The organism is Brevundimonas sp., from assembly GCF_044239655.1.
Classification (GTDB): domain Bacteria; phylum Pseudomonadota; class Alphaproteobacteria; order Caulobacterales; family Caulobacteraceae; genus Brevundimonas.
On record NZ_JBIIAY010000009.1, the window covers coordinates 1 to 42,846 of the forward strand.

A 42,846-nucleotide genomic window follows, 5' to 3' on the forward strand; every position below is an offset into this window, starting at 1 on the left:
ACTGGGGCATCCGGATCGAAACGCTCCAGGTCGTCACCGCGCCCGAGCCCATCCCGGGCGGCGAGCGGCCGATGCACGGTTTCGAGCAGCTGACCTTCGCGCCGCTGGATCGCAAAATGATCGACGTCGAGATGCTGACGGCGGCCGAGCGGGCCTATGTCGACGCCTATCATGGCGAGACCCTCGCCAAGGTCGGGCCGCTGCTGGCCGATGGCCCCCAGGCGGATGCGGCGGCATTGGCGTGGCTGAAAGCGGCTTGCGCGCCGCTCTAGACCTTGCGGTTTCAGGCGGCGCTTCCGACCTCAGGGCTCCAGCCTGAAGGAGTGCCCCATGAAGACCCGCCGTCTCGGACCGAACGGTCCCGAAGTGTCCGCCATCGGCCTGGGCTGTATGGGAATGGCGTCCTTCTATGGGACGCCGTCGGACGAGACGCAGGCGACGGCCGTGATCCACCGCGCGCTCGACCTGGGGATCACCCTGTTCGACACGGCCGAGATGTACGGCCCCCACACCAACGAGGTCCAGGTCGGCAAGGCCCTCGCGGATCGACGTGACAAGGCCTTCGTCGCGACCAAATTCGGCATCGGTTACAACGCGGATCGCACCGCGCTGAAGGTCGACGGCTCGCCTGCCAATGTCCGCCGATCGATCGAAGGCAGCCTGACCCGCCTCGGCATGGATCATGTCGATCTCTACTATCTGCACCGCGTCGACGCCGACACGCCGATCGAGGAGACGGTCGGGGCGATGGCTGAACTGGTCACCGAGGGCAAGGTGCGGTTCCTGGGCCTGTCGGAGGCCGCGCCCGAGACCATCCGCCGGGCCCACGCGACCCATCCGATCACGGCCTTGCAGACCGAATACTCGCTGTGGAGCCGCGAGCCCGAGGGCGACATCCTGACCACGGTGCGCGAACTCGGCATCGGCTTCGTCCCCTACAGCCCGCTGGGACGGGGCTTCCTGTCGGGCGAGATCCGATCGATCGAAGACCTAGAGGAGGGCGACTTCCGCCGTTCCAACCCCCGCTTCATGGGCGAGAATTTCCAGAAGAACCTCGACCTCGTCGAGGCGGTCAAGGCGATCGCGCACGATCGGGGGATCACGGCGGCGCAACTGGCCCTGGCCTGGGTGCTGGCGCTAGGCGATGACCTGGTCCCCATCCCGGGCACCCGGCGGATCGCGACGCTGGAGGACAATGCGGCGGCGGCTGACGTCGTGCTGACGTCGGAAGACCTGGCCGAGATAGAAGCGGTTTTCCCCCGCGATGCGGCATCCGGTCATCGCTATGCCGAGGCGGCCCGGTCGGCGCTGAATCGCTGAGGGGTGAGGGGCTCCTTCAGCCCCCAGGCCGTACCAACCCGACCGACGACCGCCTCATCAAGTATATAGGAATATAATCCAACCGGCCTCTTGCGGCCGGGCCTTTCCGTCTCCACCTCGCCCGAGGGTCTTTGACAATGCGACGAGGCGAGCCATCAGGGCCGGCCGTCCCAATCTCACATAATCTGGAGCCGCGCCAGATGGTCCATTCTACTAACGCATTGATTTTAAACGAACCGGATCGACTTGCATCAGCGCAATGTCACGTTCGTTTCTGTCACGGTGACATTTCCCGTTCCTCCCGCCCTCCGGACGCAGGCCAGGCTTGATCGGGTTCGACGCAAATCCTGTCTCAATGCAAACGAGGGGACATGAGTCAGGAAATGAGCGCCAGCCATTCGTCCTCGGTCAGGACGGCGACCCCGTGCTTCTGGGCGTCTGCCAGTTTGGAGCCCGCGCCGGGGCCGGCGACGACATAGTCGGTCTTCTTCGACACGGACCCCGACACCTTAGCCCCCAGGCTCTCGGCCCGCGCCTTGGCCTCGTCCCGGGTGAAGCGTTCGAGTGAGCCGGTGAACACCACGGTCTTGCCGGCGACCGGACTGTCGGTCTTGGGGCGTTCGGCATCCACGATCAGAACAAGCTCGGCGACCAGAGCATCGACCACGGCGCGATTGTGCGCTTCATGGAAGAAGTCGGCGATAGCGCGGGCGGCGACGGGGCCGACGCCGGCGATGCCCGCGATCTCTCCCAGGGTCACCGAGGGGCCGTCCTCGCGTGCGATCCGGGCCAGTTCGCGGATGCCGGGCCAATCGCTCGCCAACGGCACCAGCGCCCGCCGGGCCGGGGCGGCGATGCCGGGGAAGGCGAGGGCCAGTTTCTGGTCGATCGGCGCTTCAGGCCAGGGATCGGCAGGCGACAGTTCGGCAGCGGCCATGACCGACATGGTGCGAGCCGAGACGCCGTGGCCCTCGGCCAGACGAATCCATTCCGGCGACGGGATGCCGGATGCGGCGTCGAGGGCGGCGGCATGGAAGCTTGACCAGTCGCCGAAATGCCGCGCCAGCAAAAGCGAGGTCTGATCCCCGATATCGCGGATACCCAGGGCGAAGATCAGCCGCTCCAGCGCGATCGTGCGCCGCGCGTCGATGCCTGCGATCAGGTTCCGCACGCTGGTCTCGCCATAGCCGTCCTCGGCGCGGAGCTGGTCCAGCTTTTCGGTATCGCGGGCCAGGCGGAAGATGTCGGCGGGCTCGGCGATCCAGCCCCGATCGTGGAAGGCAATCAACTGCTTCTCGCCCAGACCCTCAATGTCGAAGGCGCGGCGGGACACGAAATGCTTGAGCCGCTCGACCAGCTGGGCCTTGCAGATCAGACCGCCGGTGCAGCGGCGGCGCACGTCGTCGCCCTCGCGGACGGCTTCAGAACCGCACACAGGGCAGTGGGTCGGGAAGACGTAAGCGACGGCATCGGCGGGGCGCTTGTCCATCACCACTGAGACGATCTGGGGGATGACGTCGCCGGCGCGTTGCAGGACCACGGTGTCGCCGATCCGCACGTCCTTGCGCGTGATCTCGTCCTCATTGTGCAGGGTCGCGTTCCTGACCACCACACCGCCGACGGTCACGGGGGCCAGGCGGGCGACGGGGGTCAGGGAGCCGGTGCGGCCGACCTGGATGTCGATGCCTTCCAGAACCGTCGTCGCCTGCTGCGCCGGAAACTTGTGTGCGATGGCCCATCTCGGGCTGCGCGAGACGAAGCCCAACCGCTCCTGCCAGTCGAGCCGATCGACCTTGTAGACGACGCCGTCGATGTCGTAGCCGAGGCCGGCACGGTCGGTCTCCAGGCCGCGATAGACGGCCATCAGGCCCTGAACGTCCTGCACCCGGGTCGAGCGTGGATTGACCTTGAAACCCCAGGATTTCAGTGCGTTCAGCGCCTCTTCCTGCGTTTCCGCGAACGGCGCGGACACCTGGCCCCAGGCGTAGGCGAAGAAGGCGAGGGGGCGGGCAGCCGTGACCGTCGGATCGATCTGGCGCAGCGACCCGGCGGCGAAGTTCCGGGGGTTGGCATAGGTCCGCGAGCCCGCTGCCTCCGCCGCCGCATTGAAGGTGGCGAAGGCGTCATTGGGCGCATAGACCTCGCCCCGCACCTCGAGCAGGTCCGGCCAGCCGGTGCCGGACAGCCGATGCGGGATGTCGGAAATCGTCTTCAGATTGGCCGTGATATCCTCGCCGGCCCGGCCGTCGCCGCGCGTCGCGCCCTGGACCAGGACGCCCTTCTCGTACCGGATATTGGCCGACAGCCCGTCGATCTTGGGCTCGGCGACGAAGGCGACGGGATCAGCGGCGGGCAGCTTCAGGAAGCGCTGGATCCGGGCCACGAAGTCGGCCACATCGCCCTCGTCGAAGGCGTTATCGAGCGACAGCATGGGTACGCCGTGTCGGACTTCCGAAAACTGGGCGGACACAGGCGCACCGACCTTCAGCGACGGCGAATCCTCGCGGACAAGAGCTGGAAACCGGGCTTCGATGGCGAGGTTGCGGGCCTTGAGCGCATCGTATTCGGCGTCGGTGATCTCGGGTGCCGCTTCGGCATAGAGGGCGTCTGCCTCCGCCATGGCGGTCGCCAGACGGGCCAGTTCGTCGCGGGCCTCGGCCTCGGTCAGGTCTTCTACAGGTGTCTCGGCCATGGGAATCGCAAACGCTGGGGTCGGTCATCGGTTTAGCATCGCCGCCGACCATGACACGATCTTAAGCTGACGCGGTCGCGACGGCGGACTATGGAGCCGGTCTGTATCCAGGAGTCGCCATGCCCCGCCCGAACACCGCCGCGATCGCCGGCCTCACCCTGGCGGCGCTGCTGGGTCTGGCCGGCTGCGATACGGTCGGCCTGTCGCCGGAAGCGACCCCGGCCCCCGCCGCCCCACCTCCGGTTCAGCCGGTCCCCGAGCAACTGATGACGGACGTTCGTGTCCTGTCGGCCGATGACATGGAGGGGCGCGATACCGGCTCGCCTGGCGGCGAGCGGGCGCGGGCTTATATCGTGTCGCGGCTGGAGGCGATCGGGATCGCGGCTCCGCCCATGGGCCGGCTCCAGCCGTTCGCGGCCGAGGTACCCACCCGATCGGGCCCGACACGGTATGCCGGGACCAATATCCTGGGCCTGATCCCCGGAACGCGCGTTCCGGATCGCTACATCGTCATCAGCGCCCACTACGATCACGTCGGGACGCGGGACGGCCTGATCTACAACGGGGCGGACGACAACGCGTCGGGCGTGGCGACCATGCTGGAGATCGCGACCCAGCTGAAGGCCCAACCGCCCGAGCACAGCGTCATCATCGTGGCTTTCGACGGTGAGGAGCGCGGCCTGATCGGGGCCAAACATTTCGTCCAGGCCCCGCCGGTGCCGCTGGCATCCATCGCGCTGAACCTCAATTTCGACATGACCGCCCGCGCCGAGACCGACGGCCATCTGTGGGTCACCGGGACATATCAGCACCCGACGCTGCGTCCGATGCTGGAGCCGGTCCCGGCCGTCGGCCCGGTGTCTCTCGCCTTCGGCAAGGACACGCCGCAGGACACGGGGGCGAACAACTGGGTCGAGGCCTCCGATCATGGTGCCTTCTTCAAGGCCGGCATCCCGTTCCTGTATCTGGGCGTCGACTACCACCCCGACTATCACCGGCCGTCCGACGATTTCGAGCGTATCACACCGTCAGTGTTCGCCAGCGCGACCGAGGTGGCGGTATCGGCGTTCCGGGCGCTGGATCAGGGAATGGATCGATGATCGCGGCCGATTTTCAGTCGCAAAGATAGCTCTTGCGTCAAGCTTGGCTTGGTCGTCATCGTCCCGACCCGTTCAGGACAGACGAAACGACCATGACAACCGCGACGCCCGACACTTTCGATCTCCAGCGCATCCAGAAGATCCGCAAATGGGTACTGGGTGTGGCCTTGCTGGCCGCTGTGGGCCTGGCGATGTTCAGCACGACCTGGTGGGGCGACGGCGCGGTTCATAGCGGCGTGGAGGCGTTCGGTCTCGGTGCGATCGTCCTCAGCATCGTCGGCCGCGCCTGGTGCTCGCTCTACATCGGCGGGCGCAAGAAGGCGGAGATCGTATCGACGGGGCCTTACTCCCTCAGCCGGAACCCGCTGTATGTGTTCAGCTATGCGGGGGCGTTCGGTGTCGGCGCCCAGACCGGAAGCCTGACCATCGCGGTTCTGTTTGTCGTCATCGCGGTGGTGGTGTTCCGCATGACCATCGCCAAGGAGGAGGCCTGGCTGTCGGCCGAATTCGGCGAGACCTACAGATCATACATGGCGCGGACACCGCGTTGCGGGCCGGACTTCTCGAAGTGGCGGGACGAGGACGAACTGAACATTCGCCCCCGCTTTTTCCTGACCACCCTGCGCGACGGGCTGGTCTTCCTGGCGGCGATCCCGGTGTTCGAGGGGATCGAGTTGGCACAGCGCGCCGGGTGGTTGCCGATCCTGTTGCGCCTGCCCTGAACCGACGGGCGATGTGAAAAAGGGCGACCCGTGAGGGCCGCCCCGGTTCACGTCAGTTGACGGTCGCCTTGATGATCTTGCCCGGGTTCCGGGGCGGCTCGCCCTTGGGCAGGGCGTCGACATGGTCCATGCCCTCGATCACCTCGCCCCAGACGGTGTACTGGCGATCCAGGAAGGTCGCGTCGTCCAGGCAGATGAAGAACTGCGAGTTGGCGGTGTCGGGCTGGCTGGTGCGGGCCATCGAGCAGACGCCGCGCACGTGGCGCTCGGCCGAGAATTCGGCCTTCAGGTTGGGCTTCTTGGAGCCCGAGGTGCCGGTGCCGGTCGGATCGCCGCCCTGGGCCATGAAGCCGGCGATGACGCGGTGGAAGACCACGCCGTCATAGAAGCCTTCGCCGGCCAGTTCGGTGATGCGGGCCACGTGGCCGGGGGCCAGGTCGGGCCGCAGCTTGATGACAACGTCGCCGGTGTCGAGGGTGAGAGTCAGTGTCTGGTCGGCCAACGGCGCGCTCCTTTTGTCGTTTATGGCGGGGGTCATAGCCCGTGACGTCGCCTGCGGCTATGTGGGAAGCATGACTGACGACGAAAAGCCCCCCGTGACGGATCCAGAGCCCGCCCGGCGCAAGATGGTGCGCCCGCCCAGTGGCGGGACCGCTGCCGGCCGCGGCATGGGCACCCAGATGAAGACGGCCGACAAGAAGTCGATGTCCTCCATCCAGTGGATCAAGCGCCAGCTGGCCGACCCCTGGTCCGAGAAGGCCCGCGCCGAGGGCTATCGCAGCCGTGCGGCGTTCAAATTCTCCGAGATCGACGACCGGTTCCGTCTGGTCAAGAAGGGCTGCCGGGTCATCGATCTGGGGGCCGCACCGGGCGGTTGGGTCCAGGTCTGCGTCAATCGAGGTGCGGCCAATGTAGTCGGTGTGGACCTGTTGCCGATCGAGCCGATTCCCGGCTCGATCCTGATCCAGGCTGATTTCACCGATCCTGGTGTGGACCAGCAGTTGCTGGACGAGCTGGGGGGACAGCCCGACCTGGTGCTGTCCGACATGGCCCACAACACGGTCGGGCACCGCCAGACCGATCACCTGAAGATCATCGCCCTGATCGAGATCGCCTCTGACTTCGCCATCCGGACGTTGAAGCCCGGCGGCCATTTCGTGACCAAGAATTTCCAGGGTGGCGACGCGGGCCGGGTCCTCGCGGAACTGCGCGAGGCCTTTCACGAGGTGAAATACGTCAAACCCGCCGCCAGCCGGAAGGGGTCTTCGGAGGTCTATCTGGTGGCGCTGAACCGGCGATAGATCAGGCGGGCGCAAAGACGCGATTGATCTTGCGAGACTCGAGGCGGGACCAGATGCGGTCGTGCAGCGTGAAGAAGACCGTCTGTACCAGGGGTTCGACTAGGCCGATCGCGAGGGCCAACCGCCAGTCTTGCGTCAGGGCCATGGCCACACCGACGGCGACGACGAAATGCATGACGCCGTACGTCAGGGTCTTGATCGCGACCTGACGCAGGGAGCGGGGCAGGGCGTGCGAATGGCTATGGTCGCCGTGCAGCCGCGATTGCTCGCTGGGGTCCATAACGTCGAGGCGGGCGGCGACGGCCTCGGCACCTTCTTCGGCGATCGACAGCGGTGACCGCCTTTCGATCCGATGCCAGAGCCGATCGTGCATCGTATAGGCAAACGTCTGGAAGATCGGCTCCACCACACCGACGGCCAACGCAAGCCTCAAATCGCGCGTGATCGCGAACGCCACCAGGACCGCCACGATCAGGTGCATGACGCCGTAGCTCGCGACCTTGAGCGCGAGGCGGCGGATGGACTGGGCGATCATCTGGACCATGACTCGTAAATGAGAATGAGTCGCATGTGTTGCAAGGCGTGCGTCGATCTTTCGCCGATGGCCTTCTTCTGTCCCGACCCGGGCGCTGCGGAGGTTGACTTCGCAACCGCGAAAGAGGATAGGCGGCCCGCAAAACGGAGACTCCCATGGAGATTCGCGAAGGCCTTACCTTCGACGATGTTTTGCTCGAACCCGGCCCGTCCGAGACCCTGCCCGCTGACGCGGATGTGTCCACACGGCTGACGCGCGACATCAGGCTGAACATCCCGCTGACCTCGTCGGCCATGGATACGGTGACCGAAAGCCGTCTGGCGATCGCCATGGCGCAGGCCGGCGGTCTGGGCATCATCCACCGCAACATGAGCGCCGAGCAGCAGGCCGATCAGGTCCGCGAGGTCAAACGCTACGAAAGCGGCATGGTCATCAATCCGGTGACCATCTCGCCGGACACGACGCTGGGCGAAGTCTGGGACATCGTGGCCAAGCGCAAGTTCAGCGGTTTCCCGGTGGTCGATCCGCAGACCGGGCGTCTGGTCGGCATCCTGACCAACCGCGACATGCGGTTCGACACCGATCGGAACCGCAAGGCGTCGGAGTTGATGACGACCGGTGATCTGGTCACCGTGCGTGAAGGGGCCGGGCGGGACGAAGCCAGGGCCCTGCTTCGCGACAAGAAGATCGAGCGGGTCATCGTGGTCGACGAGGACTATCGCGCCACGGGCCTGATCACGATGAAGGACATCGAGAAGGCCCAGGCCCACCCGCACGCCGCCAAGGACGAGCAGGGCCGGCTGCTGGTCGGCGCGGCCTCGACGGTGGGCGATGCGGGCTATGAGCGGGCCATGGCGCTCGCTGACGCCGGATGCGACGTCGTCGTCATCGACACGGCCCACGGCCATTCAGTCCAGGTGGCGCGCGTCGTCGAGCGGATCAAGCGCGAGAACAACCGGCTCCAGATCATCGCCGGAAACGTGGCCACATACGACGCCACTCGCGCCCTGATCGACGCCGGTGCCGATGCGGTGAAGGTCGGGATCGGGCCGGGCAGCATCTGCACCACGCGTATCGTCGCGGGCGTCGGCGTGCCGCAACTGACCGCCATCATCGACTCGGTGCGGGCGGCCAAGGACTCGGGCGTTCCGGTCATCGCCGACGGCGGGATCAAGTATTCGGGCGACCTGGCCAAGGCCATCGCGGCGGGTGCCTCGGTCGCCATGATGGGCTCGATGTTCGCGGGCACGGACGAGAGCCCCGGCGAGGTCTTCCTGTACCAGGGACGGTCCTACAAGAGCTATCGCGGCATGGGTTCGGTCGGGGCGATGGGGGCCGGCAGCGCCGACCGCTATTTCCAGAAAGAGGTCGAGGACACCCAGAAGCTGGTGCCCGAAGGCATCGAGGGCCAGACGCCCTACAAGGGGCCGATCGCGCCGGTGCTGCACCAGATGATCGGGGGCCTGCGCGCCGCCATGGGCTATGTCGGCGCACCCGATATCGCTGCCTTCCAGGATCGGGCCCGGTTCGTGCGCATTACCGGCGCCGGATTGCGCGAGAGCCACGTTCATGACGTGATGATCACGCGCGAAGCGCCGAATTATCGGCAGGGATAGGCGATGTTCAACATGACGCCCGAGCTGACCTATGCAGCCCTGACCATCCTTCTGGCGGTTGTGCAGATATTCCTGCCCGCGACGGGTCGGACGCTGCAGCACGGGCCGAAATGGAATGCCGGGCCGCGCGACGAAGACGTGCCGGCATCAAATGTTGTCACCGGGCGGCTGGAACGCGCCCAGGCCAACCTCTACGAGACGTTGCCGCTGTTCCTTGGGGCGGTCCTGATCGCCCATGTCTCGGGCGAGGACGGATTTCTGACGTACTGGGGCGCTACGCTCTATTTCTGGGCTCGCGTCCTCTATGTCCCGCTGTACGCCTTCGGCGTCACGGGCGTGCGCAGCCTGGTCTTCCTTGTATCGCTCGCCGGTCTGTTGATGATCGTCGCCGCCCTTTTCCTCTGAAAGCCTAAGTGACCCCAGCCGCTCGCCTCGCCGCCGCCGCCTCCGTCCTGGACTCCATCGCCCAGGGCCGCCAACCGGCCGAGGCCGTGCTCAAGGCCTGGGGGACGTCCAACCGCTATGCGGGGTCCAAGGACCGCCGCGCCATCGCCGATCAGGTCTACAAGGTGTTGCGTGCGCGCGGCCGGCTGGTCTGGGCCATGGGCGGGCGCGAGGATGGGCGGGCCCTTGTCATCGGTGCACTCAGCCTGATCGACGGCCTGACAATCGAGGAGATCGAGGCGCTGCATTCGGGCGATGGATACGGGCCCAAGCCCCTGTCGAAACAGGAGCGGTCGCGCATCAGCCTGACCAGCGACGAGGTGCCCGGCTGGATCGCAGCGGGTCTGCCCGAGTTCGTCATGGAGGATTTCAAGTCCAGCTTCGGCGACCGCTGGGCCGAAGAGGCCGCCGGGCTGATGCTGCCGCGCGCGCCGATCGATCTGCGGGTCAATGCGGCGAAGGCGACGGTGGCCGAGGTCGAGGCGGAACTGCGCGATGCGGGGCTGAACCCCACGCGCACCCCCTGGTCCGCCTGGGGCCTGCGCCTTTCGGCCGAGCCGCCGCCGAACGTCCAGGCGCTGCCGGCCTTCAAGGAAGGTCGGATCGAGATTCAGGACGAGGGCAGCCAGATCGTCTGCGCCCTGGCCGGGGCTCAGCCGGGCATGACCGTCGTGGACTATTGCGCAGGGGGCGGGGGCAAGACCCTGGGCCTGGCCATGGGCATGGCGGAGGAGGGCGGTGATCGCCCGGTCGAGCCCGCGGAGCCCGAAAAGATCTGGACGCCCACCGGCTGGATCGAAGCGCCAAAGGGATCGCGCGCGGTCCATACGTCGGCTGGAATCGATGGGCGGCTGATCGCCTGTGACGTGGTCCAGAAGCGGCTCGACAACATCACGCCCCGGCTGCAACGCGCGGGCGTCTCGGCCGAACTGCTGCAACTCGGCCCCAACGGCGGCGGAGTCGAGGACCTGGTCGAGCAGGCCGACGTGGTGTTCGTGGACGCGCCCTGTACCGGCACCGGCACCTGGCGGCGCAAGCCCGAGGACGCCTGGCGGCTTAAGCCCGAAAACGTCGCGCGGATGCGCACGCTCCAGATGGCGATCGTCGCGCGGGCGGCGAAGCTGGTGAAACCCGGCGGTCGGCTGGTCTATGTCACCTGTTCGATGCTGAGGCAGGAGAACGAGTCGACCATGGACGCCTTCGAGGAGGATCATCCCGGGTTCGCGCCGGTGCCGATGGCGGAGGCGGTCGGCTCGCCGCACCTGACGGACACCGGTCGCAACCGGCTGGTCGAACTGGCCGAGGGCGGGCACCGGCTGAGGCTGTCGCCGGCGACGACGGGCACCGACGGCTTCTTTGCCGCCGTCTATGAGCGGCGGGCGTGAGCGGGGCGTCTTTTGAACTGAAGGCCTTCGGACCCATCTCCGCCCTGTGCGTGATGGCGGCCGAGGCGGAATACGGCCCGGCGCTCCGTGCACGGATCAAGCCGCTGATCACCGGCGTCGGACCGGTCGAGGCGGCGGTCGAGACGACGGCGGCCCTGGCCGAACTGGCGCGCAACGACGCCTTGCCTGACCTCGTGATCTCGCTGGGATCGGCCGGTTCGCAGACCCTGGATCATGGCCGGATCTACTGGATCGACGAGGTCTCCTATCGCGACATGGACGCGACCGTGCTGGGCTTTCCGGCCGGGGTGACGCCGTTCCTCGACCTGCCCGCCAGCCTGACCCTGGCCAGCGGGCCGCAGGGCCAGCCCTATGCGCGGCTGGCGACGGGGGGCAGTGTCGTCTCGGGCGAGGCCTATGACGCCATCGACGCCGACATGGTGGACATGGAGACCTATGCCGTCGTCCGCGCCGCCGCCCGGTTCGGCCTCCCGGTCATCGGCCTGCGCGGCGTGTCGGACGGCAAGGCCGATCTGACCGGCCTGTCCGACTGGACCGATACCCTGCATGTGATCGACGAAGGTCTCGCCGAGGCGCTGGACCTGCTGGAACACGAACTGACTCGGTTGACCGCCGAGCCCACCGACGCCTGACCGGAGCCCCCATGACCGATCATCAAAAGGTTCTCATCGTCGATTTCGGCAGCCAGGTGACGCAGCTGATCGCGCGGCGTCTGCGCGAGGCCAGCGTCTATTGCGAAATCCATCCCTACGCCAAGGCCGAGGCCGCGCTGGCGGCGATGACGCCGGCAGCGATAATCCTGTCGGGCGGTCCCGAGAGCGTCCACGAAGAGGGTAGCCCCCGCGCACCCCAGGCCGTGTTCGAGGCCGGCGTGCCGGTTCTGGGCATCTGCTACGGTGAGATGACGATGTGCGAACAACTCGGCGGCAAGGTCGAGGGTGGCCACACCCGCGAGTTCGGCCGCGCCGAGATCACCGTTCAGAAGTCGTCGCCCCTGCTGGCCGACCTGGCCCCCGTTGGCGAGGACGAAACCGTCTGGATGAGCCACGGCGACAAGATCGTCGCGATCCCCTCCGGCTTCGACGTGGTCGCCACCTCGGCCGGTTCGCCCTATGCCGTCATCGCCGACGAGACCCGCCGCTTCTACGGCGTCCAGTTTCACCCCGAGGTCATGCACACCTCGCGCGGCGCGACGATGCTGAAGAACTTCACCCACGGCATCGCCGGGCTGAAGGGCGACTGGACCATGGCCGCTTATCGCGACGAGAAGATCGCCCAGATCCGCGAACAGGTCGGCTCGGCCAAGGTCATCTGCGGTCTGTCGGGCGGCGTCGACAGTTCGGTCGCAGCTGTGCTGATCCACGAGGCCATCGGCGACCAGCTGACGTGCGTCTTCGTCGACACCGGATTGTTGCGCAAGGACGAGGCCACCCAGGTCACGGCCCTGTTCAGAGAACACTATAACATCCCCCTGATCCACGTTGATGCGTCGAAGGAATTCCTCGGCGCGCTGGCGGGCCAGTCGGACCCGGAAACCAAGCGCAAGACCATCGGTCGCGTCTTCATCGAGATCTTCGACCGCGAAGCCAACAAGATCGAAGGCGCCGAATTCCTCGCCCAGGGCACGCTGTATCCCGACGTCATCGAGAGCGTGTCGTCGTCCAGCGGCAAGGCTCACGTCATCAAGAGCCACCACAATGTCGGCGGCCTGCCCGACTACATGAAGCTGAAACTGGTCGAGCCCCTGCGCGAACTGTTCAAGGACGAGGTCCGCGCGCTTGGCCGCGAACTGGGCCTGACCGACGCCTTCGTAGGACGCCACCCGTTCCCCGGACCGGGCCTGGCCATCCGCATCCCCGGCGAGATCACGCCCGAGGCCGTCGAGACCCTGCAACAGGCCGACGCCATCTATCTGGACGAGATCCGCAAGGCGGGCCTCTACGACAAGATCTGGCAGGCCTTCGCCGTCCTGTTGCCGGTCAAGACGGTGGGAGTCATGGGCGATGCCCGGACCTATGAGAAGGTCCTGGCCCTGCGCGCAGTGTCATCCACCGACGGCATGACGGCCGACTTCTTCGAATTCCCCTGGGACGTGCTGGGCAGATGCGCCACCCGCATCGTCAACGAGGTCCGGGGCGTGAATCGCGTTGTCTACGACGTGACGTCCAAACCGCCGGGGACGATCGAGTGGGAATAGGCGACTCCGCGCGGTAACTGCCGCAAGCGCGCCAGACGGCATGGGTCCGTAACGCGGACCGGGTCGTCGATTTTATGCGGGCGTTATTCGCAGCGCCCGGACTCACATGGCCCCGTTATGCGGCATTGTGGTCAACCAACCTCCTGATTTTCCGGAGGCACCACATGTCCGATCTTCTGTTCCTGGCGCTCGGCGGCGGGGCGCTCGTCGCCTTTGCCCTGCTCGCCGCTGCGCTGAAGAGGGTGTGACGATGATCGCCATCCTCTGGGGCGTCGGCGCGGTCGTCGTCGCCGTCTACATGATCGCGGCGCTCGTGCGCCCCGAGCGGTTCTGAGAAGGAGCCGCCGTCATGACCGTTCAAGGCTGGGGCGAGATCGCCCTCACGCTATCCCTTTCCGTCCTGATCGGCTGGCCGATCGGGATCTATCTGTCACGCGTCTGGAACGGCGAGCGCACCTGGCTCGATCCCGTTCTGAAGCCGGTCGAACGGGTCTTCTACAAGGCTGCCGGCGTCGATCCGAACCGCAGCCAGGGCTGGACCGGCTATGCCGCCGCCCTGATCGCCTTCAACGCAGCGGGGTTCTTCCTGCTGTTCGCGATCCTCAGGCTCCAGGCCGTCCTGCCGCTGAACCCGCAGGGTTTCGCGGGGCTCTCGCCGCACCTGGCCTTCAACACCGCCGTCAGCTTCGTAACCAACACCAACTGGCAGTCCTATGGTGGCGAAAGCACCATGTCGACCTTCACCCAGATGGCCGGCCTGACGGTTCAGAACTTCCTGTCCGCCGCTACCGGGGCGACGATCGCCGCCGCCCTGGCCCGGGCCTTCGTTGCCAGCCGGGGAGAGGGGGTCGGCAATTTCTGGGCCGACGTGACCCGGACGACCCTCTATCTGCTGCTGCCCCTTTCGACCGTCCTGGCGCTCGTGCTGGCCAGCCTTGGCGTGGTCCAGTCCCTGGACGCCTCGGTAACGGCTCGCTCGCTGGAGGGTGTCGATCAGACCCTGTCGGTCTTCCCGGTCGCAAGCCAGCTGGCCATCAAACAGTTGGGCATCAACGGCGGCGGCATCTTCAACGTCAACTCGGCGCACCCGTTCGAGAACCCGAGCGCCCTGACGAACTTCATCACCTCGGTGTCGATCAACGTCCTGGGCTGGGCCGCCTTCTTCGCCTTCGGCCGCAGCGTCCTGGCCAAGAAGGACGTCCGCGCCCTGGTCGCCGCAGGCTTCATCCTGCTCAGCGTCTGCACGGCCGGCATCTATGTCGCCGAAAGCCAGCCGGCCCCGGCGCTCGTCGCCGCCGGGATCGAGCAACCGGTCAACCTGGAAGGCAAGGAGACCCGCTTCGGCCTGCCGTCCTCGGTCGCCTGGGCCGGTCCGACCACCGGCGCGTCGAACGGCTCGGTCAACTCCATGCACGGCTCCTATATGCCGCTGTCGGGCGGGCTGATGATGTTCCTGATGCAACTGGGCGAGATCCTGCCCGGCGGGATCGGGTCGGGGATCGCGATCATGGTCGTGATGGCCATGCTGGCGGTGTTCGTCGCCGGTCTGATGGTCGGTCGCACCCCCGAATACCTCGGCAAGAAGATCGAGGCCCGCGAGATCCAGTACGCCATGATCGCCGTCCTGGTCCTGCCCCTGGCCATCCTGGGCTTCACCGCCATCGCCGCCGTCTTCCCGACCGCGATGGAAGGCTTGCTGAACCACGGGCCGCACGGGTTGTCGGAGATGCTGTATGCCTACACCTCGGCGGCGGCGAACAACGGCTCGGCCTTCGCCGGTCTGACGGCCAATGCCCCCTGGTGGAACACCACGCTCGGTATCGGAATGCTGCTCGGCCGGTTCGTGCCTGCCGTGGCGGTCCTGGCCATCGCTGGCAGCCTGGTCGTCAAGCCCAAGCTGGCGCCCTCGACCGGCACATTGCCGACCGACAGCGCCCAGTTCATCGGCCTTCTGATCGGCGTCATCCTCATCCTGGGCGGGCTGCAGTTCTTCCCGGCCCTCGCCCTTGGGCCGATCGTCGAGCATTTCCAGATGCTCGCCGGCGCGGCCCAGTGATCCTGCTGTGATCCCTCTTCGGACACCTGAAATGACCTTTGCAAACCCTGAAGCCGAAATCCGGCCTTCGTCACCCGGTCTAGGCGGCGGCCTGACCGGCACCATGCTGGGCCGCGCGCTCAAAGACGCCGTCGTCAAACTGAACCCGCGTCACCTGCTCAAGAACCCGGTCATCTTCACGACCTGGATCGTGGCCCTGCTGTCGACCGTGTCGGCGGCCGGGGCCATCGCCTCGGGCCAGTCGGCGGGGTTCGCCATCCAGCTGGCCGTCTGGCTCTGGGCCACCGTCCTGTTCGCCAATGTCGCCGAAAGCGTCGCCGAAGGACGGGGCAAGGCGGCGGCGGACAGCCTGCGGGCCACTCGGGTCACCACCAAGGCCAAGCTCATCGTCGATCCCGAGACCGGCACGGTCGTCCCCACCCCGGCGGGCGCGCTTCAGGTCGGTCAGATCGTTCTGGTCGAGGCGGGCGACGTCATCCCCTCGGACGGCGAGATCGTCGAGGGCGTTGCCTCGGTCAACGAGGCCGCCATCACCGGCGAAAGCGCGCCCGTGATCCGCGAATCGGGCGGCGACCGGTCGGCTGTCACCGGCGGGACCACCGTGGTCTCCGACTGGATCAAGGTGCGCATCACCTCGGCCCCCGGCTCGACCTTCCTCGATCGCATGATCGCCATGGTCGAGGGCGCGAACCGGAGGAAGACGCCCAACGAGCTGGCCCTGTCGGTCCTGCTGGCCGGTCTGACCCTGGTGTTCCTGATCGCTGTCGTCACCCTGCTGGGTCTGGGTGCCTATTCGGGCGTGGAGCTGGATCCTATCGTGCTGGGTGCCCTGTTCATCACCCTGATCCCCACGACCATCGGGGGACTGCTGTCCGCCGTCGGTATCGCCGGCATGGACCGGTTGCTGAAGGTGAACGTGCTGGCCACCTCGGGCCGTGCGGTGGAGGCGGCAGGCGACGTCGACACCCTGCTGCTCGACAAGACCGGCACCATCACCTTCGGCAACCGCATGGCCACCGAGGTTATCCCGGTGTCGGGCGTCCGCCCAGAGGTCGCCCTGCGCGCTGCCGTTACCGCCTCCCTGGCCGATGAGACGCCGGAAGGTCGTTCGATCGTCGAGCTGGGCCGCAACGCCGGGATCGTGGTCGAACAGCCCGCGGGTTCGACCGCCATCGCCTTCACAGCAACCACTCGTCAGTCGGGTCTGGACGCCGGCAAGGACTCCTGGCGCAAGGGCGCGGTCGACGCCGTGCTGAAGTCCCTTGGTGAAGCCTCTGCTCCCGCCGAGTTCACTGCCGCTGTGGACCGTATCGCCCGCTCGGGCGGCACGCCGCTGGCGGTGACCGAGAACGGTCGGCTCGTGGGCGTCATCCACCTGAAGGACGTGGTCAAGCCGGGCGTGAAGGCGCGCTTCGCCGAGCTCCGCACCATGGGCCTGCGCACGGTGATGATCACCGGCGATAACCCGGTCACGGCGGCCGCTATAGCCTCTGAGGCCGGTGTCGATGACTTCCTCGCCGAGGCCACGCCAGAGGACAAGATGCGCCTCATCAAGGCGGAGCAGGCCAAGGGGCGACTGGTCGCCATGTGCGGTGACGGTGCCAACGACGCGCCTGCGCTTGCCCAGGCCGACGTCGGCGTGGCCATGCAGACGGGGGCCCAGGCCGCCCGCGAGGCCGGCAACATGGTCGACCTCGACTCAGACCCGACCAAGGTCATCGAGATCGTCGAGGTCGGCAAGCAACTGCTCATCACGCGCGGTGCCCTGACCACCTTCAGCATCGCCAACGACGTGGCCAAATACTTCGCCATCATCCCGGCGATGTTCGTGGTCGCCCTGCCGGCCCTGGGCGCACTGAACGTCATGCGGCTGGGTAGCCCCGAAAGCGCGATCCTGTCGGCGGTGATCTTCAATGCCCTGGTGATCGTGGCCCTGATCCCACTGGCGCTGCGTGGCGTCAAATACCGGGCGATCGGGGCCGGGGCGCTGCTGAGCCGTAACCTGCTGATCTATGGCTTGGGCGGCCTGATCGCGCCCTTCGTCGGGATCAAGGCCATCGACATGGTCATCACCGGACTGGGTCTGGCGTGAGGATGGCCGTCATGCCCCGCAAATCCCAGTTCAAGGCCTCCGGAAAGAACGACGTCTGGTTCGCCGTCTTCTTCATCGCCGCCATCACGATCGTCAGCCTGCTGGCTCAGGCGCGCGACATCCATGCCCCCGGCCGACCGGAGCCGGTCCCGGCGAGCCAGATCAAGGAGTAGATGATGATCAACCAAATCCGTCCCGCCGTCGTGATGCTGGCGCTGTTCACCCTGCTGCTGGGCCTGGCCTATCCGCTGGCGATCACAGGCGTGGCCCAGATCGCCTTCCCGAGCCAGGCCGACGGCAGTCTGGTGCGCGGGCCGGGTGGCGTGATCCAGGGTTCGTCTCTGATCGGTCAGCCCTTCGCCGAGGCGCGCTATCTGCATCCGCGCCCGTCGGCGGCGGGCGACGGCTATAACGCCGCCGGATCGTCGGGCTCGAACTTCGGCCCGCTGAACCCGGACCTGATCGCGCGGGTCAAGACCGACGCCGACGCCCTGCGCGCCGAAGCCCCCGGCCGGCCCATCCCCGCCGATGCGGTCACGGCCTCCGCCTCGGGGCTCGACCCGGACATTTCTCCGGCCTATGCCCGTCTTCAGGCCCCGCGCGTCGCGGCGGCCCGGGGTCTGACGACGGCACAGGTGCAGGGCGTGATCGACCGGAACACGAAGCGCCCGCTGCTCGGCTTCATCGGCCAGCCGCATGTCAATGTCTTGATGATCAACCGTGCGCTCGACGCCCTGGCGCAGCCTCCGGCAGCCTGATTTGGCGGACCTCGATACTCCCGACGTTCCCCGGCCGGCCTCGCGAAAGCGGGGCCGGCTGAAGGTTTTCCTGGGCATGTCGCCCGGCGTCGGCAAGACCTACGAGATGCTGCGCGCGGCCCGCAGGCGTCAGGCTGAGCACGGTGACGTGCTGGTCGGGGTCGTCGAGACCCACGGCCGCAAGGAGACCGAGAGCCTGCTGCGCGGCCTCGACGTGCTCGCCCGCAATCCGATCGACTACAAGGGCCGCGCCCTGATGGAGTTCGACATCGACGGCGCGATCGCCCGCCGCCCGGGCCTTCTGCTGGTCGATGAATACGCCCATTCCAACGTCCCCGGCTCGCGCCATCCCAAACGCTGGCAGGACGTCGAGGAGATTCTGAAGGCCGGGATCGACGTCTGGACCACGCTGAATGTCCAGCATCTGGAGAGCCTGTCCGACGTCGTCCTGCGCATCACCGGCGCGCGCCAGCGAGAGACGGTACCCGACAGCGCCCTGTCCAAGGCCGACGATATCGAGGTCGTGGACATCACGCCGGATGAGCTGCGCAAGCGGCTGGAGGAGGGCAAGGTCTATGTGCCCGAAACGGCGCGGCTGGCCTCGGAGAATTTCTTCAAGGTCGAGAACCTGACCGCGCTGCGAGAACTGGCACTGCGGCGGGCCGCTCAGACGGTCGACGATCAACTGCTCGTCCATTTGCGAGAGAAGGGCGTGCCGGGGCCGTGGGCCGCGGGCGCTCGCATTCTGGTGCTGATCGGCGGGGACGGCATGGCGGCTTCGCTGGTCCGTGCCGGTCGGCGCCTCTCGGACATGATGATGGACGCCCCCTGGACCGTCGCGACTGTCGATCAGGGTGCGATCACGGGCGAGCGGGCCGCTCGCCTCAGCGAGGCCCTGAAGCTGGCCGAGCAACTGGGCGCGCGGACCATCACCCTGAGTGGCGACGACGTCGTCCGGGCCGTGATGGACTACGTCGGCCGCAATCACGTCACCCAGATCGTGATCGGCAAGGGCCGGACCAGCCGCCTGCGCGACCTGATCGGCCGATCCCTGGCGGCGGAGCTGCTGCGTTCGGCCAATGGCGTCGCCATCCATATCATCACCGACGAGAAGGACGCTGCTGCGGCCCCGGCGATGCGCCCCGTTCGCGCGCCGGTACGATGGTTCGGCTATGCCGTCGGGCTCGGTCTCGTGGGGCTGGCCACGCTTACGGCCTACAGCCTCGACACAGCCTTCGAGCGCGTCGACCTGGGCGTCATCTACCTTGCCGCCGTCGTCGCGACCGGCGCGCGGTACGGGCTCAGACCTGCTGTGACCGCTGCGACGGCGGCGTTCCTGATCTACAACTTCCTGTTCCTTCATCCACGCTACAGCTTCATCATCGGGTCGCCGACGGACGTCCTGACACTGGTGGTGTTCTGGGGCGTCGCCCTGCTGACCGGCGCGCTTGCAGGCCGGGTCCGCGAGCAGGCCAAGCGGACTCAGAGACGGGCCGTCGCGGTTTCGGCCCTGCTGGGTGCAAGCCAGGCCCTCGCGGGGGCGGCCGGCCGGCAGGCGACGGCGCGCGTGCTGGCGGAACAGGCTTCTCATGCCGCCGGAGCCAAGGCGGTCGTGTTGCTGCCGCAGGGGGATGACCTCGTGATCGCGGCCGGGGTGCCTGACACGCCGGACCTGGGGGCATCCGCCATGGCCTCCGCGCGCTGGGCCTGGGAGCACGGAGAGGCGGCCGGACACGGCACGGGGACGCTTCCGCATGCGAGCTGGACCTTCTGGCCCCTGCAAGGGATTCAAGGCCGCTCGGGCGTGGCGGGGATCCAGGCCGCTGCCCTCGCGTCCGGGTCCGACGAGGAACGCCTGACCCTGGCCCTGCTGGACCAGGGTGCCGTCGCCATCGAGCGTGCCAACCTCGCCGGTCAGGCGGTCGAGACCGAGACCCTGCGGCGTGCCGACCGCTTCCGCACAGCCCTGATGAATTCGGTCAGCCACGATCTGAGAACGCCGCTGTCGACCGTGCTGGGGTCGGCGACGACCCTGATCGACTACGGCGCGGGTTTGACGCCGGCGGTGCGGGCCGACCTGCTGCTGAGCATTCGGGAAGAGGCCGAGCGGTTGAACCGCTACGTCGGTGACCTGCTGGACATGACCCGGCTGGAGGGCGGGGCGCTCAAGGTGCGGGCCGAATGGACCGATGCGCGCGACATCCTGAATGCGGCGGCCGAGCGGGTGTCCAGACGTCTGGAAAGCCGCAGGATGACCCGGGACTTCCCGGCGGACCTGTCGCTCGTCAGGGTCGATGAAGGGCTGCTCGAACAGGCCTTGGTCAATGTGCTGGAGAATGCCATCGCCTATAGTCCCGACGGATCGACCATCGAGATCGCCGCCTATGAGGATCGCAACGCCGTGGTGATCAGCGTAGAGGACGAAGGGATGGGCATCCCGACCGCAGAGCTTGAACGGGTCTTCGACAAGTTCCGGCGGATGGAGGAGTCCAGCGACCGGTCCAAGGGTGTCGGCCTGGGCCTGGCTATCGCCAAGGGCTTTGTGGAGGCCATGAACGGCCGGATCGCGGCGGCCAGTCCCATCCATGAAGGGGACGATGGGGTGAAGTCAGGGACCCGCATCCTGATCAGCCTGCCCAAGGCCATCGCCACCCATCGCGAGCTGCTGTGATGTCGGCCGTCCGTCCGCAGATCCTGGTCATCGACGATGAGCCCCAGATCCACCGGTTCCTGACTCCGGCGCTCGACGCGGCCGGCTATGACGCAAAGCGCGCGGACAATGGGCAGGAAGGCCTGCGGGGCATCGCGCTGTGGAACCCGGACGCGGTCGTGCTCGATCTCGGCCTGCCCGACATGGACGGCAAGGAAGTGCTCAGGCGGGCGCGCGAATTCTATGCCGGGCCGATCATCATCCTGTCGGCCCGCGACCGGGAAGCCGAGAAGATCGCGGCCCTCGATCTCGGGGCCAACGACTATGTCGAGAAGCCGTTCGGGGTCGGGGAGCTTCTGGCCCGGCTGCGGGCGGGCCTGCGTCAGGGTGCGCTGAGGCCGGCGGCGACGGGCGTCGTCACGGCCGGTCAGGTCACCATCGATCTGGATCGCCGGCTGGTCACGAAGGGCGAGGAGCGGCTCAAGCTTCGTCCCAAGGAGTATGACGTCCTGGCCTATCTGGCCCGGAGCGCGGGCAAGGTGGTGAGCCATGCCGACCTGCTGACCGCGGTCTGGGGGGCCGCCCATGCCGACGACGTCCAGTACCTGCGCGTCGTCATCGGCCAGCTGCGGCACAAGATCGAACCTGACCCGGCGGTCCCCACCATCGTCCTGACCGAAGCCGGGATCGGCTATCGGTTCGAGGCATAATCTCACGCTTGGTGTCCGTGGGCGGCCAGGCTCTTTGTTCGACCGGTCATCGGCGCTATATCCGGCCACGGTATGTTTGACGGGCTCCGTCAGAAGCGTCCTGGTTTTCAATGTGATTCAATCTCCTGACCACGGTTCGGGAGATCGGGTGGAGTAGGGCGATGGCCGGTCCGGCGGACGAACTGAAGATGGCGCGCACGATCCTGGGGTGGGATCATGAGCAACTGGGGCGCGCCCTGCGTCTGGCCGGGACGCCGGAGAAGCGGACGGCGCGGGTGCGCGAGATGGAGATGGGCAAGCGTGACATCTCGGGCCCTGTGCAGGTCGCGATCGAGGCCCTGATGAGCGGCTGGCGGCCCAACGGCTGGACCGACGCCCCGCCTGCCGATCAGGCGTAGCGGGCGATTTCCAGATCGGCGGTCTCGACCTCGGGCTTCACGCCGGAGATCAGGTCGGCCAGCACACGGCCCGAGCCGCAGGCCATGGTCCAGCCCAGGGTGCCGTGACCGGTCGACAGCCACAGACCCTTGTATTTCGTCCGGCCGATCACCGGCGTGCCGTCCGGCGTCATGGGGCGAAGACCCGTCCAGTATTTCGCCGCGCCGACATCTCCGGCGCCGGGGAACAGGGTGGTCAGGGAATGCTCCAGCGTCGCCTGCTGGTGCGGCGGCAGGTCGTGGCTGTAGCCGCCGAGCTCGGCCATACCGCCGACACGGATGCGGTCGCCCAGGCGGGTGATGGCGATCTTGTAAGTCTCGTCCATGACGGTCGAGACGGGTGCGCCGGGCTCATCGGCGATCGGCACGGTGATCGAATAGCCCTTCACCGGATAGACGGGCAGACCAAGCCCGAGGGGCTTCAGCATCCGGGTCGAATAGCTGCCCAGGGCGACGACATAGGCGTCGGCGGTCAGATCGCCCTTGTCGGTGCGGACGGCGGTGACCTCATTGGCCTGGGTCGAGATCCATTCGACGGTCTCGTTGAAGCGGAAGACGACGCCCAAGGCGGCGGCCATTTCGGCCAGGCGGTTGGTGAAGATGTGGCAGTCGCCGGTCTCGTCATTGGGCAGGCGCAGGCCCCCGACGATGGTGGCCTCCGAACGCGCCAGCCCCGGCTCGGCGGCGATGCAGCCGGCCTTGTCGAGAACCTCGCAGGGGACGCCCTCGTGGTTCAGGACCTTGACGTCCTTGGCCGAGTCCTCGAGCTGGCGCTCGGTGCGGAACAGCTGGAGCGTGCCCTGGGCCCGGCCGTCGTAGGCGATGCCGGTCTCGGCGCGCAGGGCCATCAGCTGGTCGCGGCTGTATTCCGCCAGACGGACCATCCGCTCCTTGTTGCGCACATAGCGTGAGGGGGTGCAGTTCCTCAGCATGGCCAGACCCCACTGGATCATGGCCGGATCAACGCGGGGCCGCAGGATCAGCGGCGCGTACTTCATCAGTAGCCAGCGCGGGGCCTTGCGCGGGATCGAGGGCGCGGCCCAGGGTGAGGAATATCCCGGAGACACCTGGCCGGCGTTGGCGAAACTGGTCTCCAGCGCGGGGCCCGGCTGACGTTCGACGACCGTGACCTCATGCCCGGCCCGGGCCAGGTAGTAGGCGGTGGTCACCCCGATGACGCCGGCGCCGAGAACCAGAACTTTCAACGCGGCTTCTCCGTACGAAAACAAGGACGTCCCAGACTACACCCGATTCAGGGGCGATAACATGCCCTGATCGAACGGGGCGATGCGTGATTTTTTCACACCTCTGCTGAGGGGCCGGCCGCTCCATCGTGAAACCTGCGCCGACCGATGGCGGTGGCGGTCCGAAAACACACCGCCAAACCGCCAAACCGCCAAATCCAGGCCGGGCCTGTCGAAGGCTCGACAAGAGTTGGTGTTCCGCCCTTCGATGCGCAAGAGTCGGGGAGGAAATAAATCCTAGCGCGATCGGTCGCGGGCTGACGCTACGTCATCGTGCGATCGCTGCTAGAGTGATCGCCAGAGGAAACGCGGGGACACGCGATGGCTGATCTTGAGACATTCCGGGCCGAGACACGCGCCTGGCTTGAGGCGAACTGCCCGGCGGAATGCCGGGGGCCGCTGGACAGTGACGAGGACCGGGTCTGGGGCGGACGCAACGCCGTGTTCAAGACCCCGGCCCACAAGGTCTGGATGGACGTCATGGGCGCGCGCGGCTGGACCGCGCCGGAATGGCCGACCGAATACGGGGGCGGGGGGCTAAGCCGCGAGGAGGCCAAGGTTCTGGCGTCCGAGATGCGCCGCATCGACGCCCAGATGCCCCTGTCCAGCTTCGGCATCTGGATGCTGGGCCCGGCCCTGCTGCAGTTTGGGACCGAGGAACAGAAGAAGCGCTTCCTGCCCGAGATCGTGCGCGGCGAAATCCGCTGGTGCCAGGGCTATTCCGAGCCGGGCGCGGGGTCGGACCTAGCGGGGGTTCAGACCCGCGCCGACGATAGGGGCGATCACTGGATCGTCAACGGCCAGAAGGTCTGGACCTCCTATGCCGACAAGGCCGACTGGATCTTCTGTCTGGTGCGGACCGACCCGGAGGCACCCAAGCATCTGGGGATTTCGTTCGTCCTGTTCGACATGGCGACGCCGGGGGTTTCGACCCGGCCGATCACGCTGATATCGGGCAAGTCGCCCTTCTGTGAGACCTTCTTCGACGATGTGCGGGTGGAGAAGGCCAATCTGGTCGGGGCGCTGAACCGGGGCTGGGACGTGGCCAAGGCGCTGCTGGCGCACGAGCGAACCATGATCGGCGGCATGGGCATGATCGGGGGCGGCCGCCCGATGGGGCAGGTCGCCGCTGATAGCGTCGGTGCCGATGCCGAGGGGCGTCTGGGCGATCCGATGCTGCGGGCGCGGATCGCCGATCTGGAGGTCGATCTGGCGGCGTTCCAGCTGTCGATGGAGCGGGTCGGGGATCAGGTGAAGGCGAAGCAGGTGTCGCCGGCAATCGCCTCCATGCTGAAATACTATGGGTCGGAGCTGAACAAGCGACGCCACGAACTGGCCATGACGGCGGGGGGATCGGATGCGCTGGAGTGGGAGAGCGAGCGGTCGCACCACGGCGGGGCGGCACGCGACTGGCTGCGGACCAAGGCCAATTCGATCGAGGGCGGGACCAGCGAGATTCAGCTGAACATCATCGCCAAACACCTGCTGCAACTGCCCGGGGCGTGAGCCTTGAACAGTGACCTCTACTGCAAGGTCTATCTGACCGGGCCGGACCGCGAGGCCACCCGGAATGCGATTCGGGCGGCTCTGATTGTAGCGGTGGGCGGGCGTTTCGAGCACCGCACCTTGCGGGTGGACGGATTGCTGATCGACCTGATCCCCAACACGGACGGACGCGGCGAGACCGATTTCATCGGCTGGCTCCTCTATCTGGAGATCACCGCCGAGCCCGGCCACGCAGACGCGGACGCGTTCGTCGCCTCGATTCGCCGCTTGCTGGGTGGGCTGCGCGACCAGGCGATCCAGGTCGTCCCCAGTTGCGATTTCGAAGATCAACTCCAGGACCTCTCATGCCGCTGATCCTCACCGAAGAACAGACGATGCTGAAGGAGGCCGCCGACGGCTTTCTGAGCGAGAATGCGCCGATCGCGCATCTGAGGAAGCTCCGCGACGAGCACGACGCGGACGGCGTGTCGCGAGACCTGTGGAAGGCGTTCGGCGAGATGGGATTTGCGGGCGTCATCATCCCCGAGGAACACGGCGGCTCAGGCCTGGGCGCGGTCGAGGCGGGGGTACTGGCCGAGGCGCTGGGGCGGACCCTGACGCCCTCGCCCTTCATGGGGTCGGGGGTGCTGGCGGCGAAGGTGCTGGTGGACGGGGGATCGGCGGAGCAGCAGGCGGCCTGGCTGCCGCGCATCGCGGGCGGTGAGGCGATCCTGTCTTTGGCTGTGGACGAGGGGGCCAAGCACCGGCCCTCGGCCATCGCCACGACCGCAGAGCGGTCAGGCAACGGCTTCAAGCTGAACGGGGCCAAGGGCTTCGTGCTGGATGGCCATGTTGCCAACGCCCTGATCGTGGCGGCGCGGACCGACGGGGGGCTGACCCTGTTTCTGGTCGATCCGAAGACGGCGGGCGTCGAGATCGAACGCACCGTGATGGTCGATGCTCACAATGCCGCGCGAGTGACCCTGACCGATGTCCAGGTCGACGCGGACGCAGTGATCGGGGCGGTCGATGCGGGTGAGGGGCTGCTGGAGGGCGCGCTGAACCTGGGCCGGGCCTGTGCGGCGGCGTCCCTGACCGGGGCAGGGGACCAGGCGTTCCAGCTGACGCTCGAATACCTGCGGACCCGCAAGCAGTTCGGAAAGCTGATCGGCGAGTTCCAGGCGTTGCAGCACCGGGCGGCGCATCTGTTCACCGAGATCGAGCTGGCGCGGGCGGCCGTGCTGGGTGCGTTGCAGCGTCTGGACGCAGGGCGCGAGGATGCGGGGCTGGCCGTCTCAGTGGCCAAGGCCAAGGCAGGGCGGGTCGCCGAACTGGCAGTGCAGGAGGCGGTCCAGATGCACGGCGGGGTCGGCATGACCGACGCCTTCGACGTTGGGCTGTTCATGAAGCGGGTGCGGGTGCTGAACGAACTGCTGGGCGACGCCGGCTTCCACACCGAGCGACTGGCGCGCGCCCAAGGGTACTGAGGGCGATCAAGCCAAAACGCGCATCGGTCGATAGCTGCATTGGCTTGGACCCGCATCAAAGACCGGAATACCGTTCGATCAGGGCGCGACGACAGCGCCGGGCGGCACGGCCGTCTTTGAGCGAGGAATTCCATGTCCAGAATGACGCCCGCGGAAATGGCCGCGACCATCGGCGGCGGTTTGCTGTCGTTTCCGGTCACCCATTTCGACGCCGAGCAGCAGTTCGTCGAGAAGGACTATCGCGACCATTGCGCCTGGATGCTGGAGTATGAGCTCGCTGGCCTGTTCGCTGCGGGCGGCACCGGCGAGTTCTTCTCCCTGACGCCCGAAGAGGTCGGCAAGGTGGTCAAGGCCGCCGTCGAGGAAACCGCCGGCAAGACCCCGGTCATCGCCGGGGCCGGATACGGCACCGCCATGGCCGTCGATCTGGCTCAATCGGCCGAGGCGAACGGGGCCGACGGCATCCTGTTGCTGCCCAACTATCTGATGGTGCCGGGCCAGGAAGGTCTGGCGGCCCACGTCGAGGCGGTCTGCAGGGCGACGTCGCTGGGCGTCATCGTCTATAATCGCGACAATGCCGTGCTGCAGCCCGAGACCCTGGAAAAGCTGTGCGAGCGCAACGCGAACCTGGTCGGGTTCAAGGACGGCGTCGGCGACATCGAGTTGATGATGCAGGTCTATGCGCGGATGGGCGATCGCCTGACCTATGTCGGTGGCCTGCCGACCGCCGAGACCTTTGCGCCCGCTTATCTGGAGATGGGGGTCACGACCTATTCGTCGGCGATCTTCAACTTCGTGCCGGAGTTCGCGCTGGATTTCTACAAGGCCGTCCGGGCCCGTGACCATGCGACCATCATGGCGGGTCTGCGTGATTTCGTGCTGCCGTACATCGCGCTGCGCAACAAGGGCAGGGGTTATGCCGTCTCGATCGTCAAGGCAGGCATGACCGCGATCGGCCGCACCGCCGGTCCGGTCCGCACGCCGCTGATCGACCTGAAGCCCGCCGAACTGGCCGAACTGTCGGCGCTGATCGCCCGCGTGCAACCGGCCGCGCCGAAACTGGCGGCGAACGGATAGGGTCGGTGGCCTGTCCGTTCGGGTCCGCAGGGCCTAGAACCCATCGCCTGGGAGAGAGGCGATGAACATGTTCGAGCTGAGCCAGTTGCGGTGCTTCGTCGCCGTCGCCGAGGAACTGCATTTCGGCCGGGCCGCCCAACGCCTCAACATGACCCAGCCGCCGCTGAGCCGTCAGGTGCAGTTGCTGGAGCGGATCCTGGGCGTCGTCCTGCTGGACCGGACCAGCCGGTCGGTGCGGCTGACACCGGCGGGGCGGTCGTTCCTGATCGAGGCGAAACGCATCCTCAGACTGGCCGAAAGCGCGGCTCTGGCCACGCGACGGATCGCCAGCGGTGACGCTGGCCGGGTCGCGGTCGGGTTCACGGCGGCCTCGGGCTATTCCTTCCTGCCCAATCTGGTCGACCTGGCCCGGACCCAGTTGCCGAACGTCGACCTGACCCTGCGTGAACTGGTGTCGGGCGAACAGGTCGAGGCCTTGCTGACCGGGCGGATCGACCTGGGGCTGGTGCGGCCGCCCCTGACCCGGCCCGAGTTCGACAAGGTGAGGGTGCTGACCGAGCCCCTGGTCGCGGCCCTGCCCAGCGGCGATCCGCGTCTGGACAAGGACCGGATCAGCCTGGCCGATTTCGACGCCCAGCCGATGATCATGTATGCGCCCGAAGGGGCCGGCTATTTCCACGCCATGCTGACGGCCATGTTCGACGAGGCCGGGGTCTCGCCCCAGTACGTCCAGCATATGGCGCAGATCCACTCGATTCTGGCCCTGGTCCACGCCCGGATCGGGGCGGCGGTGGTGCCCGAGGCCGCGACCAAGCTGCATTTCGAGGGGGTCGAGTTCAGGCCTCTGGACACCACGCCGGAACACCCGGTCGAACTGTTCGTCGCGTGGCGTCGCGACAACGACAACCCCAGCCTGAAGCCGCTCCTCGACCTGATCGAGGCGCAGGCCAGGGCCACGCCCTAGCAAGGATACTCCGCCATGCAGACCCGTCGCACCGTGATCGCCACCGCAGCCATGGCCGGGGGACTGATGGCGACGGGCGGCGCGGCCTGGGCCGATCCGGACCAACCCGTGGCGACGACGCGGCACGGTCGGGTCCGGGGCTATGTCGATCAGGGCATCAAGGTCTTCAAGGGCGTGCGCTACGGCGCGGACACCGCACCGCGACGGTTCCAGCCCGGGGTGGCGCCCGAATCCTGGAGCGATGTCCGCGACGCCACGACCTATGGCGCGGCCAGCCCGCAGAAGTCGGATGAGGCCAATCAGTCCGAAGACTGTCTGTTCCTGAACGTCTGGACGCCCGAGCTTCGCGATGCGGCGAAGCGGCCGGTGATGGTCTATGTCCACGGCGGGGCCCACGCCAACGGCTCGGGGTCGAGTCCGCTGTATGACGGGGTGGCCCTGTGTCGGCGCGGCGATGTGGTGGTCGTGACCCTGAACCACCGTCTGAATGTGTTCGGGTACAATGGTCTGGGCCAGCTGCTGTCGCCGGTGGGGGGCGGGGTCTATGCCAAGTCGGGCAGTGTCGGGAACCTGGACCTGATGCTGGCCCTGCGCTGGGTGCGGGACAATATCGCCGAGTTCGGCGGCGACGCCGACAACGTCACGGTCTTTGGCCAGTCGGGCGGCGGGGCCAAGCTGGTGACCCTGATGGCCATGCCGTCGGCAGCCGGTCTCTTCCACAAGGTCATCACCATGAGCGGCCAGCACGTGACCGCCATGGGCCCGCAGCACGCCGAACTGAGGATGCGCGCCTTCCTCGACCACCTCGATCTGACACCGGATCGCGCGGCGGAGTTGGCCACCGTGCCCATGGGCCGGCTGGTCGAGGCCTTGGCGATGGACGACCCGATCGAGAAGGGCGGCATCTATTTCTGGTCGGTCATGGACCACGACACCCTGCCCAGACACCCTTTCGTGCCGGATGCGCCGAGGGAAAGCGCCCATATCCCCATGATCGTCGGCAATACCCACGACGAGGCCCGGGCCTTTACCGCGTCGGACGAGCGCAACTTCAGCCTGACCTGGGACACAGTGGCGGCCAAGCTGGCGCCCGAGTTCGTGGTCGATCTGAACGCCCAGTATGTGGTGGACTGGTATCGCAGACAGTTCCCGCAGATGTCGCCGGTCGATGTCTTCTTCGCTGCCGCCACCTGTGGCCGGTCGCGGCCGGGGCATCTGATCCAGGCCGAGGAGAGGGCGAAGATCGGCGACCGGACCTGGATGTACCAGCTGGATTTCGGATCGCCCATGGAGCCGAGGCTGGGTGCCTATCATTCGTTCGACATCGCCCTGGCCTTCGACAACTGCCACCAGCCGACATCGAAGACGGGGACTGGGCCGGAAGCGCTCAGGGTGGCCAATGCGATGAGCGAGACCTTCATCGCGTTCGCGAAGACCGGCAATCCGAACAATGCGGCGATCCCGGCCTGGAATCCCTATTCGCTGCCGGAACGGGCCACGATGATCTTCGACGTCGAGAGCCGGAGCGAGAACGATCCCCGTGCCGCCGAACGCCGGCTGTTCCAGACGGCGCCCTTTCTCAAGCAGGGAACGTGATCCAACTTGACCTGACGTGATCTTGGCATGGTGGTCGGGGAGGGCTAGGGCTGTCTCAAATCACTGTCTTAGGGAGACGACCATGGCCGACCTGGCTCAGGTTACCGAACACATCCGCAGCGCCGTCGGCGACAACTCCGGTCTGGGCAAGACCGTGAAGATCGACATGGGCGACACGGGCAAGATCTACATCGACGGCGCCTCGGTCCCGAACACGGTGACCAACGACGACAAGCCCGCCGACACGACCGTGACGGTCTCGTGGGACGACTTCATCGCCATGTCCGAAGGCAAGCTGGACGGCATGATGGCCTTCATGCAGGGCAAGCTGAAGATCGCCGGCGACATGATGATCGCCCAGAAGCTGATCCCGCTGCTGAAGCGTTGATGCCGGTCTGAAAAGACAAGAACGACACGGCGCGGCTCCGAAAGAGGGCCGCGCCGTTTTCATATCCGTCTCGGGAGGACGACCATGGATTTCAAGCACAGCGATCTCGGCCTGCACTGGCAGGAGCGGCTCCAGCGCTTCATGGACGACAAGGTGCTGCCGCGCTCGGCCGAATACTGGGCCCAGGTCCATGAGGATCACACGCGTCAGCCGCCCGTCATGGAAGAGATGAAGGCCCAGGCGCGCGAGGCCGGGCTGTGGAACATGTTCCTGCCGGGTGAACACGGCGCGGGCCTGACCAATGTCGAATACGCCCCGCTGGCCGAGATCATGGGCCACGCCCTGTGGTCGGCGGAGGTGTTCAACTGCGCCGCGCCGGATACCGGCAACATGGAAGTCCTGCACATGTACGGCAACGCCGAGCAGCAGGAGCAATGGCTGAAGCCCCTGATGGCCGGGACGATTCGCTCGGCCTTCCTGATGACCGAGCCGGCGGTCGCTTCGTCGGACGCGACCAACATCCAGACGTCGATCGTGCGCGACGGCGATGAATACGTCATCAACGGCCGCAAATGGTGGTCGACCAACATGGGCCATCCGAACGTCAGGATCGCCATCGTTATGGGCAAGACCGACACGGGGGCCGCGACCCACGCCCAGCAATCCCAGATCCTGGTGCCCACCGACACGCCGGGCTTCCGGGTCGAGCGGATGCTGAGCGTCTTCGGTTATGACGAACGGCCGATCGGCCATGCCGAGGTGGTGCTGGAGAATGTCCGGGTACCGGTCTCGAACCTGATCGCGGGCGAGGGCAGGGGGTTCGAGATCGCGCAAGGGCGGCTGGGGCCCGGCCGAATCCACCACTGCATGCGGACCATCGGGGCCGCCGAAAAGGCGCTGGCCCTGATGTGCGAGCGATTGTTGAACCGCACCGCGTTCAGAAAGCAGATCGCCGAGCATTCGGTCTGGGAACAGCGGGTCGGCGAGGCGCGGACCAATATCGAGATGTGTCGCCTGATGGTGCTGAAGGCCGCCTGGATGATCGACCAGGCCGGGGCCAAGAACGCCAAGTCCGAAATTTCGCAGATCAAGGTGGCGGCACCCAAGATGGCGCTGCAGATCATCGACGACGCGATCCAGGCCTTCGGCGGTGCCGGTGTATCGGCCGATACGCCGCTGGCAGAGTTGTACGCCCAGGTCCGCACCCTGCGCTTCGCCGATGGACCGGACGAGGTTCACAACCGGACCATCGCGCGGCTCGAATATGCCAAGCACGGCGGGCGTCCGGTTCGGTAGTTCCGACGTAGCTTCCGCCGCAGGAACGAAAACCGGACTGCGGCTTTCCGCTGCGATCGAAAGAATTCCAGTGAGCGGGGGCAGAGCCGATGAATGACCACGCGCGCGTCGCCACGCGACAGGACGACGACGTCGCCGCCTATCGCCGTGTCCGCGACGCCATGCCCGCACTGGCCAGGGGCCTGTCGGCCGAGGATCTGTCGGCCCAGGCCATGGCGGATGCCAGCCCCGGAAAATGGCATCTGGCGCATACCAGCTGGTTCTTCGAGGCCATGATCCTGGCGGCCGACGAGGGCTATGAGCCGGTCGATCCGCGTTTCCAGCAGATGTTCAACTCCTACTATGAGTCGCTGGGAGAACGGGTTGCGCGGCATGAGCGGGGGTTGATGACCCGGCCGTCGCTTGAGGACGTGCTGGCGTATCGCGCGGAGATCGATCGGCGGATGATCGATCGGTTGGGACGCGGCCTGACGTCGGGGGCGGATCGGTACCTGTTCGTGCTGGGCCTGCACCATGACCAGCAACATCAGGAGCTGTTCCTGATGGATATCCTGGCGTTGATGGCCCGGTCGCCGCTCGATCCCGCGGCCTATGCGGTCGAGCCGCGGGCGGTGCCGGTCGAGCCTGTGCGAGGCGGCTTCGAGACCTTCACCGGCGGAATGGTGACACTGGGTCATGACGGATCGGGGTTCGCCTTCGACAACGAAGGGCCTGCCCATCCGGTCTGGTTGCAGCCGTTCGGTCTGGCGCGCGACCTCGTGACCAACGGTGAGTGGATCGCCTTCATCGACGACGGCGGATACCGGCGGCCCGAGTTGTGGCTGTCGGACGGCTGGGCGACGGTGAAGGCCGAGGGCTGGCAGGCACCGCTGTACTGGCGCGCGGACCCGGGCGGCTGGACCACGATGTCACTTACCGGCCGTGTCCCGATCGACCCCCATGGGCCCGTGCGACATATCAGCGCCTATGAGGCGGACGCCTTTGCGTCCTGGGCCGGCAAACGTCTGCCGACGGAGGCGGAATGGGAGCATGCGGCGACCACCCGGCCCGAGGCGTTCTGCAATCTGTTCGGCGAGGTCTGGCAGCACACGTCCAGCGCCTATCTGCCCTATCCCGGCTTTCGACCGACCTCAGGGACGGCGGCGGAGTACAACGGGAAATTCATGGCCAATCAGAGTGTTCTGAGAGGGTCTTCGTTCGCGACGCCCGACGGCCATGGCCGCGCAACCTACCGCAACTTCTTCTACCCGCATCAGAGATGGGCCTTCATGGGATTGAGACTGGCCGAGGATCTGTCCTCGGAAGACGGGGACCTGGGTGACGACGCCGTCACCCGCGAGTTCCGAACCGAACTGCTGGCCGGTCTGGCCAAGCCGCAGAAGGCTGTGTCCCCCAAATGGTTCTACGACGCCGAGGGGTCACGGCTGTTCGAGGACATCACCCGCCTGCCGGAATACTATCCGACGCGCCAGGAGGCCGCCCTGCTGCGTGAGCTGGCCCCGTCCCTGACGGCCCGGTTCGGCGACCGCGCGGTGCTGGTCGAGTTCGGATCCGGGGCCAGCGAGAAGACCCGCATCCTGCTGGATGCCGCGCCCGATCTTGCCGCCTATGTGCCGATCGACATCAGTCCCGACGCGCTTGAGAACGCCGTGCAGAGCCTGTCGGCCGACTATACGTCTTTGCGGGTAGAGCCGGTTGTGGGCGATTTCCTGAACCTGCCGGCCCTGCCTGAGCTGGGTCTCGGACGCCGGGTGGGGTTCTTCCCGGGATCGACGCTCGGCAATCTGGATCGCGACGACGCGATCCGCTTCCTGACGGTGGCGCGAGAGCGGCTGGACGTCGGGGCCCTGTTCATTCTCGGTGTCGATCTGGTCAAGGATCCGGGGACCCTGGTCGCCGCCTATGACGATACGCAAGGGGTGACGGCGGCGTTCAACAAGAACCTGCTGGTCCGTGCCAATCGAGAACTCGGGGCGGATTTCGATCTTTCGGCCTTCGAGCACCTGGCGCTGTGGAACCCGGTCGACGCCCGGATGGAGATGCACCTGCGATCGACGCGCGACCAGAGGGTCAGGATCGGGGACGCGACCATCGATTTCATGGCGGGCGAAACGATCCACACCGAAAGCTCGCGCAAATATCGCGAGGCGACCGTCCGCGCCGTCGCCGAGGCCGCAGGCTGGCGGGTCGCGGCGTTCGAGGTCGGCCCGGAACCCTCGGTGGCTATCGCGGTCCTGGAAGCCTGATCAGAAACGAAAACGGGCGGCGGATCCTGCGATCCGCCGCCCGCTTCTGTCGGTCCTGAGGCGGCTATTCTGCCTGACCCTCGACCTCGTCTTCAGGTCGGCGTGTTCCGTGAGAGGCTTCGCCGCCCTTGCGGCCGGCCTGCGCGGCCAGACCACGGTCCTGAGAGAAGCTGCGCTTCTCGCTGGGGACGCTGGCTCCGCCCTTGCGAGCGATCTCACGTTGACGCTCGGGATCCATCGAGGCGAAGCCCCGCTTGGACACACCCGACGGACGGTTGGGCTGACCTTCGGCCATTCGGTTGTTCCTTCCTGAGTAAGCTACGGCTTGGCTTCAAAACCCCGGGGGTGGGGCAAGGTTCCGAGGCCACGTCGCTTTCGTGTCACGGTCAGGAATGATCCGGATCAGGACATCGGCTGGCCGAAATCGCCTTCGCCGCCACCGGGATCGAAGGGCGGGATTTCGTCCGGGCTGCCGGCCGGTTCGACCTCGGGCTGAAAATCGGGGGCCGGTTGTTCTTCGGGACGGGGTTCGGGTTCGTTGGGGGACATGGTGGGCTCCTTGGTGAACCCAACCAACGCGCCCGCAATCAGGATGTTCAGGTCGAACGGAACCGGCCGCCTGAAGGACTGTTCAATCGGCCAGCCCCTCAACCCAGGATGACGCCATGACCGATCCCTACGCCACCGCCCCGCCCGCTGATGACATCATCGACGATGACACCGAGTCCGCCCGCCTGGATCGCCAGGCCTCGGATTTTCTGGCGGATGCGGATCGTCGCGCGGCCGAGGAGCGGCCGTTCGGCCAGACGACCTCGATCCGTCAGGCGGTTCGCGAAGACCTGGGCCAGACGCGGGAGTGGGCGCGCAGCCGAGCCGCTTCGACCCGCGAAGCCATCGTGGATGAGCCGATCAAGGCCGCCCTCTATGCCGTCGGAGCCGGTGTCCTGATCGGGCTCCTGCTGCGTCGCTGAAGGCTCAGGACGGTCCCGTCGCGGGCCGGGCGATCGGTGTCGATCGCATCGCCCGGTCCGAGACATAGGGGTTGGTCTGGCGCTCGGCCCCGAAGGTCGAGATGGGCCCGTGGCCCGGCACGAAGGTCACCCCGTCACCCAGCGCCCACAGCTTGTGCGTTATGGAGTGAAGCAGGGCGTTGTGGTCGCTTCTCGGGAAGTCGGTTCGGCCAATCGATCCCTGAAAAATCACGTCGCCCACCTGGGCGAAGCCGCTCTCGCGGTTGAAGAAGACGACATGGCCCGGCGTGTGGCCCGGCGTGTGAACCACCTCCCAAGTCGTTTCCCCCAGCGTCACCGTGTCGCCGTCCGTCAGCCAGCGATCCGACGTGAAGGTGCGCGCCTCGGGCAATCCGTACATCTGGCCCTGGCGCGGAATGCCCTCGATCCAGAACAGGTCGTCCTCGTGCGGGCCGATGATCGGGACGCCGGTCTTTTCCTTCATCTCGGCCGCACCGCCCGCGTGATCCAGATGGCCGTGGGTGATCCAGATTTGGTCAAGGGTCAGGCCCCGCCGTGCGATCTCGCCCAGGACCTGATCCACGGCACCGCCCGGATCGATCACCGCAGCCTTGTTCGTCTTCACGCACCAGACCGTTGTGCAGTTCTGTTGCAGCGGGGTGACGGGGGTCACGAAGACGCCGATGGGCAGGGCAGATTGGGTCATAGGGCACAGATAGCGACGATCCGATCGATGCGAAACCATCGCCGCGTTGACCTTTGGGGCCCATCTCGACATAAGGGCGGCCTTCGAGGCGCCGCTTCCTGAATGGAGCGGCCCTTTCTGCTTTTCCACCCCGCGCGCGCAGCCTTGATACGGTCGCCGCGCCACAGAGCGTCAGAATCCCGGCCATGCAAGTCGTCGAAAAAACCACCGAAGGTCTCAGCCGTGTCATCGGCGTGACCATCCCTGCGGCCGAGCTGAACGCCAAGCTGGAAGCCAAGGTCAAGGAAGTCGCGCCGCAGATGAAGCTGAAGGGCTTCCGTCCCGGCAAGGTGCCCGTCACCTACGTCAAGAAGACCTTCGGCCGTGACTTCATGGGCGAGATCATCAACGCCGAGCTGAACGAGACCAGCCAGAAGGCTCTGGAAGAGATCAACCTGCGTCCCGCCGCCCCGGCCGAGATGAAGCTGCTGTCCGACATGGACAAGGTCATCAAGGGCGAGGAGGACCTGTCCTACGAGATGGCGCTGGAAGTCATGCCCGACTTCACCCCCGTCGATCCCAAGACGCTGAAGCTGGCCCGCCCGACCTATGAGGCGTCCGACGCCGATCTGGACGAGGCCCTGACCGAACTGGCCGGACAGGCCAAGAACTACGAAGACAAGAAGGGCAAGGCCGTGAAGGCCGCCGACGGCGATCAGCTGACCATCGATTTCCTGGGCAAGCTGGACGGCGAGCCCTTCGAGGGCGGCGCGGCCGAGGACGCCGACCTGGTGATCGGTTCCAACCGCTTCATCCCGGGCTTCGAAGAGCAGCTCAAGGGTGCCAAGGTCGGCGAAGAGAAGACCATCGAGGTCACCTTCCCGGCCGACTATCAGGCTGCCAACCTGGCCGGCAAGCTGGCCACCTTCGACGTCAAGGTGAAGGCCATCAAGGCCGAGGCCCCCGCCGTGGTGGACGAGGATTTCGCCAAGCGGATCGGCCTGGAATCGCTGGACAAGCTCAAGGAGCTGCTGCGCGACAACCTGAACCAGCAATACGCCGGTGCCGCCCGCTTCAAGCTGAAGCGCGCCCTGCTGGACCAGCTGGATGGGGCCCACAGCTTCGACCTGCCGCCCAAGATGGTCGAGGCCGAGTTCGACGGCATCTGGAAACAGGTCGAGGCCGACAAGGCCAAGGGTGACCTGCCCGAAGAGGATGCCGCCAAGTCCGACGAGGACCTGAAGGCCGAGTATCGCAAGATCGCCGAGCGCCGCGTGCGCCTGGGCCTGGTCCTGGCCGAAATCGGTCGCGCCAACAACATCGGCGTCACCGACCAGGAGCTGAACCAGGCCATCATGGCCGAAGCCCGCAACTATCCCGGTCAGGAAAAGATGGTGCTGGACTTCTATCGCCAGAACCCCAACGCCGCCGCCCAGATGCGCGCCCCGATCTATGAGGAGAAGGTCGTCGACCTGATCTTCAACCAGGCGGAAACCACCGACACGCCGATCACCAAGGAAGAGCTGCTCAAGGACGAAGACGAGGGCTGATCCCTTCGGTCAGCTTCCGTGGGTCGCGCAGGCGATCCCGAGCATGCATGATGGCCCCCGGCGTTCCGCGCCGGGGGCTTTTTCATGCGCATCTGGGGGATGCTGATCGCCGTGGTGCTGGGGGGGTTGTGGCTCCGACAATCCCGGCTGCGGCGCAGGATGCCGCGAGTCTCCGGGCGACAGAGGCGACGACACCCGACATGCTGGCGCTCGATGCCAGGGCGTCCACGGCGATCGAGACCCAGAACTGGGCCGAGGTCGAGGCCGCAATTCGCCTGTTGCTGCCGCTGGAACTGGTCGCCTACGGGCCCGATGATCCGCGTGTGTCGGCGAGCCATTCCTGGATGGCGACCGCGATCCGGCTTCTGGGGAGGCCTTTCGCCGACTATGAGGCCCATCTGCGCGAGCGGCTGCGGATCGCGGAGCGTCATCCGACGGATCGGGACGGCCTGGGGGCGGCGCGGGCACAGCTGGCCTTTGCCCTGGTCGAGGCGGGTCAACCGGCCGGGGCCGTTCCGTTGTTCGAGGGCGCTCTTGAGGGTCTGTCCGTTCGGCCGCCTGCGGACCCTGACCTGCTGACGATTCGCAACAACCTGGCCGACGCCCTGTCGGCCGTGGAGCGCAAGCCCGAGGCGGTGATCCAGCTTCAGGCCGTGCTGGATGCGGTGCTCAGCGGCGGCGACGCCTCGATGAAGGCGGCCGCGGCCAACCGGCTGGCCGTCCGCCTGTACGAGCTTGGGCGCTATGCCGAGGCCGAGCCGGCCTATCGGTTGGAACTGGACAACCGCACGGCGGCCGGCGGTGCAGACGCCCCCCACGCCGCGACCGCTGCCTACTGGCTGTCCGAAACGCTGAAGAAGCTTGATCGAGGGGCCGAGACCGAACCTCTGCTGGTCCGGATTCTCGAGCTGGAGAGCGAGACGAACGGGCAGCAACGGGTGTTGAGCGACGATCAGGTGGCGCGGTCGGCGCTGGACCTGGGTGTTCTGCGCTATCGCGACGGGCGCATCGCCGAGGCGGAAACCCCGTTCCGGGCCGCCGTCGCCCTAAGCCGCCGCGAGCCGGCTACGCCGGCGCTGCTGTTCCCGCCGGCCTCGTGGCTGGGTGTGACGCTGCGCAATCTGGACCGCCAGGCCGAGGCCGAGCCGATTCAGGTGGAAGCGGTCCAACTGGCCGAGGCCGTGCATGGCGAAAGCGATCCGGCCGTCGCGGTCCAGTTGTTCAACCTGGGTTCGACCTATCTGGACCAGTACAAATACATCGAGGCCCTGCGTGTCCTGCGGCGCGCGGTGGCGATCGACGATGCCGCAGCCCAGCCGAAGGTCCGTACGATCGAGGCGTTCGGCATGGCTGCGCACCGGTCGGGGCTCTATCCCGAAGCCGAGGCGGCGCGCCGGCGGGCCCTGGCCATGCGACTGGACGAGACCCCCGCCAACCCCGTGGCGACCGGGCGTGCCCGGCTGCACCTGGCCAGTACCCTCTACGCCCAGGAACGCTATGCCGAGACCGAGGCGATCCAGCAGCAAGCGCTCGTGGACGCGGCCGATCCCCGGCTCCGCGCCGACGTCCTGACCGACCTGGCCATGACCACCCACAACCTGGGTCGCACCAGCGCTGCCGAGACCCTGTTTCGCGATGCGCTGACGGCGACGGAACAGGCCTATGGCGCAAACGACGTCGCGACGGCGGGGGCCATGTTGCGGCTGGGCAATGCCATGGGGGCGAGGGGCGACTGGTCCAGGGCCGATACCCTGCTGGCGCGTGCGGCGGAGCTGGCTGCGGCCTCGAACGATCGCATCCTGCTGGCCAATGTCCATATGGCCCTCGGAGCCGCCTTCAGCGACACCGGCCAGCCGGACCGCGCCATGCGAAACCTCGGCATGGCGTTCCAGATCCGACGCGAACTGTTCGGCGCGGGCCATCCCGACACCGTCAACGTCATTCGCCGCATGGCGCTGGAGATGGTCGAGCAGGGGCAGTACGCCCAGGCCGAGACCTATCTGAAATCCCTGCTCGATCTGCGCGAGCGCGGGTTTGGCCCGAATCATCCTCAGACGGCCGACGGCCTTCAGGAGCTGGCGTTGGCGATCTTCATGCAGGACCGGTTCGAGGAGGCGGTACCGCTGATGCGTCGGGCGCTGGCGATCACGGAGACGGCCGATGATCCGCGCAGCCGGATCCGCGTCGGCACCAACCTGGGGGTAACCCTGATCCGGGCCGAGCAGCCCGATCAGGCGCTGGTCGTCCTGCGCGCCGCCGCCCGGTCCCTGCTCGAGCGTGTGGGTGGTCAGGCGACGGGGCAGGACGGGCGATCAGACCTGAATGGCCTGCGTTATCTGTTTCGCAACTCCGTCCGTGCGGCATGGGATGCGTCCATGCCGCTTGAAACCGGGCCTCTGTGACGCGATATCCAAGACCAAGCCAGACGCGTGCTGATTCGGGCGCGCCATAATCATCGAGAAGGCCAGAATGCGCGATCCGATCGACTACATCTCGAACAACCTCGTCCCCATGGTGGTGGAACAGTCCAGCCGGGGCGAGCGGGCCTTCGACATCTTCTCGCGCCTGCTGCGTGAGCGGATCATCTTCCTGACCGGTCCCTTCGAGGACGGCATGGCGTCGCTGATCTGCGCCCAGCTGCTGTTCCTGGAATCGGAGAACCCCAAAAAGGAAATCTCCATGTACATCAACAGCCCCGGCGGTCAGGTGACCTCGGCGCTCGCGATCTATGACACCATGCAGTACATCAAGTCGCCGGTTTCGACGGTGGTTATGGGCATGGCCGCCTCGGCAGGCTCCCTGATCCTGACGGCCGGTGAGGCGGGCCAGCGCATCGCCCTGCCCAACGCCCGCATCATGGTCCACCAGCCCTCGGGCGGGTTCCGGGGCCAGGCGTCCGACATCGAGCTGCACGCCGCCGACATCCGCTACACCAAGCGCCGCCTCAACGAGATCTATGTCCACCACACGGGGCGGACGTACGAGGAGGTCGAGAAGACGCTGGACCGCGACCACTTCATGGACGCCGAATCGGCCAAGGCCTGGGGCATCGTCGATCACGTCTACGACAAGCGCACCGAAGCCGAAGCGGACGGTATCAAGACCGTCTGATTTCCTCCCCGCAAAGCGGGGAGGTGGCGCGGCGTTCTTCATGCCGTGACGGAGGGGCTCTGTGCGCCCCACGGTGGTCTTGTTTGGACAAAGCCATCGTGTCCGTGTCAAACAGCCCCTCCACCACCCGCCAAGCGGCGGGCGGTCCCCCTCCCCACGCTGCGCGCGTGGAGGAAAGTAAGCCATGCAGCACACCCGCGATCTCAAAGGCGTCGTCCATGTCGATGGCGACGACTATGCCTGGGAGGTCCGTCGCCAGCCCCAGCGCACCACCGGCAACGAATGGCAGGGGATCGGCATCGCCCTGCGCCAGGTCGATGCTCAGCGCGAGGCGATCGTCCAGTTCCCCATGGCGATGCGGTCCAACGGTGCCCCGAACTTCGAGCGCCAGCGGATCAACGTCGAGGCGGTCAAGAACGCCGTCGCCTCGGCCATCGCGGCGGGCTGGGATCCCACGTCGCGCGGCAAGGTGGTCGTGTTCGACGTGGACGCAGACGGCAACTGAGCCCTACGGCCGCCCTCTGAACACGCGGAAGCCGGGCGTCTCGGCCATGGCCAGCATCTCGGTATCGCCGGATGTGTCGCCATAGGCGGCCAGAACCCTGACGTCGTCGCCATAGGCCGCTTTCAGCCGTCGCACCTTTTCCTCGCCACGACAGTTCTCGCCGGTGAAGGCCCCCGTCACGCGGCCGGCCTCATCGAAGGTCAAGGACGTGCCCAGCAGGGCCTCGGCGCCCAGCCTGCGGGCGAAGGGGCCGACGGTTTCCTCGGGCGAGGCGGTGACGATGACGCGGTGCGCGCCCCTGGCCCCCCAGTCGTTCCAGCAGGCCAGGGCGTCCGGTCGCATGAACCGGTTCCAGACATCCTGCGCGAACGCCTCGGCCTCGGTCGCCAGGGTCGCCCGGTCAACGCCGCCCAGAAACTCGCGCACCGAGGCCGCCTTGATCCGCCCCCGGTCGCGGTCCCGGGCATAGGTCGCCACCGCCGGGGCCAGCTTGACCAGACCCATCGCCCAGCCGCGGCGTCCGGCCCGCCAGCGCAGGAAGGCGGTGAAGCTGTCGCGAATCGTCAGGGTGCCGTCGAAATCGAAGGCGACGATGGGTCGGCCTTCCGCGACGCTATGGCGATCGGACCCTTGCGTCCCCATGTCACTCATCCGCCGCAGTCCCCGTCGACATTGAACATCTCCCCGATCATCACGAACTGCTCAACCGGGCGGGGTTGTGACGAGCGGCCGGATGGTTGATTGTCATTTTTTGAATATCTTCGCGTCCATAGTGGTGGAATCAACGCGAAGGAAGCGTGTCGGTCGCAGCCGTTTTTAACGGAGCCGCAACCCCACGAGATTGAGAAGGGTCCATGACCAAAGCCGCCGGAACCGACGCCAAGAGCACTCTGTACTGCTCCTTCTGCGGCAAGAGCCAGCACGAAGTCCGCAAGCTGATTGCGGGCCCGACCGTGTTCATCTGTGATGAATGCGTCGAACTGTGCATGGATATCATCCGTGAAGAGCACAAGATCGGCTTCAAGAAGTCGACCGACGGCGTCCCCACGCCCAAGGAAATCCGCGAAGTCCTCGACGACTATGTGATCGGCCAGAGCCACGCCAAGAAGGTGCTGAGCGTCGCCGTCCACAACCACTACAAGCGCCTGAACCACGCGACCAAGAACAACGACGTCGAGCTGGCCAAGTCCAACATCATGCTGATCGGCCCCACGGGCTCGGGCAAGACGCTGCTGGCCCAGACCCTGGCCCGCATCATCGACGTGCCCTTCACCATGGCCGATGCCACGACCCTGACCGAAGCCGGTTATGTGGGCGAGGATGTCGAAAACACCATCCTGAAGCTGCTTCAGGCGTCGGATTACAACGTCGAGCGGGCCCAGCGCGGCATCGTCTACATCGACGAGATCGACAAGATTTCGCGCAAGTCGGACAACCCCTCGATCACCCGCGACGTCTCGGGCGAGGGCGTGCAGCAGGCCCTGCTGAAGATCATGGAAGGCACCGTCGCCTCCGTGCCCCCGCAGGGCGGCCGCAAGCATCCGCAGCAGGAGTTCCTGCAGGTCGACACCGCCAACATCCTCTTCATCGTCGGCGGCGCCTTCGCCGGTCTGGAAAAGGTGATCTCGGCGCGCGGGGCCGGCGCCTCCATCGGTTTCGGGGCCCAGGTCAAGGAAATCGACGAGCGTCGCACCGGCGATATCCTCAAGGGCGTCGAGCCTGACGACCTGATGCGGTTTGGCCTGATCCCCGAGTTCATCGGCCGTCTGCCCGTTCTGGCGACGCTGGAAGACCTGGACGAGGCGGCCCTGGTCACCATCCTGACCGAGCCCAAGAACGCCCTGGTCAAACAGTACAAGCGTCTGTTCGAGATGGAGAATGTCGAACTGACCTTCACCGACGACGCCCTGATCGCCGTCGCCAAGAAGGCCATCACCCGCAAGACCGGCGCGCGCGGTCTGCGTTCGATCCTGGAAGGCATCCTGCTCGAAACCATGTTCGAACTGCCGACCTTCGAAGGCGTCGAGGAAGTGGTGGTCAACGCCGAGGTCATCGACGGCAAGGCCCAGCCCCTGCTGATCTATTCCGAAGCCTCCAAGAAAAAGGCCGACGGCGCCGCCTGATCAGGCCGCCGCCGCTGAATGAAATGAGGGCCGGAGCGGCGACGCTCCGGCCCTTTTTTCCACCTCCCCGTCGGCGAAGGCC

General features: G+C 66.7%; 41 protein-coding genes. 33 read left to right on the forward strand and 8 right to left on the reverse strand.

The window, feature by feature from the left end:
- Positions 1–272 (forward strand): M24 family metallopeptidase C-terminal domain-containing protein (locus tag ACILQR_RS02365; protein WP_395649915.1); only part of this gene is annotated, 272 nt, incomplete at its 5' end.
- A gap of 58 nt (positions 273–330) precedes the next feature.
- Positions 331–1,320 carry an aldo/keto reductase gene (locus tag ACILQR_RS02370; protein WP_395649916.1) on the forward strand — a complete coding sequence of 330 codons (990 nt, stop codon included), beginning with the start codon at positions 331–333 and terminating at the stop codon, positions 1,318–1,320.
- Between the two features lie 376 nt (positions 1,321–1,696).
- Here ACILQR_RS02370 and ligA read toward each other — a convergent pair whose 3' ends face one another.
- Positions 1,697–4,012, reverse strand: a complete 2,316-nt coding sequence (ligA, locus tag ACILQR_RS02375) for an NAD-dependent DNA ligase LigA (RefSeq protein ID WP_395649917.1) — start codon at positions 4,010–4,012, stop codon at positions 1,697–1,699.
- 119 nt (positions 4,013–4,131) lie between these two features.
- On the opposite strand from ligA, the gene ACILQR_RS02380 reads away from it, so the two are divergent.
- Positions 4,132–5,112 (forward strand): M20/M25/M40 family metallo-hydrolase, encoded by a 981-nt coding sequence (locus ACILQR_RS02380; protein ID WP_395649918.1) that lies wholly within the window; start codon positions 4,132–4,134, stop codon positions 5,110–5,112.
- 92 nt (positions 5,113–5,204) lie between these two features.
- On the forward strand, positions 5,205–5,834 hold the full coding sequence (locus ACILQR_RS02385) for a methyltransferase family protein (RefSeq protein WP_395649919.1): 630 nt from the start codon (positions 5,205–5,207) through the stop codon (positions 5,832–5,834).
- Positions 5,835–5,886: 52 nt separating this feature from the next.
- On the opposite strand, the gene ACILQR_RS02390 is transcribed toward ACILQR_RS02385, so the two are convergent.
- Complete coding sequence (locus tag ACILQR_RS02390; RefSeq protein ID WP_395649920.1) at positions 5,887–6,336, reverse strand: peptidylprolyl isomerase; 450 nt, start codon at positions 6,334–6,336, stop codon at positions 5,887–5,889.
- 70 nt (positions 6,337–6,406) lie between these two features.
- Between ACILQR_RS02390 and ACILQR_RS02395 the strand changes: the two genes are divergently transcribed.
- Positions 6,407–7,135: an RlmE family RNA methyltransferase gene (locus tag ACILQR_RS02395; RefSeq protein ID WP_395649921.1), complete on the forward strand. Its 729-nt coding sequence runs from the start codon at positions 6,407–6,409 to the stop codon at positions 7,133–7,135.
- Between the two features lies 1 nt (position 7,136).
- Here the strand turns inward: ACILQR_RS02395 and ACILQR_RS02400 are convergent, their stop codons facing one another.
- Positions 7,137–7,679 (reverse strand): DUF2061 domain-containing protein, encoded by a 543-nt coding sequence (locus ACILQR_RS02400; RefSeq protein WP_395649922.1) that lies wholly within the window; start codon positions 7,677–7,679, stop codon positions 7,137–7,139.
- A 146-nt stretch (positions 7,680–7,825) separates the two neighbouring features.
- Between ACILQR_RS02400 and guaB the strand changes: the two genes are divergently transcribed.
- The 13 genes from guaB (at position 7,826) to ACILQR_RS02465 (ending at position 21,997) form a co-directional block, all read left to right on the forward strand.
- Positions 7,826–9,286 (forward strand): IMP dehydrogenase, encoded by a 1,461-nt coding sequence (gene guaB, locus ACILQR_RS02405; RefSeq protein ID WP_395649923.1) that lies wholly within the window; start codon positions 7,826–7,828, stop codon positions 9,284–9,286.
- 3 nt (positions 9,287–9,289) lie between these two features.
- Positions 9,290–9,691, forward strand: a complete 402-nt coding sequence (locus tag ACILQR_RS02410; RefSeq protein WP_395649924.1) for an MAPEG family protein — start codon at positions 9,290–9,292, stop codon at positions 9,689–9,691.
- Positions 9,692–9,699: 8 nt separating this feature from the next.
- Positions 9,700–11,115 (forward strand): RsmB/NOP family class I SAM-dependent RNA methyltransferase, encoded by a 1,416-nt coding sequence (locus ACILQR_RS02415; RefSeq protein WP_395649925.1) that lies wholly within the window; start codon positions 9,700–9,702, stop codon positions 11,113–11,115.
- Complete coding sequence (locus tag ACILQR_RS02420) at positions 11,112–11,768, forward strand: 5'-methylthioadenosine/S-adenosylhomocysteine nucleosidase (protein ID WP_395649926.1); 657 nt, start codon at positions 11,112–11,114, stop codon at positions 11,766–11,768. The genes ACILQR_RS02415 and ACILQR_RS02420 overlap by 4 nt, the downstream gene beginning before the upstream one ends.
- An 11-nt stretch (positions 11,769–11,779) precedes the next feature.
- Positions 11,780–13,333, forward strand: a complete 1,554-nt coding sequence (gene guaA, locus ACILQR_RS02425; RefSeq protein ID WP_395649927.1) for a glutamine-hydrolyzing GMP synthase — start codon at positions 11,780–11,782, stop codon at positions 13,331–13,333.
- Positions 13,334–13,583: 250 nt separating this feature from the next.
- Positions 13,584–13,667, forward strand: coding sequence for a potassium-transporting ATPase subunit F (locus tag ACILQR_RS02430; RefSeq protein WP_348637134.1), 84 nt, complete (start codon positions 13,584–13,586; stop codon positions 13,665–13,667).
- Between the two features lie 15 nt (positions 13,668–13,682).
- Positions 13,683–15,389 (forward strand): potassium-transporting ATPase subunit KdpA, encoded by a 1,707-nt coding sequence (gene kdpA / locus ACILQR_RS02435; protein WP_395649928.1) that lies wholly within the window; start codon positions 13,683–13,685, stop codon positions 15,387–15,389.
- Positions 15,390–15,420: 31 nt separating this feature from the next.
- A complete protein-coding gene (gene kdpB, locus ACILQR_RS02440; RefSeq protein WP_395649929.1) occupies positions 15,421–17,481 on the forward strand; it encodes a potassium-transporting ATPase subunit KdpB in 2,061 nt (686 codons plus the stop codon).
- 11 nt (positions 17,482–17,492) lie between these two features.
- Positions 17,493–17,654: a hypothetical protein gene (locus tag ACILQR_RS02445; RefSeq protein ID WP_395649930.1), complete on the forward strand. Its 162-nt coding sequence runs from the start codon at positions 17,493–17,495 to the stop codon at positions 17,652–17,654.
- Positions 17,655–17,657: 3 nt separating this feature from the next.
- Entirely contained in the window at positions 17,658–18,239 is a 582-nt protein-coding gene (kdpC, locus tag ACILQR_RS02450) for a potassium-transporting ATPase subunit KdpC (protein ID WP_395649931.1), read from the forward strand.
- A gap of 76 nt (positions 18,240–18,315) precedes the next feature.
- Complete coding sequence (locus ACILQR_RS02455) at positions 18,316–20,910, forward strand: DUF4118 domain-containing protein (protein ID WP_395649948.1); 2,595 nt, start codon at positions 18,316–18,318, stop codon at positions 20,908–20,910.
- Positions 20,910–21,599, forward strand: coding sequence for a response regulator (locus ACILQR_RS02460; protein ID WP_395649932.1), 690 nt, complete (start codon positions 20,910–20,912; stop codon positions 21,597–21,599). The genes ACILQR_RS02455 and ACILQR_RS02460 overlap by 1 nt, the downstream gene beginning before the upstream one ends.
- Before the next feature lie 161 nt (positions 21,600–21,760).
- Positions 21,761–21,997: a hypothetical protein gene (locus ACILQR_RS02465; protein WP_271144555.1), complete on the forward strand. Its 237-nt coding sequence runs from the start codon at positions 21,761–21,763 to the stop codon at positions 21,995–21,997.
- On the opposite strand, the gene ACILQR_RS02470 is transcribed toward ACILQR_RS02465, so the two are convergent.
- The gene (locus ACILQR_RS02470; RefSeq protein ID WP_395649933.1) at positions 21,988–23,241 is read right to left on the reverse strand and encodes a D-amino acid dehydrogenase; all 1,254 of its coding nucleotides are present in this window, start codon (positions 23,239–23,241) and stop codon (positions 21,988–21,990) included. The genes ACILQR_RS02465 and ACILQR_RS02470 overlap by 10 nt on opposite strands.
- A 360-nt stretch (positions 23,242–23,601) precedes the next feature.
- On the opposite strand from ACILQR_RS02470, the gene ACILQR_RS02475 reads away from it, so the two are divergent.
- From ACILQR_RS02475 to egtB, 9 genes are all read left to right on the forward strand, one after another.
- Positions 23,602–24,786 (forward strand): acyl-CoA dehydrogenase family protein, encoded by a 1,185-nt coding sequence (locus ACILQR_RS02475; protein ID WP_395649934.1) that lies wholly within the window; start codon positions 23,602–23,604, stop codon positions 24,784–24,786.
- Positions 24,787–24,789: 3 nt separating this feature from the next.
- Complete coding sequence (locus ACILQR_RS02480; RefSeq protein ID WP_395649935.1) at positions 24,790–25,140, forward strand: hypothetical protein; 351 nt, start codon at positions 24,790–24,792, stop codon at positions 25,138–25,140.
- A complete protein-coding gene (locus ACILQR_RS02485) occupies positions 25,131–26,252 on the forward strand; it encodes an acyl-CoA dehydrogenase family protein (RefSeq protein ID WP_395649936.1) in 1,122 nt (373 codons plus the stop codon). The genes ACILQR_RS02480 and ACILQR_RS02485 overlap by 10 nt, the downstream gene beginning before the upstream one ends.
- Before the next feature lie 141 nt (positions 26,253–26,393).
- Complete coding sequence (gene kdgD / locus ACILQR_RS02490; protein WP_395649937.1) at positions 26,394–27,329, forward strand: 5-dehydro-4-deoxyglucarate dehydratase; 936 nt, start codon at positions 26,394–26,396, stop codon at positions 27,327–27,329.
- A 61-nt stretch (positions 27,330–27,390) separates the two neighbouring features.
- Positions 27,391–28,293, forward strand: a complete 903-nt coding sequence (locus tag ACILQR_RS02495; RefSeq protein WP_395649938.1) for a LysR substrate-binding domain-containing protein — start codon at positions 27,391–27,393, stop codon at positions 28,291–28,293.
- Between the two features lie 15 nt (positions 28,294–28,308).
- A complete protein-coding gene (locus ACILQR_RS02500; RefSeq protein ID WP_395649939.1) occupies positions 28,309–29,889 on the forward strand; it encodes a carboxylesterase/lipase family protein in 1,581 nt (526 codons plus the stop codon).
- An 82-nt stretch (positions 29,890–29,971) separates the two neighbouring features.
- Positions 29,972–30,277: an SCP2 sterol-binding domain-containing protein gene (locus ACILQR_RS02505; protein WP_271144547.1), complete on the forward strand. Its 306-nt coding sequence runs from the start codon at positions 29,972–29,974 to the stop codon at positions 30,275–30,277.
- Between the two features lie 84 nt (positions 30,278–30,361).
- Positions 30,362–31,573 carry an acyl-CoA dehydrogenase family protein gene (locus tag ACILQR_RS02510; RefSeq protein ID WP_395649940.1) on the forward strand — a complete coding sequence of 404 codons (1,212 nt, stop codon included), beginning with the start codon at positions 30,362–30,364 and terminating at the stop codon, positions 31,571–31,573.
- Positions 31,574–31,662: 89 nt separating this feature from the next.
- Positions 31,663–33,819, forward strand: a complete 2,157-nt coding sequence (gene egtB / locus ACILQR_RS02515) for an ergothioneine biosynthesis protein EgtB (protein WP_395649941.1) — start codon at positions 31,663–31,665, stop codon at positions 33,817–33,819.
- 64 nt (positions 33,820–33,883) lie between these two features.
- Here the strand turns inward: egtB and ACILQR_RS02520 are convergent, their stop codons facing one another.
- Together ACILQR_RS02520 and ACILQR_RS02525 are read right to left on the reverse strand one after the other, a co-directional pair.
- The gene (locus tag ACILQR_RS02520) at positions 33,884–34,114 is read right to left on the reverse strand and encodes a general stress protein (protein ID WP_271144544.1); all 231 of its coding nucleotides are present in this window, start codon (positions 34,112–34,114) and stop codon (positions 33,884–33,886) included.
- 107 nt (positions 34,115–34,221) lie between these two features.
- A complete protein-coding gene (locus tag ACILQR_RS02525) occupies positions 34,222–34,368 on the reverse strand; it encodes a hypothetical protein (RefSeq protein ID WP_271144543.1) in 147 nt (48 codons plus the stop codon).
- Between the two features lie 116 nt (positions 34,369–34,484).
- Between ACILQR_RS02525 and ACILQR_RS02530 the strand changes: the two genes are divergently transcribed.
- Positions 34,485–34,790 carry a hypothetical protein gene (locus ACILQR_RS02530; RefSeq protein ID WP_395649942.1) on the forward strand — a complete coding sequence of 102 codons (306 nt, stop codon included), beginning with the start codon at positions 34,485–34,487 and terminating at the stop codon, positions 34,788–34,790.
- A gap of 4 nt (positions 34,791–34,794) precedes the next feature.
- Here the strand turns inward: ACILQR_RS02530 and ACILQR_RS02535 are convergent, their stop codons facing one another.
- Positions 34,795–35,496 carry an MBL fold metallo-hydrolase gene (locus tag ACILQR_RS02535; RefSeq protein WP_395649943.1) on the reverse strand — a complete coding sequence of 234 codons (702 nt, stop codon included), beginning with the start codon at positions 35,494–35,496 and terminating at the stop codon, positions 34,795–34,797.
- A gap of 185 nt (positions 35,497–35,681) precedes the next feature.
- Between ACILQR_RS02535 and tig the strand changes: the two genes are divergently transcribed.
- The 4 genes from tig to ACILQR_RS02555 all read left to right on the forward strand — a co-directional run bounded on the left by tig (position 35,682) and on the right by ACILQR_RS02555 (position 40,641).
- Positions 35,682–37,025 (forward strand): trigger factor, encoded by a 1,344-nt coding sequence (gene tig / locus ACILQR_RS02540; protein ID WP_395649944.1) that lies wholly within the window; start codon positions 35,682–35,684, stop codon positions 37,023–37,025.
- A 200-nt stretch (positions 37,026–37,225) separates the two neighbouring features.
- Entirely contained in the window at positions 37,226–39,427 is a 2,202-nt protein-coding gene (locus ACILQR_RS02545; protein WP_395649945.1) for a tetratricopeptide repeat protein, read from the forward strand.
- A 67-nt stretch (positions 39,428–39,494) separates the two neighbouring features.
- Positions 39,495–40,136, forward strand: coding sequence for an ATP-dependent Clp protease proteolytic subunit (locus ACILQR_RS02550; RefSeq protein WP_271144539.1), 642 nt, complete (start codon positions 39,495–39,497; stop codon positions 40,134–40,136).
- A gap of 184 nt (positions 40,137–40,320) precedes the next feature.
- Entirely contained in the window at positions 40,321–40,641 is a 321-nt protein-coding gene (locus tag ACILQR_RS02555) for a hypothetical protein (RefSeq protein ID WP_271144538.1), read from the forward strand.
- Positions 40,642–40,644: 3 nt separating this feature from the next.
- Here ACILQR_RS02555 and ACILQR_RS02560 read toward each other — a convergent pair whose 3' ends face one another.
- Positions 40,645–41,292, reverse strand: coding sequence for an HAD-IB family hydrolase (locus ACILQR_RS02560; protein ID WP_395649946.1), 648 nt, complete (start codon positions 41,290–41,292; stop codon positions 40,645–40,647).
- A 203-nt stretch (positions 41,293–41,495) separates the two neighbouring features.
- Here ACILQR_RS02560 and clpX point away from each other — a divergent pair, with 203 nt between their 5' ends.
- Positions 41,496–42,764: an ATP-dependent Clp protease ATP-binding subunit ClpX gene (clpX, locus tag ACILQR_RS02565; RefSeq protein ID WP_395649947.1), complete on the forward strand. Its 1,269-nt coding sequence runs from the start codon at positions 41,496–41,498 to the stop codon at positions 42,762–42,764.
- Positions 42,765–42,846 lie beyond the last annotated feature (82 nt).

Excerpts from the sequence above, each read along its gene's own strand:
- ACILQR_RS02370 (WP_395649916.1), top strand. The coding sequence starts at position 331 with ATGAAGACCCGCCGTCTCGGACCGAACGGTCCCGAAGTGTCCGCCATC.
- ligA (WP_395649917.1), bottom strand. The coding sequence starts at position 4,012 with ATGGCCGAGACACCTGTAGAAGACCTGACCGAGGCCGAGGCCCGCGAC.
- ACILQR_RS02380 (WP_395649918.1), top strand. The coding sequence starts at position 4,132 with ATGCCCCGCCCGAACACCGCCGCGATCGCCGGCCTCACCCTGGCGGCG.
- ACILQR_RS02385 (WP_395649919.1), top strand. The coding sequence starts at position 5,205 with ATGACAACCGCGACGCCCGACACTTTCGATCTCCAGCGCATCCAGAAG.
- ACILQR_RS02395 (WP_395649921.1), top strand. The coding sequence starts at position 6,407 with ATGACTGACGACGAAAAGCCCCCCGTGACGGATCCAGAGCCCGCCCGG.
- ACILQR_RS02400 (WP_395649922.1), bottom strand. The coding sequence starts at position 7,679 with ATGGTCCAGATGATCGCCCAGTCCATCCGCCGCCTCGCGCTCAAGGTC.
- guaB (WP_395649923.1), top strand. The coding sequence starts at position 7,826 with ATGGAGATTCGCGAAGGCCTTACCTTCGACGATGTTTTGCTCGAACCC.
- ACILQR_RS02410 (WP_395649924.1), top strand. The coding sequence starts at position 9,290 with ATGTTCAACATGACGCCCGAGCTGACCTATGCAGCCCTGACCATCCTT.
- guaA (WP_395649927.1), top strand. The coding sequence starts at position 11,780 with ATGACCGATCATCAAAAGGTTCTCATCGTCGATTTCGGCAGCCAGGTG.
- ACILQR_RS02430 (WP_348637134.1), top strand. The coding sequence starts at position 13,584 with ATGATCGCCATCCTCTGGGGCGTCGGCGCGGTCGTCGTCGCCGTCTAC.
- kdpA (WP_395649928.1), top strand. The coding sequence starts at position 13,683 with ATGACCGTTCAAGGCTGGGGCGAGATCGCCCTCACGCTATCCCTTTCC.
- kdpB (WP_395649929.1), top strand. The coding sequence starts at position 15,421 with ATGACCTTTGCAAACCCTGAAGCCGAAATCCGGCCTTCGTCACCCGGT.
- ACILQR_RS02445 (WP_395649930.1), top strand. The coding sequence starts at position 17,493 with ATGCCCCGCAAATCCCAGTTCAAGGCCTCCGGAAAGAACGACGTCTGG.
- kdpC (WP_395649931.1), top strand. The coding sequence starts at position 17,658 with ATGATCAACCAAATCCGTCCCGCCGTCGTGATGCTGGCGCTGTTCACC.
- ACILQR_RS02455 (WP_395649948.1), top strand. The coding sequence starts at position 18,316 with ATGTCGCCCGGCGTCGGCAAGACCTACGAGATGCTGCGCGCGGCCCGC.
- ACILQR_RS02460 (WP_395649932.1), top strand. The coding sequence starts at position 20,910 with ATGTCGGCCGTCCGTCCGCAGATCCTGGTCATCGACGATGAGCCCCAG.
- ACILQR_RS02465 (WP_271144555.1), top strand. The coding sequence starts at position 21,761 with ATGGCCGGTCCGGCGGACGAACTGAAGATGGCGCGCACGATCCTGGGG.
- ACILQR_RS02475 (WP_395649934.1), top strand. The coding sequence starts at position 23,602 with ATGGCTGATCTTGAGACATTCCGGGCCGAGACACGCGCCTGGCTTGAG.
- ACILQR_RS02485 (WP_395649936.1), top strand. The coding sequence starts at position 25,131 with ATGCCGCTGATCCTCACCGAAGAACAGACGATGCTGAAGGAGGCCGCC.
- kdgD (WP_395649937.1), top strand. The coding sequence starts at position 26,394 with ATGACGCCCGCGGAAATGGCCGCGACCATCGGCGGCGGTTTGCTGTCG.
- ACILQR_RS02495 (WP_395649938.1), top strand. The coding sequence starts at position 27,391 with ATGAACATGTTCGAGCTGAGCCAGTTGCGGTGCTTCGTCGCCGTCGCC.
- ACILQR_RS02500 (WP_395649939.1), top strand. The coding sequence starts at position 28,309 with ATGCAGACCCGTCGCACCGTGATCGCCACCGCAGCCATGGCCGGGGGA.
- ACILQR_RS02505 (WP_271144547.1), top strand. The coding sequence starts at position 29,972 with ATGGCCGACCTGGCTCAGGTTACCGAACACATCCGCAGCGCCGTCGGC.
- ACILQR_RS02510 (WP_395649940.1), top strand. The coding sequence starts at position 30,362 with ATGGATTTCAAGCACAGCGATCTCGGCCTGCACTGGCAGGAGCGGCTC.
- egtB (WP_395649941.1), top strand. The coding sequence starts at position 31,663 with ATGAATGACCACGCGCGCGTCGCCACGCGACAGGACGACGACGTCGCC.
- ACILQR_RS02520 (WP_271144544.1), bottom strand. The coding sequence starts at position 34,114 with ATGGCCGAAGGTCAGCCCAACCGTCCGTCGGGTGTGTCCAAGCGGGGC.
- ACILQR_RS02525 (WP_271144543.1), bottom strand. The coding sequence starts at position 34,368 with ATGTCCCCCAACGAACCCGAACCCCGTCCCGAAGAACAACCGGCCCCC.
- ACILQR_RS02530 (WP_395649942.1), top strand. The coding sequence starts at position 34,485 with ATGACCGATCCCTACGCCACCGCCCCGCCCGCTGATGACATCATCGAC.
- ACILQR_RS02535 (WP_395649943.1), bottom strand. The coding sequence starts at position 35,496 with ATGACCCAATCTGCCCTGCCCATCGGCGTCTTCGTGACCCCCGTCACC.
- tig (WP_395649944.1), top strand. The coding sequence starts at position 35,682 with ATGCAAGTCGTCGAAAAAACCACCGAAGGTCTCAGCCGTGTCATCGGC.
- ACILQR_RS02545 (WP_395649945.1), top strand. The coding sequence starts at position 37,226 with ATGCTGGCGCTCGATGCCAGGGCGTCCACGGCGATCGAGACCCAGAAC.
- ACILQR_RS02550 (WP_271144539.1), top strand. The coding sequence starts at position 39,495 with ATGCGCGATCCGATCGACTACATCTCGAACAACCTCGTCCCCATGGTG.
- ACILQR_RS02555 (WP_271144538.1), top strand. The coding sequence starts at position 40,321 with ATGCAGCACACCCGCGATCTCAAAGGCGTCGTCCATGTCGATGGCGAC.
- ACILQR_RS02560 (WP_395649946.1), bottom strand. The coding sequence starts at position 41,292 with ATGAGTGACATGGGGACGCAAGGGTCCGATCGCCATAGCGTCGCGGAA.
- clpX (WP_395649947.1), top strand. The coding sequence starts at position 41,496 with ATGACCAAAGCCGCCGGAACCGACGCCAAGAGCACTCTGTACTGCTCC.